This window comes from Streptomyces afghaniensis, assembly GCF_044327915.1.
GTDB lineage: Bacteria > Actinomycetota > Actinomycetes > Streptomycetales > Streptomycetaceae > Streptomyces > Streptomyces afghaniensis.
The window spans coordinates 880970-938640 of sequence record NZ_JBIRGJ010000002.1; the positions used below are offsets into that span (position 1 = coordinate 880970).

Here is a 57671-nt window from a genome sequence, read left to right on the forward strand (position 1 = left end):
GCTGCGAGACGGCGGTTCCGCTCGCGGGCACCTCCAGCCGGACCGTCATCGAGTAGGAGACGCTGGGCGCCGTTGCCATGGCCGACTTCCTCTGCTTTCACCTGACGCTGAGTTGTGCCGTCCGATCGTCGCACCTACCGCTGAGTAGCAGGTAGCCACCCTCAATTGCGAACGTTTTGTTCGCGGAACAGGCCAGCAAAAAGAGACCCACGTCACGTATGACGTGGGTCCCTTCGTAAGTCAGGCGGCACCGACCCGCCATGCTCGCCTCGCGGCAAGTGGTCGCTCGTAGCGACGATGGTTGGGCCCGGGGGCTTGGATCGGGCCGGTGCCACATCCAGGCTAACAAACAGATCCCGTAAGGCCATTCCCGTACCGGGAGTTCATTTCGCCGGCAAGTGGGTATCGGGGGCGCGGTCGCCGGATGGACGGTAATCAGTCCCTGAGCAGGTCCGGTACTCCCGCCGCGTCCGGCTCGTCCCGGTCCGCCGAGACGACCGTGAGCTGCTGGGTGGCCCGGGTCAGTGCGACATAGAGCACACGCAGACCGGCCGGGGACTCGTCGGCGATCTCCGCCGGGGAGACCACGACCGTCGCGTCGTACTCCAGGCCCTTCGCCTCCAGGCTGCCCAGTGCCACCACCCGGTCGCCGAGCCCGGCGAGCCAGCGCCGGGCCTCCTCGCGGCGCTGCATGGCGACGACCACGCCGACCGTGCCGTCGACGCGCTCCAGCAGCCGGGCCGCCTCGGCGCGGACGGTTTCGGCCAAGGTGTCGCCCACGACCGTGAAACGCGGCTCGACGCCGGTGGAGCGGACCGCCTTCGGGGACGGGGAGCCGGGCATGGCCAGGGCGAGCACCTTCGAGGCGAGATCGGCGATCTCGGCCGGGTTGCGGTAGTTCACGGTGAGCTCGAAGCGGCGGCGCGGGCGGGTGCCGAGAGCCTCGTCGCGGGCCTCGGCGGCCTCGTCCGGGTCGGACCAGGAGGACTGGGCCGGGTCACCGACGACCGTCCAGGTGGCGTGCCGGCCGCGGCGGCCGACCATGCGCCACTGCATCGGGGTGAGGTCCTGGGCCTCGTCGACGATGACGTGCGCGTACTCGGTGCGCTCCTGCGCGAGGCGCTCGGCGCGCTCGCGCTGCGACTCCTCGCGCACCGGCATCAGCTCCTCCAGGCCGGTGAGCTGGTCGAGCGGGTCGAGCTCGCGCCTCTTCCGGGGCCGGGCGGGGGCGCCGAGGATCGCCTGGAGCTCGTCGAGCATCGCGATGTCGTGCACGGAACGGCCCTCGCGCTTGAGGGAGCGGGCGACCTTGCGGATCTCGCCGGGGTTGAGGATCCGCCGGGCCCAGCGGCCGAGGCGCCGCTCGTCGGCCATGGCGTCCAGGACGGCCGCCGGGGTCAGCTCGGGCCACCAGGCGTCGAGGAACGCGATGAATGCGTCCTCGGAGGTGATGTCCTCGTCGAAGGAGGAGCGCAGCTCGGCGGCCAGCTCCGGGTCGGTGTGCCGGCCCGCCGCGCCGGACCGCTCCCACAGGGCGTCCAGGAGGAGCTTGCGGGCGCGGGGGCGCAGCAGGTTCACGGGGGCGGTGCCGCCGAGGACGGCGCGGCGGATGTCCGCCAGCTGCCCGGCCTCCAGTTCCAGGCGGCGACCGAAGGCGACGACGCGCAGCCGCTCCGGTGAATCGTTCAGCTCCAGGGCTCCGCGCGCGGCCTTGCGCAGCACCTTGAGCATGCGGGACGAGCCCTTGGCGCGGGCCACGGAAGGGGAGTCGTAGAGCGTGGCCTCGGCGCCGTCGACGAGTGAGCCGATGGCGCGGATGGCGACCTGGCCCTCCTCGCCGAGGGAGGGCAGCACGCCCTCGGTGTAGGCGACGAGCAGCGGGGTCGGCGAGACGATCAGGATGCCGCCCGCGTACCGGCGGCGGTCCTGGTAGAGGAGGTAGGCCGCGCGGTGCAGGGCAACGGCGGTCTTGCCGGTGCCGGGGCCGCCCTCGACGTACGTCACGGAGGCGGCGGGGGCGCGGATGACCAGGTCCTGCTCGGCCTGGATGGAGGCGACGATGTCGCGCATGGTGTGGCTGCGGGCCTGGCCGAGCGCGGCCATCAGGGCGCCGTCGCCGATGACGGGCAGCTCGTGGCCGTCGAGGAAGGCCGTCAGCTCGGGGCGCATCAGGTCGTCCTCGACGCCGAGGACCTTGCGGCCCTTGGAGCGGATGACCCGGCGGCGGACGACCCGGCCGGGGTCGACCGGGGTGGAGCGGTAGAAGGGAGCTGCGGCCGGGGCCCGCCAGTCGATGACCAGCGGGGCGTAGTCCTGGTCGAGGACACCGATGCGGCCGATGTGCAGCGTCTCGGCGATGTCGGCGGTGTTGTCCTCCCGGACCGCGCCCTCGGCGGGCTCCACAGCGGTGTACGCGCCGTCCGGGCCCTTCTTGCCGTCCTTGCCGCGCAGCAGGTCGATACGGCCGAAGAGGAAGTCCTCGAACTCGTTGTTCAGCCGGCTGAGGTGTATGCCGGCCCGGAAGACCTGGGCGTCCCGCTCCGCGAGCGCGCCGGGCGTGCCGACCTGGCCACGCTGGGCCGCGTCGTTCATGAGGAACTCGGCCTCGTGGATCTTCTCCTCGAGGCGCCGGTACACCCGGTCCAGGTGTTCCTGTTCGACGCTGATCTCTCTGTCTCTCAGGGAGTCGAGCGCGGTTTCCTGCTGAGCCTGAGCGGCCACCGGGCCCCCTTCTGACGTGCTGGGCAGCCGTCCACCGTACGCGAAGGGGACCCGGTAAGGCTACGCGTCGACCTCGACCAGCCGCTTGCCGTCGAAGGTCACTACCTCGAAGTGGTCGATCTCGTTCGGGTCGAAGGCGGCGCCGCCCTGGACGTACAGGGGCTCCTTGGCCTTCTCGGACTTGGCGTCCGGGAGGCCGTAGCCCCATTCCGGGACGGACCAGGAGGACAGGGTCTCCCGCTCGCCGTTCTTGCCGACCGCGACGAGGGCGCACTTGAGCGGGCCCTTGACGTTCTTCAGCTCCGTGACCACGCCCGTCCCCCAGTCCTTCTTCTGGAGGGCGACCGTCGCGGTGACCTTGGTGCTCGGGTCGGTGGCCGAGATCTTGTCGGAGATGCCGTCGAAGGCCTCCTTGGCGGGGCTGGAGGCGAGCGGACGGTTCTCCGCGCCGCCGCCGTCACCGCCGCTGTTCGTCGCGACCGCGACGAAGGGGCCGCCGATGATCAGCGCGCCGGCCGCGGCCACCATGTAGAAACTGCGGCGGCGCTTCTGGGCGCGGCGGTCGGCGACCTCGTCGACCAGCTTCTCCACCAGGCGCGGCCGGGGCTTCGCGGACAGCGACTCGCCGATCGCGGGTGTGCCGGAGCCGGGCAGGTCGGCGAGGGCGGCGAGCATCGGCTCCATGCCGGCCAGCTCGTCGAGCTGCTGGGCGCACCATTCGCAGGTCGCGAGGTGGGCTTCGAAGGCGGTTGCTTCGGCGTCGTCGAGGATGCCGAGAGCGTAGGCGCCGACGGTCTCGTGCTCGTTCGGCACCGGAGATTCCTGCATGGGTCCAGACATACCCATGCCTCCCGTACCGAACCCCTGGTTACCCCCGTAAACACTCATCACGCCGTCACCCCCCGCTCCTCCAGTGCCAGCTTCATCGAACGCAGGGCGTAGAACACCCTGGAGCGGACGGTGCCGCTGGGTATGCCCAGGGTTTCGGCCGCCTCATTGACCGTACGCCCCTTGAAATACGTCTCGACGAGCACCTCCCGGTGGGCGGGGGTCAGGTCGTCGAGTGCGTCCGAGAGAGTCATCAGCCACAGCGCCTTGTCGATCTCGTCCTCCGCGGGGATGACCTCCAGCGGCGACGGGTCGACCTCCTGCGGCCGGGCCTGCCGGCTGCGGTGGCCGTCGATGACGATGCGCCGGGCGACCGTCACCAGCCAGGGGCGTACCGATCCGGTCGCTCTGTTGAGCTGACCGGCGTTCTTCCAGGCACGGATGAGCGTCTCCTGCACGACGTCCTCGGCGCGCTGCCGGTCTCCGGCGACCAGGCGCAGGACATACGCAAGCAGGGGTCCGGCGTGTTCGCGGTAGAGCGCACGCATCAGCTCCTCGTCGGGTTCCGAGGGCTGGGACATGCGATGTCGGGCCCTCGGTGCACGTTCATTGGCCACGACGGAATCCTTGCGCACGCCCACCTCCGGTGTCCGGGGGTTCCCCCAGTCGGTCGCTCCACATGCCGTACGGACGCGAGGCTTTGGGTGTTCAAAGTGGCGTGACAGATTTCTTCGAAGTGACGTGACGAGGGGGACATGGGAGCACATTCCCACCGCGCGATCTTTACATTTCCGCCACATCGACCAGATCAAGCCAGGCTTTCCCTACGGGTGCGTAGGTAAACGGCATGTAATCGAAATCACTTCGACAGTGCGTCCACAGAAGTCGCATTTAGGACAGGGAAATTGGATGCAGCGACCACCCAACACCCTTGGCCCGATGGGCAAAAGGGACTTAAGCCCGGGTGAGTGCCGCGCGGCGGCGGTGCCGGGCGACCCGTTCGCGGTTCCCGCAGACCTCGCTGGAGCACCAGCGCCTCCTGCGTCCCCGGGAGGTGTCGAGGTACACGATCCGGCAGTTGTCGCCCTCGCACTGGCGCAGGGCCGCGCGGGCGACGGGGTCGGTCAGCAGGTCCACGGCGTCCCGGGCGACGGCCGCGAGCAGGGCGGGGCAGCCGGGCGGGCCGTCCAACTGCCGTACGAGCTCGCCGTCTCCCCCGCGGACGGCGCGCGGGGCGGGGGGCGCGGTACGGGCGAGGTCGTTGACCCGCGCCAGCGCGAAGTCGTAGGCCCGGGCTCCGGATCCCGTCCAGCCGCGCACCAACCGGTCGATCTGGCCGCGCAGTTCGCGGAAGGCGGCCAGCCAGGCGGCGTCGGCGTGGGCCAGGGCGGTGTCCGCCGGGACCAGCCCGGAGCCGGTGATCCAGGCGCGCAGCACGTCCACGGAGCCGAGCCGTTCCTCCGGATGCGTGGTGGAGAGCAGGTCGAGGCAGATCCGCCCGGCATCGAATCGCAGCTCGTACGGGGCCGTGGCCGTACCCAGTGCCATGTGCCTGTCACCGCCTAGGGGTGCACCCCGGTCGCGAGAGGGTCAGTGAGGTGCCAGTGAGAGGGCTGGGAAACCGTTCCCTCTTACAGTGCCTGCCCACTCCGGCGCCGGAAACCCCTCGCGCGGGCCGGTCGCGTGCGGGGCGGCTTCGCCAAGGCCCGGGTTCCGGCCGTGGCGGGCCCGCCGCCCCCGTCGGCATGCGGCGGGCATCGGCGTAACCCGCGTGGCGGTATCTCGCTCAACCCGCGGACGCGCTCACGCGTCCGCGTACTTCGTGTCCGCTGCCGGGTCCAGGGCGAGGCGGTATCCCCGTTTGACCACTGTCTGGATCAGTTTCGGGGTGCCGAGGGCCGTGCGGAGCCGGGCCATGGCCGTCTCGACCGCGTGTTCGTCGCGGCCGGAGCCGGGCAGGGCGCGCAGGAGTTCCGCGCGGGCGACCACCCAGCCGGGGCGGCGGGAGAGCGCGCGGAGCAGGGACATGCCGGCGGGCGGCACGGGCTTGAGGTCGTCGTCGACGAGGACGGCGTGGCCGCGGATCTCCACCCGGTGCCCGGCGATCGGCAGCGCGCGGGCCCGGCCGGGCAGTTCCTTGCAGAGCAGCTGGACCAGGGGGCCGAGCCGGAAGCGCTCGGGCTGGATCGTGTCGAGGCCGCGGGACTGCAGCGGCAGGGCGGTGACCGGGCCCACGCAGGCCGGCAGCACGTCGTGGCTCAGGGCCTCCAGCACCTCGGGGAGCATCCCGCGCTCCTCCGCCCGGGAGAGCAGGGAGGCCGCGGCCGGGGCACTGGTGAAGGTCAGCGCGTCCACGCCCCGGGAGACCGTCGCGTCCAGGAGGCGGTCCACCGGGGCGATGTCCTCCGGCGGCATCCACCGGTAGACGGGCACGCCCACGACCTCGGCCCCGCCCTCGCGCAGCGCCTCCACGAACCCGGGCAGCGGCTCACCGTGCAGCTGGATCGCGATCCGCAGTCCGTCGACGCCCTCCTCCAGCAGCCGGTCGAGCACCTCGGCCATGGACTCCGACGACGGCGACCACTCCTCCGTGAGCCCGGCGGCCCGGACCGCGCCCTTCACCTTGGGCCCGCGGGCCAGGATCCGTGCGGCGCCGAGCCGGGACAGCAGATCGTCGCCGAGTCCCCAGCCGTCGGCGGCCTCGACCCAGCCCCGGAAACCGATCGCGGTCGTGGCGACCACGATGTCCGGCACCTGACGGATGAGCTCCTTCGTCGCGCCCAGCAGTTCGCTGTCGTCGGCGAGCTGCACGATCCGCAGGGCAGGGGCGTGCATGACGGCGGCACCGCGCCGCTGGAGCAGCGTTCCCAGCTCGTCGGCCCGGCGCGCGGCCGTCACACCCACGGTGAAACCCGCCAGGGGGCCGTGGTCCGGTCGCTGTTCTTCCTCGTACATGGCTCTCGTCCCGCACTCGAGTCGTCGTACTGATGGGTACGGCGTACCTACATGCCGATCGAGCCTGTCAACGGCTCGTGACAGGCTCGGATCGGCTTGATGTCGACGGTGTTACGTCACACCTTGGCGTAGCTGAGCTGCGGCTCCGCCTCCGAGGTCGCCGTGGTGGCGGGTACCCGGGAGGTCGTGCGGCGAAGGTATACGGCCCAGGTGACCGCGAAGCAGACCGCGTAGAAGGCGAGGAAGGCGACGAACGCCCCGGTGCCGGAGCCGTAGGAGAGGAAGGACTGGCGGAAGGCGAGGTTGATGCCGACGCCGCCGAGCGCGCCCACCGCGCCGATGAGTCCCATGGAGGCGCCGGAGAGGCGACGCCCGTAGGCAGCGGCCGCTTCACCCTGCAGCCCCTTGGCGAGGGCCTTGTTCTGGAAGATGCCCGGGATCATCTTGAACGTCGAGCCGTTGCCGAGCCCGCTGAGCACGAACAGCACCACGAACGCCACGGTGAACAGCGCCAGCGACTTCTCCATCGAGGCACCGATCAGGACCGCCGTGGCGACGCCCATGCCGACGTAGTTCCACAGGCTGATCTTCGCGCCGCCGTACTTGTCGGCCAGCCAGCCGCCCAGGGGCCGGATCAGCGAGCCGAGGAGCGGACCGATGAAGGTGACGTACGCCGCCTCCAGCGGGGTGCGTCCGAACTGGTTCTGCAGGACCTGTCCGAAGGCGAAGCTGTATCCGATGAACGACCCGAACGTGCCGATGTAGAGGAAGGACATGATCCACGTGTGGGCGTCCCGTGAGGCGTCCTTGGCGGCACCGGTGTCGTTCTTCACGTTCTCGATGTTGTCCATGAAGAGCGCGGCCATGACGGCGGCGACGAGGATCAGCGGGATGTAGATCCCGAGCAGCACGCGCGGTCCGCCGCCGGCGCCGATGATCGCGAGGGCGGCCAGCTGGATCACCGGGACGCCGATGTTGCCGCCGCCCGCGTTCAGGCCGAGCGCCCAGCCCTTCTTCCGCAGCGGGAAGAAGGCGTTGATGTTGGTCATGGAGGAGGCGAAGTTGCCGCCGCCGATGCCCGCGAGCAGACCGACGAGGAGGAAGGTGGAGAAGGAGGTGCCCGGCTCCATCACGGTGAACGCGGCGACGGTCGGGACGAGGAGGAGGCCGGCGGAGATGATCGTCCAGTTCCGGCCGCCGAAGATCGCGACAGCGAAGGTGTAGGGGACGCGGACGACGGCGCCGACGAGCGTGACCATCGAGGTCAGCATGAACTTGTCGGCCGGGGTCAGCCCGTACTCCGGGCCCATGAAGAGGACCAGAACGGACCACAGGGTCCAGATCGAGAACCCGATGTGCTCGGAGAGCACGGAGAAGAAGAGGTTCCGGCGGGCGACCTTCTCGCCCGTCTCCTTCCAGAAGGTCTCGTTCTCCGGATCCCAGTGCTGGATCCAGCGTCCGCCCCTGCTCGGGGGTGCGGGTGCCGTGCCAGGACCTGTCATGACGCCTCCACTTGCTCCGGGATTCGGTCGTTCTATGAGTGCTGATCCCGAAGGTAGGGAGGACGCGTTTCGTGACTGTGCCAGCGGGTGACCGCGAGGGAACTTTGCTCTCACCCCGGCCTGGGACGGGATGAGAGGTCCGGTGGCGTCGGGTCAGCGCTGCGGGGGCCGGCCGTGGGGATTCTGGTGGCTGTGGGGCTGCTGTTGCTGGGGGTACTGCTGGGCGTACGGGCCGGGGGGCTGCTGAGGGGGATACGGCGCGGGGGCGGGCTGGGCCGCGTACGGGCCCGGGGCGGGCTGGGCGGGGGTCGGCCCGCCTCCGAAAGGTCCGGGGGCCGGCTGTCCAGGGTACGGGCCGGGGGCGGGCTGTGCGGGATACGGTCCCGGGGCCGACGGGCCTCCGTACGGGCCGGGGGCCTGCTGCTGCCCGGGATACGGGCCGGGGGCCGGCTGTCCGGGGTACGGCCCCGGGGCCGGCTGGGCGTACGGCCCCGGCGCCTGCTGGCCGTACCCCGCGGGGGCGCCTGCGGCCGGGGCGGGCATCCCGCCGGGCTGACCCGGCACTCCCGGATGCCCGGGCACTCCGGGCTGACCCGGCGCACCCGCGTACCCCGGCGTCCCGGCCGCCTGCCCGCCGCCGTACGGCCCTGCCCCGAACGGATTGCCGTGCCCCGGCAGCTGCGCCCCTGGCGGCAGGTACCGCACCCGCCCGTTCTCATCCGTCACCGGCATGAAGCCGGCCGCCTGCAACCGCGCGGCGAACTTCGTGTTGCGCTTGCGCGTGACCAGCAGCCCGATGCCGAGGATCGCCATGATCACGAGCCACACCGCACCCGCCGCGATGAAGTCGAAGGACTCACCGCCGGACCGGAAGGCGAGGACCACGCAGCCGATCGTGACGCCGAGCGCCCCGTAGCCCATGCGCTTCTCGGCGTGTCTGCCGGTGAGGTCGAAGTTGATGCGGGCCTTGAGGAGCTCGAACGCGTCCGGCACGAGCGGCGGGAGGGAGACGCCGTCGCCGGCGCCCGGGTACTGCGCCCAGTTCTGTGCGGCCCGGGCCCGGGCCTGCGGGCTGGGGTCGGGCAGGATCAGCATGGTGAGCGCGCCGTTGCGGCCGCTGCTCTGCCGGACGTCCGCGTACTCGTAGCCGAACTGCTGGGCGACGAAGGCCAGCCGGGCGAGCTTCTTCACGGATGCCATCGGGCTGGTGAGCTCGACTGGTTCTCCGCTCGCCATCAGCCGCAGCATCTTCTGTGTCTGCCGCTTACTCATCCACCGCTCCCCCGGACGCCCACTGGGCACAGTTGTTCACATGCGCAACCCGGGCAGTTTTCCACACCGGGAAAGACCGGGGGAACGGGGTCCCGTTATCCTCTAGCGGACCCCATACGGGAAGGGGAGAGTCCATGTCCGCTGAGTCGGGGGCCGAAGGGCCCGGGACGCGGCGCCCGCAGCGCTCCTTTGCCGCAAACGTGGCCTTCGGAGCGGGCATGCTCCTCGTGCTGGCGACGGCGACGCTCGGCGCGTTCGCGGCCGTGGCCCTGCTGGGCGGGGCGGTGGACACGGCTCCGCTGTCGAGCATGGTGCCGGAGGACGGCACCAACGCCCTGGTCGTGGGAGGCATCGCGGTCGGCGGGCTGACCGGGCTGATGCTGCCGGTGATCCTCTTCGGCATGGTGCGAGGGAACGAGACCACGCCCCGGGTCGGCCCGGGGGCCGCGGCCCGCAAGGTGCTGGCCGTGCTGGTGTTCGACATCTGGCTGCTGATCGTGGCGCTGCTCGTCGCCCAACTGGGGTGGTTCCTCCCGGCTCAGGTCACTACTGTCGTCGCCGTCTTCGCCGTCGGGTTCAGCTGGATGCCGCTCGCGATGGTCCCCTGGGAGCGGTTCGGTCTCGGCGATGTGTTCGCCAAGCGCCGGGGTCCCGCCGCGTCACGCCAGGCGGAGTGAGTCCGCCAGCTCGTCGGCGACCTCGACGAGCTCCGCGCCCAGCCCCAGGGACGTCCACAGCAGCCGGCATTCCAGCGCGGTGGGGTGTTGCCGCGGCAGGACGTAGTGGGCCACTCCCTCCACGACGGTTCCGCTGTCCGCGTCCGGGTCCGTCGGCTCCTGGCGGTGCACGCGCAGGGCAGGTCCCAGCGGCAGTTCGACCTCGGTGAGGATCTGCTCCCCGCCGAAGTACGGGCCTTCCGCGCGTTCCGCCTCGGCACGGAAGGCGGCCAGGGTCCGGGATTCCGCCGGGACGGTCAGCTCCCGCACCGTGCAACCGGCGACGACGGGCCCGTCCTGGGGTGCCAGGACCGCCGCGCACAGGGCGCCCTGCCGCACCGCCGCGCCCCAGTACCAGAGCAGGTCCGCCGCGAAGGCCTCACGCCACGGCTCGGGGACGTCACCGCCGAGGTGCTGTCCGGCGAGGGTGCGCGCCCAGTCCTCGGGGTCCTCGCTCTCCAGGTCCAGGACCAGCCAGTTGTGGTGGGCGGGAAGTGCGACCCGGCACTCCCGCCAGTCGGCCGGGTTGGTCATGACCGCGCTCACCGTCCGGCCAGGGACGCGTCGGGGCCCGTGACGTCGATCTCCGGCTCGCCGCCGAACAGGCCGACGAAGCTGTTGGTGTCGGAGGCCGCGCCCGTCCCGGTACCGCCGAGGCCGACGGCGTTGTACGCCATGGCCTGCTTGAACGCGTCGGGCGTGCCGATGAACCGCAGGTCCGCCGGGTCGATGTTCTTGATGCGCGCGAGTTCGTCGACCATGCCCGGGCCCGCGTACATGCTGGCAAGACCGCGCGGCCCGGCGGCGGTGTAGGCGTCGCGGGCCGCCGAGAGGTTGTCGCCGACCTTGAACAGGTCCCGCCAGTTGCCCCGGATGCTCGCCAGGTCGTCCGCGAAGGAGCTCGGCAGTCCGCGGAAGGCCGCCCGCAGGCCGACGTCGGGCAGCGCCGCCCCGGGACGCGCTCCGGCCCGCGCCCCGACCATGGACTCGACGAGCGCGCGGCGCGCGGCCGAGTTCATGCCCGGGTTCCAGCCGCGCACGTACTGCGTGGCCGCCGTCCAGACGCGGCTGCGGCCGACGGTGGCGGCGGCCTTGGCGCCCGCGGAGAAGACGCGTCCGATGCCGAACGTGGCGAGGCCCAGCACGTCGATCGCCACGTCGCCCCAGGAGCCGTCGCCGTTGATGGCGAGCAGCACATGGCAGACCAGTGAGATCGCGGTCATGACCAGGGCGATGGTGCCGAGCACTCCGGCCAGGGCCTGTCCGATGACGGGGATCCAGCCGACGAGCAGGGACAGCACCCCGCAGACGGCGGCGATGGCTCCCGTGATGTCGCTGACGAGTTTCAGGGTGTCCCGCAGGTCGTCCAGCCAGCCGTCGTTGAGGCCGTCGCCCTCGGTGGTGTCGTGGATGCGCTGGGCGGCCTTGTCGCCGGCCTCCTTGTGACGGGTCTTCAGCGAGGCGAGCTGGCCGCGCAGCCCGTCGAGCCCCTCCTGGAGGTCGGTGACCGCCTTGTCGAGCTTGTCCTGCCCGGCGTCGTCGGTGCCCTTCGGCGGGTTGTCCGCCTTGGACTTGGCGGTGGACAGGCTGTTGTGCTTGGTCTCCGCCTGGGTGAGGAGTTTGTCCGCCTCCCCCTGGATGGTCTCCAGTTCGGTGGAGTAGTCCTTGAGGGCGACTCCGGCGTCCGCGTAGCGGTCGTGGGCCTTGCTCACGGTCTTGGCGGTGTCGGTCGCCTTCTCGGCGAAGGCGCGGCCGGCCTCGGAGTCCCAGCTCTCCAGGTTGCCGATCCGGCGCAGCGCGTCGGCGGTCTTGGTGATGGTCTCGGCGGTGGCCGTGAACCGGCGGGCGAGGGCCTTCATGTCGGTGACGTCGCCGGGCACGGGGTCGCCGCTCTCCCCCAGCACCTCCCACCGGTGGTCGGCGGGGCGGGTCACTTCTTCTTCCCCTTGCCCGTGAGCGCGTCGTACAGCGCGGTGTCGAGCGCGGTGTAGGCCTTCCCGGCCTCCTGGGCCATCTTCCCGAGCCCCTGGATCTCCTCGATCATCTTCTTGCGGTTGTCGTCCCAGCCGTCGGAGAACTCCTGCAGCCGGTCGTGCAGCGTCTGGTGTCCGACCGTGCGGCGGTCGTAGGCGTCCATGAGCTTGTCGAGCCCTTCCAGCTCGGTCGCCACCGTCCGCAGGCCGGTTCCGGCCGTGTCGAGATCCTGCGTCGAGACCCTGAGCTTGCCGCTCACTCCCGCTCCTCCCCCGTCCGCTCCTCCTGACGGTGCTGCCAGCGCAAGGTTCCGGCCACCGCGTCGAACAACTCCACCATGGCGTCCGCGATCGGCTCCAGCGGTGTGCTGAACGTCAGCATCAGCACCTCGTCGCGGTCCGGGACCGGTACGAAGTACTCGACGACGGTGTCCTCGAACTCGGAGCCCAGCTTGCGCGACTGCTTCGTCCGCTCCTGCCGCCGGAGCCGGGCCACTCGGCCCACGGCGGGCAGTGTCTCCAGCGTGACCTCGCCGGAGCCGGCCAGGGCGGCGACGGCGTCGAGTCCGTCGAACCTCTCGTACAGGCGGGAGACCAGCAGGGAGGCCGACAGCGGGATGCCGCCGGCCTCCAGGAACGACAGGTACAGCACCACGCCGCCCTGCTGGACGGCGGCCTCGGCCGTGCCGAGCAGCTGCTCCTCGGCCTTGCGGCGCAGTACCGGCTGGTCGTCGACGCCCGCGAACTGCCGCTTGACCAGGGCGCTCACGGACGCCTCGCGGCGGTCGGCGGGCAGGAGCGGAATGCGGTACCAGTCCTCGGGTGTGATCAGCCCGAAGACCGGCGCGCGCGGTCCGGCCGGCTCAGCTGTCGGTGCTCGTCTCACTGTCGTTCTCTCACCTGCGACCGAAAAGGGGCCCTGGACAAGGGCCGCTCATCGTCCGCCCCCGCCGATGACGGCCCAGCTTAGCTGCCGGTTACCGCCCGCCTCCGGGTCCCTCGAACCCTCACCCGAGGCGCACTATTCGGCCACAACCGGGGTTTCCGCTTCGCCGCGACGTCCTCGACCCAGCCGAACGCCAGGGTCGCTGCGCCGATCAGGGGCCAGACCAGGACGAACATCCAGATCGTGTACGTGGAGTCCAGGGCGGAGACCGCGCTGTCGCTCTGCAGGAACGGCAGTTCGTAGAGGAGGTCGAGGATCGGGACCGTGGCCATGATGAGGAGGTTGTGCCAGAGGTAGATCGTAACGGCGCGGTTGTTGGAGAGGGTCACGAGCTTGTCCCACCTGGCGAGGCGGCCCGGGAGTTCGCGCCAGGACGGGGAGTACTGGAGAAGGATCACCACGAAGCCGAAGGACCAGGCCGCCTGGGCCAGGGGGATGTCGTTCAGGTCCCAGCCGTCGGGGCCCAGGTGGCCGGAGGCCCACCACAGGCCGAACGCCATCAGCAGGGACGCGCAGGAGATCGACAGGTAGCGGGGGATCTGCTTGAGCAGGCCCTCGTGGTGGGCGAAGCCCAGGACCCAGCAGCCGCCGTAGACCGCGAAGTCCGTCACCGCGTTGCCCGTCTCGCCGGGGATCTTCACCAAGCCCGTGCCGACGACCGCCGTGAGGCCCAGGGGCGCCAGCAGCGTCGGCCACGGTGCCCGGCGGAACGCCCACAGCAGCAGCGGGGAGGCGATGACGAACCACAGGTAGGCCCGCAGGTACCACAGCGGACCGGCCGCCTGCACCGCCCAGGTGTCCTCCAGCAGGCCGGACTTGGCGCCGAGGTGCCAGGGGAAGGGCGGGGCGCCGACGGGGAAGACGTAGTTGACCAGGTCGATCAGGCCCCAGGTGCCTCCGTGGTCCGGGTCCTTCAGCGGGTTCCAGCCGCCCGCGAACATCATCGCCAGCACCACCACGCTGAACGCCCAGAGCGGGGGCAGGAGCCGGCGGATCCGGCCCCGGATCACCCCGAGCGCCGGGCGCTTCAGCGAGCGCGCCATCAGGGAGCCCGCCAGCGCGAACATCACGCCCATCGACGGGAACAGCACCGTCAGCCACGCCCAGCCGAACAGGTGGTAGACGACGACACGGACCAGGGCGATCGAGCGCAGCAGGTCCAGGTAGCGGTCACGGCCGCCGCCCTGGCGCGGCGCCGTGTCCGGGGCGGTTTCGCCCGTGGCCGCGGGGTCCGTCGTGCGCTGCTGCGGGATGCCGTACGACGGCGGCCCCGGCATGCCGGACGCCGCCGATGACGTGGGGATCGGGTTTCCGTGGGTCATGCCACCGGCCTCCGCTCGTCACTGCTCTGGGACCGCTGGCGCGGCACGGGGCCGCCGCCGGGTGCGTCGACGACACCGGTGCGCCGCAGCTTCTGCCAGCGCAGCCGGCCACCGGTGAGGGCGGTGATCCAGGACTGGAGCAGGACGACGTACATGAGCTGTCGGTAGAGGATCTGCTGCAAGGGCAGGGAGACGAGGTGGGTCATGCGCTCACGATCGAGTCGGAAGGCGTAGGCCGCGCAGACCGCCTGGATCGCCAGGACGCCGAGCCACGCCATGATCGTCTTCTGGGTGGGGCCGAACACGAGGCCGTAGACGAGGAACACGTCGATCAGCGGGGCCAGCAGGGGCGCCACGACCATGAAGAGGGACACCAGCGGCAGGCCGACACGGCCGAAGCGGCCCGAGGGGCCCTTGTCGACCAGGGCCCGGCGGTGCTTCCAGATGGCCTGCATGGTGCCGTACGACCAGCGGTAGCGCTGGGACCACAGCTGCTGGACCGTCTCCGGCGCCTCGGTCCAGGCACGGGCGTTCTCCGCGTAGACCACGCGCCAGCCGTCGCGGTGCAGGGCCATCGTGATGTCGGTGTCCTCGGCGAGCGTGTCGTCGCTCATGCCGCCGACCCGTTCCAGCGCGCTGCGGCGGAACGCCCCGACCGCGCCGGGGATCGTCGGCATGCAGCGCAGGACGTCGTACATGCGGCGGTCGAGGTTGAAGCCCATCACGTACTCGATGTGCTGCCAGGCGCCGATGAGGGTGTCCTTGTTGCCGACCTTGGCGTTGCCCGCGACCGCGCCCACCCGCGGGTCGCCGAAGGGCTGCACCAGTTCACGCACGGTGGACGGTTCGAAGACCGTGTCGCCGTCCATCATCACGATCAGGTCGTAGCGGGCGTTGGCCACACCGCGGTTGAGCGCGGCCGGCTTGCCCGCGTTGAGCTGGCGGACCACCCGGACGTTGGGCAGGCCCATGGCCTCCACGATCCGTGCCGTGCCGTCGGAGGAGCCGTCGTCGATGACGAGGACCTCGATGGGGTGGTCACTGGCGGCGAGGGAACGGACCGTGTTCTCGATGCACTTGGCCTCGTTGTACGCCGGGACCAGGACCGACACCGGTTCGGTGACCGGCGCTCCCCAGCGGAAGCCGCGGCGGCGCACCCGGCGTGCGTGCATCCCGGAGAGCAGCAGCATCAGCACGAAGCGGCCGATGACGAGGGTGCCGACGATCGCGAGGCCGACGACCAGGCCGTCGGTGAGGTGCTCCGAGGCCTGGACCAGGAAGATCCACGCCGTGCCCTTCCACTGGTCGAGGCCGGTGACCTGGGAGTGCGCGCTCGGTGCGTCGAGGGCCTCGGTGAGGTTGTCGAACGCGTAGCCCTTCTCGCGCAGGTCGGGCAGCATGCGGTCCAGTGCCGCGACGGTCTGGTGCCGCTCGCCGCCGGAGTCGTGCATCAGGACGATCGCGCCCTTGCCGCCCTTGGGCGTGGCACGGCGGACGATCTCGGCGACGCCGGGCTTGCGCCAGTCCTCGCTGTCGGTGTTGTTGACGACGGTGATGTAGCCGCGGCGGCCGATGTACTCGGTCACCGGCCAGGACCTGTTGTCCATGGCGTCGGCGAAGGAGGAGTACGGCGGCCGGAAGAGGGAGGTGCGGATGCCCGCCGCGCCCGAGAGGGCGAGCTGGTTCTGGGACAGCTCCCAGTCGATGCGCTTCTTGGACTGGTAGGACAGGTCGGGGTGGTTGAAGGTGTGCAGACCGACCTCGTGGCCTTCCTCGACCATGCGCCGGACCAGGTCCGGGTAGCGCGAGGCCATGGTGCCGGTGACGAAGAAGACGGCGTGCGCGTCGTGCTTCTTCAGTACGTCCAGGACCTTCGGGGTCCAGACCGGGTCCGGGCCGTCGTCGAAGGTGAGGACCAGGTGGCGGTCGGGCACGCGCAGGCTCTCCGTGCGGCCGCTGCGGGTGTCGATCACCGGGCCGCCGTTCATGATCTTCTCCGGCACCTGGTCGGTGGCGGCGGGCGGCCGGACCCGGTGGTCGGCGAGGATCTCGCTGTGCACGTAGCCGCGCAGCATGAGCATGGCCATCAGCGCGACGAGGACGAGCAGGGGCAGCAGCAGGCGCAGGGGCAGGCGGCGCCTGGAGCCGCCACGGGCTCGCGGCGCGGGCCCCGAACGGCGGGTATGGGATGCCATGGGTGGTGGTACTCCGGGGTGGTGCGGGGACGAAGTGCTGCGGGGACGGGGTGGTGCGGGCACGGGGCCGGCATGCTCAGCGGCGTCATCAGGTCCCTCCGCTCCAGCGGGACCGGGAGCTCTGGGCCTGAGGATCTGGGGCGCCGGAGCGCCCTTCCCCCCGGATCTGCCCTGAGGGCGGACGCGGTGGACGCCGCCCTCGCGACCGGGGCCCATGGGGTGTCCGCGAAGTCCCGTCGTCCGCCCTCAGGGCGGTCCCTGCGGCGTTCGGTGCGTGCTCTGGGGGTCCCCCTGTTGCGCGAAAAGCGGGGGGAGTGCCGGGCGTCGCAGGGCAGGCGGGGCTGTGCGGACACCCGCTAGGCGGCGGGTGGCTCCGCGGCGGGTGGCTCCGCGATGGGTGACTCGGCGACGGGCGGCGTCTCGGGCGGGCCTTCGGCGACCGTGTCGGTGCCGTCGCCGGCGCCCGTGGGTTCGGTCGGTTCCGGCGTGGGCTCGACCGTCGGCGTCGGGTCGGTCGCCGGTGTGGTCGGCGGGTCCGCCGGCTTGGTCGGGGTCGGGTCGGTCACGCCCTTGACCGGGGCCGATGCGGTCGGGGTCGCCGTCGGCGATGGCCTGGCGGTCGTGCCGGAACGGCCCGGGCCCGCGGAGGCCGCGGGTTCGAGGGCGCTGGGGCCGGACGCAGGCGCCGTGCCCTGGTCGGTCGCCGGCGCGCTGCCCGGAGCGGTGACGCCCGTGTCACCGGCCGGTGCCGACTCCGTGGGCCGCGGCGGGGTGTCGACCTGCCCGGCCGGCCGGCCTTCCTGCTGGCCCGGCACGGGCAGCCAGGGGGCGTTGGAGTTGCCCGACAGCACCGTGGCGACGATGACGACGGCGTAGACCCCGCAGGCCAGGGCGACGGCTATGCCGATCCGGCGGAGGCGACGGCTGCGGCGACCGGACTCGTCCACGAAGACGGGCCGGTCGGCGGTGCCCGCACCGGTGCCTTCCTTGGCCTGCCGTACGAACCCGTCTCCGAGCTGGACGGCGTCGAGCTGGACGGTGACCTCGTGCGGGTCGTGACCTTGCTCGGCCCGGGCATGCCCGACCGGGTCGGCGTCCTCCTGCCAGGGGTCGCGGACGGCCGGCCGGGTACCGGGATCCGTCGCGTACGAGTCGGCCTCGCCCTCGCTCTGCCGGGGAATGCCGCGCAGTATCTCCGTCAGCTCCGTCCCTGCGGACGGGCGGGTACCCGACACCTGGACGTCTCCACCGGAGAAGACCTGGGTGGCTCTCCCGTCCCGGGCTCTGCCGTTCGCGAGGAGTTCACCGGTCGCCGTTGCGACCTCGGGCCATTCGGGTTGGGCGTCTTCTCGCCACGGTTCCACACGCACGCACTTCCCCCCACGGGATGGTTCAGGTGCGCTTGCGACCTGAGCACCCGTCGTTCGGACCGGGTCCCCAACCCGTCCCAAGCGCCCCCATTACCACACCGTGCTCAGACGTCGAATGTAGCGCACGCGGAGGATATGTGCGGACCACGTGCGGAATCGTGTCACTAGCGAGACACCATGAGGACATCGCCGGTGACCGGAACGCACCCTCCGTCGGGCCTCCGCAGCGCAAGGCCGGTCCACTCCGGCGTGCGGGGATTGCCGGCCCGCGAGCAACTCCCCAGCGGCTCCGGTCAGGCCGCTCTCGTAGCGGGCCATCAGCTCGTGCCCGGGGGCGAGTTCACGCGCCCGGTGCAGCACGCGCCGCGGTCCAGCAGGGCCGGGCCCGGTCGAAGGCGGCGAGCAGTTCCTCCTGCGCCTGCAGCACGCAGCGGACCACCCGGCAGCAGCCGCTCTCCGTCGCCCGTGAGCGTCACCTGCCGGGTGGTCCGCACGTCAGCCCCCGGCGGCCTTCTCAGGCCCCTCGCTCTCACCCGCACACTCACCCGCGGCCGCAGCCGCCCCCGGACCGGCGCCGGCACCCGGCATCCGACCACCTGGTCCGTCCCCACCAGGACATTCCCTCGACGGGACCTGCCCCAGCCGATGCCGGGGCACCGTACGCACTGGCGGACGCGTCAGCGTGATCTGCCGGACGACCTGCTGGAAGCACGCCAGCGCCGCCACCCCGGGCAGGGCCGCAGCCGCGGCACCGAGGATGGTCCTCGGCGCCTGGACGACGCACAGCAGCACGGCGACGCACGAGAAGACCAGCACCACGCACCAGGAGTGCACGGCACGGCGCTGGTGCAACGCGGCCCGCAGGACGGACAGGGAGGCCACCAGCCAGGGCCCGTACACCAGCAGGGGCCACCAGGTGCGCAGGTTGCGCTCCGCGGGGGAAGCGGCGACCAGGCGCAGCGGGTCGTAGGCGACCATGCCGCTCAGGAGGCCCACCGCGGAGGCGATGACGGCCGTCAGGGCGGCCATGAGGAAGCTGGTGGTGCGGAGCACGCCGGGTGCTCTGCGGGTCCGGACCTTGCGGTGCCGCCGGGGGATCTCCCGCACGGGCGGCAGTTCCTCGGTGATGTCCTGGAGCCGCTGCATGCGCTCGCCCGGGGCCGGGTCCGCGGGGGCGGCCGGTGCCGCGTCACGCGGGGCGGGAACCGTCGTCTCCTGCTGTCCGAGGGCCTCCTCGAGGATGAACGCGAGTTCCTCGGCGGGGTCCCAGGTCGGATCCGGTGGCGTCAGCGGGGTCACGAAGTCCCGGGTGGGCGCCCGGTGTCGACCGGTGCCCTCGATACCTTTGTCGTACATCACGTGACCCGACTATTCGGCGAGCGCGAAAGCGGGCCATTCCGTCGCATTGATCCACCGCCGGGCGAGATCCTTTTCCAGCACGCTCATGGTGTCGATGAAATCGCGCAGAACCGGCTCGGTCACCTGGAGCGCGACCGGGCAACCGCCTTTGGTGAGCGTGCCGTTGACGGTGGCCGACGAGTGTGCTGGTGCGGGAATGTAGGTGTAGGGGCCGAGCGTTACCGCCCAACCGTCTTTCCTGGTCGCCTCGGTCATGTACCGACTAACCGTCGGCCCACTTCGGCGGATGCGCGGCAAAAGGGTGAAGGATTTCCCGGTTGAACATCTTTTCCATGCGCCATTAAGGACTCTCCATATCGCTGTATGAAGAACAAGCAGCGAATATTTCCCGCCAGTCCTACAACCCAGGTGCGCGATTCCGCAAGGAACAGGTGTTGGACCGCCGGTCCGGGCGCGCATACCCGCGAAGGCGCCGCTGCGGGCTCCCGGCAGGGCATCCCGGTGACGGCGGCGGCCGTGGCTCTGGCGTTGTCCCTGCCCGGTGCGTCGAATCGCTTCACCGATCAGCGCACGCCCCATTGACGGCCTCACCTACCCCACATACGTTCATCCGTCGAAGCGCTTCGACATCACCTGCCGCCCCCGCGGGCACGGGAAGAAGGACCCCCCACATGAAGTTCACCGACGGCTACTGGCTGCTCCGGGAGGGCGTCACCGCGGCGTACCCGGCCGAGGTGCTCGACGTCACCGAGTCGGACGGCACGCTGGAGATCCACGCGCCGACCCGGCCCGTGCGCTCCCGCGGCGACCTGCTGAAGGGCCCCGTCCTGACGCTCCGCGCGCACACGCCCATGCCCGACGTCATCGGCCTGACGCTGACGCACTTCACGGGAGGGCAGCCGCGAGGCCCCGAGTTCGAGCTCACCGGGTCGGGAGCCGCCCCGCAGGTCTCCTGCGACGACGAGCACGCGACCCTGACCTCGGGCGAACTGTCGGTCCGGGTGGCCCGCGGCGGCCCCTGGCACGTCGAGTTCCTGGCGCACGGCCGCACCCTCACCAGCAGCGGCCACAAGAGCATGGGCATCATGCGGGACGCGACCGGCGCGCACCACCTGCGCGAACAACTGGTCCTCCAGGTCGGCACGTCCGTCTACGGCCTGGGCGAGCGCTTCGGCCCGCTGGTCAAGAACGGCCAGGTCGTCGACATCTGGCAGGCCGACGGCGGCACCTGCAGCGAACAGGCCTACAAGAACGTCCCCTTCTTCCTCACGGACGCGGGCTACGGCGTCTTCGTCGACCACCCGGGCAAGGTGTCCTTCGAGGTCGCCTCGGAGGTCGTGTCCCGGGTGCAGTTCAGCGCCGAGACGCAGGAGCTGACGTACTACGTCGTCTACGGCCCGACCCCGAAGGACATCCTGCGCAAGTACACGGCCCTGACCGGCCGCCCGGCGCTGCCGCCCGCCTGGTCGTTCGGCCTGTGGCTGTCGACGTCCTTCACGACGTCGTACGACGAGAAGACGGTGACGTCCTTCATCGAGGGCATGCGGGAACGCGAACTGCCCCTGTCGGTCTTCCACTTCGACTGCTTCTGGATGCGCGAGTTCCACTGGTGCGACTTCCGGTGGGACGCACGGGTCTTCCCCGACCCGGAGGGCATGCTGGCCCGGCTCAGAGACCGTGGCCTGCGCGTCTCCGTCTGGATCAATCCGTACATCGCCCAGCGCTCCCCGCTGTTCGCCGAGGGCAAGGAACTCGGGCACCTGCTGAAGCGCCCGGACGGCAGCGTCTGGCAGTGGGACCTGTGGCAGCCCGGCATGGCCCTGGTCGACTTCACCAGCCCGGCCGCCCGCGACTGGTACGCCGCCAAGCTGGAGGCGCTGCTCGCGCAGGGCGTCGACTGCTTCAAGACCGACTTCGGCGAACGGGTGCCGCTCGATGTGACCTGGTCGGACGGCTCCGACCCGGAGCGGATGCACAACTACTACACCTACCTGTACAACCGCACGGTCTTCGAGGTGCTGCGCAAGCACCGCGGTGAGGCGGAGGCCGTCCTCTTCGCCCGCTCGGCGACGGCGGGCAGCCAGCAGTTCCCCGTGCACTGGGGCGGCGACTGCGAGGCGACGTACGAGTCGATGGCGGAGTCGCTGCGCGGCGGCCTGTCCCTCGGGCTGTCCGGCTTCGGCTTCTGGAGCCATGACATCGGCGGCTTCGAGGGCACGCCCGCACCGGCCCTGTTCAAGCGCTGGCTGGCCTTCGGCCTGCTCTCCTCGCACAGCCGCCTGCACGGCAGCGGTTCCTACCGGGTCCCGTGGCTGTTCGACGAGGAGTCGGTGGAGGTCGCGCGCCACTTCATCCGGCTGAAGCTGCGCCTCATGCCCTACCTGTACGAGACGGCCCGGGCCGCCCACACCGAGGGCGTGCCGATGATGCGGGCGATGGTGCTGGAGTTCCCGGACGACCCGGGCTGCGCGCACCTGGAACGGCAGTACATGCTCGGCCCGGACCTCCTCGTGGCACCGGTGTTCAGCGACGAGGGCGACGTCACGTACTACGTCCCCGAGGGCACCTGGACGCACTTCCTCACCGGCGAGCAGGTGACGGGCCCGCGCTGGGTGCGCGAGCGGCACCCTTTCCTGAGCGTGCCGCTGCTGGTCAGGCCGGGTGCGGTGATCCCGGTGGGCGCGGTGGACGACCGTCCGGACTACGACCACGCCGACGGGGTGACGCTGCGGGCGTACGGCATGCGGCCCGGCGAGGAGACGACGGTACGGGTCGGGGACGTGACCTTCACGGTCGTACGCGAGGGTGACACCCTGCGGGCCACGTGCAGCGACCCGGCGGCCCCCTGGGCGCTGGCCGCCGGCGGCCACGAGACCCGGGCACCGGCCGGTACCGGGTCCCTGACGCTGGGGCCGGAGCCGTCCTGATGGTCAGGATCACGGACGTGGCGCGCCGGGCCGGGGTCTCCCCGAGCACCGTGTCGTACGCGCTGAGCGGCAAGCGCCCGATCTCCGCAGAGACCCGGCGCAGGGTCGAGGCGGCGGTCCGGGAGCTGGGCTACCGCCCGCACTCGGGCGCACCGGCGCGCGGCAGGTCCAAGGTCCTGGCCCTGGCGGCCCCGCTGCGCGCCGGCGTCCACCTGCCGGCGATGATGCGTGTCACGGAGTCGGTGGTGACAGCGGCACGCGGGCATGACCACGACGTCCTGCTCCTCACCCATGAGGAGGGCCTGAACCGCGTCGGGGGCCCGGCCCCGGCGGACGCGTTACTGGTCATGGACATCGGCCTCCAGGACCCGCGGCTCCCCCTGCTCCGCTCCCTGAACCTCCCCTGCGTCCTGCTCGGCCTGCCCGCCGACCCGCACGGTCTGACCTGCCTGGACCTGGACCACCGGGCAGCGGGCGAGGTGTGCGTGGACCACCTGGCCCGCCTCGGCCACCGGACAGTGGCCCTGGTCGGCTCGCCGCCGGAGTCCCACCTCCCCGGGACCGCCTCGGCCCACCGCCTGGTCGAGGGCTTCACGGCCGCGGCCGACCACCACGGCCTGGCTCCCTCGGTGCACCCCGCCGGGTCGGCCCCGGACGCGGCCCACCGCATCGCGGACCGGCTGCTGCGCGAACGCCCCGCCCTGACGGCCGTGGTCGTCCACAACGCCCCGCTCCTGGAACCCCTGATCACGGCCTTCCGGCAGCTCGGCCTGCGCATCCCCGAGGACCTGTCGATCATGGCCGTCTGCCCTGACGACCCCGAGACGGTCACGTCGGTCCCCCTGCCGGCCGGCGAGCTGGGCACCCGAGCGGTGGAACTGCTGATGGCGCAACTGCACGGCATGCCCGTACCGGAGACGACGCTGCTGCCGCCGCGGCTGACCGAGCGGGCCAGCACGGGCCACGCATGACACAGGCCCCGCCGCTCGGAAGCGACGGGGCCTGTGCCCACATGGGATGAGTGGAGATGGCGGGAATCGAACCCGCGTCCAACGGTGTGGAATCAGGGCTTCTCCGTGTGCAGTCGGCTGTGCTTTTCTCGGCCCCGGAGATCACGCCGACAAGTCTCCGACGGGCCCAGTCACTGTGTGGTTTCCCTCTTCACCCCGTGACCGGGATCAAGGTTTAGTTCCCTAGATGATGCCAGGATCCGGGTCGGGAACACCCCCGGGCTGACACTCCCTTAAGTAGGGGAGCCGCTGCTCGCTACCTGAAGATCAGGCAGCGAGGGCGAGCTCGCCCTGGGAGATGGATCGCTTGGAATTGGCGATTATTTTTTTCGGCCTGTGGTTTACGAGATCATGGCCGCTTCCTCGACACGCTTCCCCTGCTTCGACAGCCGCTGTCGAAACCGATCATCCCCATGTTGATTTTTCAATCGTCGCCCCCCGCGAGGGGCCTCGCACCCGCTGTGGGGCGCAGGTGCCATCGTACGTGACCAACGCAGGTCGATGCCAGCGTATTCCCACGCACCCCGGAGGGCCTACGCCCGCTGCTTCCGCCGCACCGCCGAGATCACCCGCTCGGCCTCGCGCCGGTCCTGCTTCTCGCGGAGCGTCTGACGCTTGTCGTACTCCTTCTTGCCCTTCGCCAGCGCGATCTCGACCTTGGCGCGGCCGTCCTTGAAGTACAGGGCGAGGGGCACGATGGTGTGACCCGTCTCCTGCGACTTCGACTCCAGCTTGTCGATCTCCTCGCGGTGCAGCAGCAGCTTCCGCTTGCGCCGCGCGCTGTGGTTGGTCCACGTGCCCTGGCTGTACTCCGGCACGTGCACGTTGTACAGCCACGCCTCGTGCCCGTCCATCTGCACAAAGCCGTCGACCAGCGAGGCCCGTCCCTGGCGCAGCGACTTCACCTCGGTACCGGTGAGGACCAGACCGGCCTCGTAGGTGTCGATGATGAGGTAGTCGTGCCGCGCCTTCTTGTTCTGCGCGATCATCTTGCGCCCTTTTTCCTTAGCCATAGTGCCGCCCATTTTCGCACTACGGAGGGGGCCCGCGGGAAGTCGATTACGAGGGACCGGCCAGACCCCGCAGTACGCCCTCGGCCCGCTGGAGTGCGCCTTCGTCGGCCTCCAGGTCGGGCGTGATGCCCCGGCCGTCGACCGCGCGGCCGGAAGGGGTGCGGTAATGCCCGACGGTCAGCTCCGCGACGGAGCCGTCGGGCAGCCGGCTCGGCATCTGGACCGAGCCCTTGCCGAAGGTCCGGGAGCCCACGACGAGCGCCCGTCCGCGGTCCTGGACGGCGCCGGTGAGGAGTTCGGCCGCGCTCATCGTCCCGCCGTCGACCAGCGCGACCAGGGGTCTCGTCGTGTCGCCACCGGGCTCGGCGTGCAGGGCGCGCTGCTCGCCGTCGACGTCGTACGTGGCGACCAGACCGCCGTCGAGGAAGGCGGAGGCGGCGGTGACGGCCTCGGTGACCAGGCCGCCGGAGTTGCCGCGCAGGTCGAGGACGATCCCGGCGCCGGGCGGGGCCTGCCGTACGGCCTCGCGGACCTGGTCGCCCGAGCCCTTGGTGAAGGTGTCGACCCGGACGACGGTGACGGGGCCGGCGACTTTTCGAACAGCGACCGAGTCCGTGGACAGGTGCGCCCGGCGCAGGGTCTCGGTCCACGCGCGCGTGCCGCGCTCCAGGCCGAGACGGACCGTCGTGCCGGCGGAGGCGTCGGTGGCGTCCCCGCGCAGTAGGGAGACGACCTCGGTGACGGGCCGCCCGTCGGTCTTCTCGCCGTCGACGCTGCGCAGCAGGTCTCCGGGGCGGATCCCGGCGGCGGCCGCGGGCGACCCGGCGCGCACCTTCGTCACCTCGATACGGCCGTCGCGTTCGCTGCGCGCCCACAGGCCGACGCCGGTGTACTGGCCGTCGAGGGTTTCCTCGAACTCCTCGTATTCGCCCCGGGAGTAGACGGCGCCCCAGCGGTCCCCGCTGCGGCTGACGGCGCGCTTCGCGGCCTCCATCGGGGACTTGCCGTCGGCCAGGGCCTCCTCGGCCGCCCTGGTGACGTCCGCGTGGTGCCCGGCCGGGGTGGCCGAACGGGCCTCGTCCTGCGCGGACTTCCGCTCGGCCTGCGGGAGGGATCCCGTGGCCGCGCCGGCGACGAGCACGCTTGCGAACATCAATGCCAGGGCGGCCCCGCGACGGTTGGGACGGGGCTGACAGAACGGGTCACGACCTGACATGGCGGTGAGTCTAGGACAAGGGGAAGGGCCGTACGGCTCGTTGTCCGTACGGCCCCTCTTGGTATGCGTCACACCTTCAAGTACTTGCGCAGCGCGAAGAACGCGGCCAACGCGGGCATCAGCAGGCTCGTGGCGAGGATGAGCGGCAGCTTCGTGAGGACGGCGTCCCAGCCGATGAAGTTGATCAGCGTCAGCTGGTCGGCCAGGGCCAGTCCGTGGTCGATGAGGAAGTACCGGGCGATCAGCAGGAAGCCGCACGCGAGCGTGCCGCCGATGAGGCCGGCGACCGCGGCCTCCATGATGAACGGCGCCTGGATGTAGAAGCCCGAGGCGCCGACCAGGCGCATGATGCCGGTCTCGCGCCGGCGGCTGAACGCCGAGACGCGCACCGTGTTGACGATCAGCATCAGCGCCACGACCAGCATCAGCGCCATCACCGCGCGCGCGGCCCAGTTCATGCCGTTCAGCAGCTTGAAGAGGTTGTCCAGGATGCCCTTCTGGTCCTGGACGGACTGCACGCCGTCCCGGCCGTTGAACGCGGTGGCGATCACCTGGTACTTCTGCGGGTCCTTCAGCTTGATGCGGTACGACTCCTGCATCTGGTCCGGCGTGAGGGAGCTGGCCAGCGGGGAGTCGCCGAACTGCTCCTTGTAGTGCTTGTACGCCTGGTCCTGCGACTCGTAGGTGACCGTCTGGACGACGTCCATCTTGTCGAGGTCGGCCTTGATCTGCTTCTTCTGGTCGTCCGTCACCGCGCCCTTGGCGCAGTTGGGGTCGGACTCGGCGTCGCTCTTGTTGCAGAGGAAGATCGAGACGTTGACCTTGTCGTACCAGTAGCCCTTCATGGTGTTGACCTGGTCGCTCATCAGGAGCGACCCGCCGAACAGGGCGAGCGACAGGGCGACGGAGACGACGACGGCGAAGGTCATCGTCAGATTGCGGCGGAGACCGACGCCGATCTCCGACAGGACGAACTGGGCGCGCATGGCGACTGGTTATGCCTTTCCGTGACTCTGGGTGCGGTCTCAGTGCTGGTAGCCGTAGACACCGCGGGCCTGGTCGCGGACGAGGCGGCCCTTCTCCAGTTCGATGACGCGCTTGCGCATCTGATCCACGATGTTCTGGTCGTGCGTGGCCATCACCACGGTCGTGCCCGTCCGGTTGATGCGGTCGAGCAGCTTCATGATGCCGACGGAGGTCTGCGGGTCGAGGTTGCCGGTGGGCTCGTCGGCGATGAGCAGCTTGGGCCGGTTGACGAAGGCCCTGGCGATGGCCACACGCTGCTGCTCACCACCGGACAGCTCGCCGGGCATCCGGTCCTCCTTGCCGCCGAGCCCGACGAGGTCGAGCACCTGCGGCACGGACTTGCGGATCTCGCCGCGCGACTTGCCGATGACCTCCTGCGCGAAGGCGACGTTCTCGCCGACCGTCTTGTTCGGCAGCAGGCGGAAGTCCTGGAAGACGGTCCCCAGCTGGCGCCGCATCTGCGGCACCTTCCAGTTGGACAGGCGCGCGAGGTCCTTGCCCAGAACGTGCACCTGACCGTGACTGCACCGCTCCTCGCGGAGGATCAGCCGCAGGAAGGTGGACTTTCCGGAGCCGGAGGACCCCACGAGGAAGACGAACTCGCCCTTCTCGACCTCCAGGGAGACATCCCTGAGGGCGGGGCGGGTCTGCTTGGGGTAGACCTTGGAGACGTTGTCGAATCGGATCACGGATGCACCACGGGTCGCCGGGGGTAGATGAGCGTGACCATACGCGAACCGGGCAGCAGACCGCAGTCACCGACTGTGGTTGCTCAGTAGATGTGCCGTTTTGTGCCAACCCGAGGGGCGCGGGGAACTGCGCGACGAGCCACACACGGCCCGCAGCCGCGAGACAATGGCGACCACCCCTCTGGGAGCGACCCGCGCGACCTCCGGAGGAACCTGGCACAGTGGAGAGGGAACGTTCGCACCACCGCGAGCGTTACACACAAGGAACCGGCGCAAGGAGGGCGAGCGCATGACGTACGACCGGCTGGTGTGCGCGAACTGCGCGGCGCCCGTGAGCGAGGGCCGGTGCCCCGTGTGCCGTGCGAACCGCGAGCGGATGCAGCAGGAGAACTTCCTCGCGGGTCTGAACCCGATGGCGCTGATCGCACTGCTCACCGTGCTGATCGCCGCTGTCGCACTACTGGCGCACCAGACCGCCTAGCGGCGTACTCGGCAGTCCGAAGGATCCGGAAGACACAAAGACACGGCCGAGGGCCCGGAGCGTTTCGCTCCGGGCCCTCGACGCTGCGCTGTGCCTACCGTCCGTACGGACGCGGCTACCGTCAGGCGGCAGCCCCGCCGCGACCGCCCATGAGGCGCGGCAGGACGCGGAAGCCGACACCGCCGGCGATCATCGTGGCGGCGCCGATCACCAGGAAGGTGGTCTGCGCGGCACCCGTCTCGGCGAGCTCCTGGCCGTTGCCCTGGGCCTGCGGCGCCGCCGGGGTGGCGTCCGAGCCGGTGTCGGTGAGGGACGAGGAGCCCTCCTCCTGCGGCGAGGTGCCGCCGTCGGGGTCGGCCGCGTTGCCGCCACCGTTGCCGCCACCGTTGGCGTTGCCGTTGCCGCCGCCATTGCCGTTGCCGCCACCGTTCCCGTTGCCCGGGTTGGTCGGCTGGCTCGTCGGGTCCTCGGTCGGCTCGGTGGGCTCGTCCGTCGGCTCGGTCGGCTCGTCCGTGGGCTCCGCGGTCGGCGGCGGGTCCGTCGGGAGGCCGGTCGGCGGGTCGCTCGGGAGCTCGGTGGGAACCGGCGGGGTCGGGGTCGGGGCCGGCGACTCGTCGGCACACAGGATGCCCAGCAGGCAGTCCTCGGTCTCCGCGGCGGATGCGGCACCGGCGGCGGTCAGCGAGGCGCCGGCGGCGATCACGGCACCGGCCGCTATCCGCGCGACACGGATCCGCGTCTTCTTCGTCATGTGGTTGCTACCCCCAGTAGCTCATCGTCATTAGGCAGCGTTCGGAGCTGTGCTCGACGGGGGTAGCTGCGGTGAAAGAGCCCCCCGGTTCACATGCGCCCCAGAGACACGCATGCCGCGCTTTACCCTTCCCATTTTTCAAAGACACGTCAAGGGCGTTTGCGGCCGCCATGTCCAACTACGGGGGCAATGCCGGGAGTCTGACTCTGTGAGTGTGATGTAAAACCCAGACATGGCCGCACAGAAGCGGGCACAGAAAAGGCAACTGCCGCCCTGGCGACGGCAGTTGCCTTGTCGACAAACTTACTTCTCCTGCTGCTTGCGCCAGCGAATTCCGGCTTCGAGGAAACCGTCGATCTCACCGTTGAAAACGGCCTCGGGGTTGCCGACCTCGAACTCGGTGCGCAGGTCCTTGACCATCTGGTACGGGTGCAGCACGTACGAACGCATCTGGTTGCCCCAGGAGTTGCCGCCGTCGCCCTTGAGGGCGTCCATCTTGGCCTGCTCCTCCTGGCGGCGCCGCTCCAGCAGCTTGGCCTGGAGCACGTTCATGGCCGTCGCCTTGTTCTGGATCTGCGAGCGCTCGTTCTGGCAGGAGACGACGATGCCGGTGGGGATGTGGGTGAGGCGCACCGCGGAGTCGGTGGTGTTGACGCCCTGACCGCCGGGGCCGGACGAGCGGTACACGTCCACGCGCAATTCGGACTCGTCGATCTCGATGTGGTCGGTCTGCTCGACCACGGGCAGGATCTCCACGCCCGCGAAGGAGGTCTGCCGCCGGCCCTGGTTGTCGAAGGGCGAGATGCGCACCAGCCGGTGCGTGCCCTGCTCGACGGAGAGCGTGCCGTACGCGTAGGGCGCCTGGACGGCGAAGGTGGTCGACTTGATGCCGGCCTCCTCCGCGTACGACGTCTCGTAGATCTCGGTCTTGTAGCCGCGCTGCTCGGCCCACCGCAGGTACATGCGCTGGAGCTTCTCGGCGAAGTCGGCGGCGTCGACGCCGCCGGCCTCGGCGCGGATGTTCACCAGAGCCTCACGGGAGTCGTACTCGCCGGACAGGAGAGTGCGGACCTCCATCTCGTCCAGCGCCTTCTTGACGGCGACCAGCTCGGACTCGGCCTCGGCACGGGTGTCCGGGTCGTCCTCCTCCTCGGCCATCTCGAAGAGAACGGCGAGGTCGTCGATACGACCGCGCAGCGCCTCCGCCTTGCGCACCTCGGCCTGGAGGTGGGACAGCTTGCTGGTGATCTTCTGCGCCTCATCGGGGTTGTCCCACAGGGACGGCGCGGCCGCCTGCTCCTCGAGCACGGCGATGTCTGCCCTCAGCCTGTCGAGGTCCAGAACGGCCTCGATCGACTCCATGGTCGAGGAGAGGGACTTGAGCTCTTCGGATACATCGACGACTGCCACGCCCTCCAGCGTAACGGCTCCGCCCGGCGGCCATCGCCGGACGTCCGGGCCGGCCGGCCGGATCGGAAGGGCCCCAGGAGGTCAGGGGGACTGCGGGGCCGAGTTCTTCGTGTCCTGGGGAGGTGCGCTCGCGTCGTCGCCCGAGGTGGACAGCCACGCCCCGACGCCGACCGCCGCCGCCAGGACGACCGCCCCCGCGCCGAGGGCCACGCGGCGGCGCCGGGCGATGGCGCGGTTGCGGGCCGAGCCCGGCCGGGGCGTGCCCGACGCGCGCGGGGCCCGGGCCGTGCCGTGGGCACCCCCGGCCAGCTCGTCGGGGGCCGGTACGCGCATCGAGGTGTGGGTGTCCCGGTTGGAGTCCGCCGGTTTCGCTCCCGGCACCAGGGGGACCGCGCCCCGCCGCCGGACCCGCTCGGCCGGTGCCGGTCCGGCGGGCTGCTCCTCCCGGTCCGCCTCCTCGGCGGACTCCGTGTCCGGCTCGTCCACCTCCAGCGGCGGCATGCCCGCCAGCATCGGCAGCAGCTCCCGCAGCCGGGCCCCCAGCTCCGAGGCCCGCAGTCGCGAGGCCGGCGCCTTGGCCAGGCACTGCACGAGCAGCTGCCACAGCTCGTCCGGGATGCCGGGCAGCGGGACGACCGTCTCCGTGACGTGCCGGCGCAGGACCGCGCCCGGGTGGCCGCCGCCGAACGGGGTGAAGCCGGCCAGCAGCTCGTAGAGCACCGTGGCGAGCGCGTAGATGTCGACGGAGGCGCGCGGCGGCAGGCCCTCGACGATCTCCGGGGCGAGGTAGTCGGGCGTGCCGATGATCTTCGTGGCCTTGGTGCGGCGCGGGGTGTCGATGAGTTTCGCCACGCCGAAGTCGGTCAGCAGGGCGCGGTGGGAGCCGCCCGGGCCCAGGGGGCCCTGCATGTCCAGGAGGACGTTCTCCGGCTTCACGTCCCGGTGCACGACGCCCGCGGCGTGCGCGGCCGCCAGCCCGTCGGCGATGTCGGCCGAGATCGCGACGGCGGCCTCGGGCGCGAGGCGCTTGTCCCGCTCGAGCCGGGTCCGCAGGTCGGTGCCCCGGACGAGATCCATGACCAGTGCCAGGTCGTTGCCGTCGACGACCAGGTCGCGCACCGACACCACGTGCGGGTGCTCCAGGCCGAGCAGCGCCGTCCGCTCCTGCACGAAGCGCCCGACGAGTTCCTGGTCGGAGGCCAGGTCCTCGCGCAGCAGCTTGATGGCGACGGGACCTTCGGGCCCCTCGCCCAGCCACACCGTGCCGGCGCTGCCCCGCCCAAGGATCTGGTGGGCGGTGTACCGGCTGCCGATCTTCCGTGCCAAGGCTGCTCCTACCGACGCGTGTTGTCGCTAAAACTACGCGTCCGGAGAGCCAACCTTCACTGCGGAGGCAGAAATCACTCGCCAGGTGTCGACAAATCACCAATGCCACTGGGTGGTTCGGGTCAGTTCGTGCCCGAGCCGCTCCCGCCGACCTTCTCGATCCAGCCGGTCACCGTGCTGAACCAGTCGGTGAGCTGCTCCCAGTAGCCCTTGCCGGTGCCGATCCACTCCTGGAGCGGGCTCAGCTCCCAGATCAGCCAGCCCGCGACGAACAGGATGACGATCGTGAAGAGACAGCCCTTCAGGCAGCCGAGCCCGGGGATCCGCATCCGGTTCGCGCTGCGCTGCCGGGGCTGCCGGGGCTCGCGCTGCGGCTGCTGGGGCTGGGGCGGCGGCGCGGGCGGGGCGTAGCGCTGCGGCGGCTGGGGCCGCTGGGGCTGCGGGGCGTACTGCTGGGGCTGCTGCTGCGGGTGGCCGTAGCCGGGCCCCGGCGGGGGTGCCTGGCGGCGCGGGGGCTGCTGGGGCCGGGCGACCTGCCGCTGGGGGCGGCGGCGCAGCGGGTCCTCGTTCGGGTCGAGGTACTGGACCTGCGTCTGTTCGTTGCGGTCGCGGGCCGCCCGCAGCTGGTTCTGCCAGGGGTGCGGGTCCTCGGGCCCGCCCTGCTGGCCCTGCTGACCGGGGTGGCCGGGCGAGCCCGGCGGGACCGGCGGCATGACGGCGGTCGGGTCGGCCGCGCCCCGGTTCGGGAGTACGGCGGTGGGGTCGGCGGCGCCGGCCGGGCCGCCGGTGTGCGGCATGACGCTGGTCGCGGCGTTCGGGTCGTACGAGCCCGCGCCCTGCGGGAGGACCTGGGTGGGGTCGGCGTCGCCCGCGCCGGGCGTGCCCGGCACGGGCGCGGGCGCCGGGTCGGGCACCAGGAGCGCGCCGACGCCCTCGGCGGCGGCGATCTGCGCGGAGTTCGCGTGCACCCCGATGCCCTCGGCGACGACGCGCAGGCCACGGGCGAGGTTCTCGGCGCTGGGCCGCTCGTCCGGGTTCTTGCGCAGGCAGCGCTCGATGATCGTCCACAGCGGGTCGGGGACCGTGGAGGGGCGGCGCGGCTCGGCGCTCAGGTGCTGGTGCAGCACCTCCAGGGCGGAGCCGCCGGCGAACGGCGGGCGGCCGGTGACCAGCTCGTACAGCAGGATGCCGGCGCCGTAGATGTCGACGGCGGAGGTCTGCGGGCGGCCCTCGGCGGACTCGGGCGCGACGTAGGCGGGCGTGCCGACGAACTCCTGGGTGCGGGTCAGGCCCGGGGAGTCGGCCAGGCGGGCGATGCCGAAGTCGGTCAGCAGCGGGTGCATCTGCCCGTCGTACTGCTGGAGCAGCACGTTCGCCGGCTTCAGGTCGCGGTGGACGACGCCGTCGGCGTGGCTGGCGGCGAGCGCGTCGGCGATCTGGGCGGTGAGCAGGGCCGCGGCGACGGGGCTGAAAGGCCCGTTCTCGCGCAGGTAGCGGTGCAGGTCGGGGCCCTCGACGAGGTCCATGACCAGCGCCAGCAGCTCGCCCTCGACGACCAGGTCGCGGACCCGGACGATGTTGGGGTGGGTCAGCCGGAGCAGGACGGAGCGCTCCCGGAGAAACCGCATGACGATGTCCGGGTCGCTGGCCAGCTCCTCCTTGAGGACCTTGATCGCGACGGTCTCGCCGGGCTGTCCCGGCACGGCCGCCTCGGCGCCCGCGGTCTCGCGCTGGCGGGCTCGCCAGACGGTGCCCGTGGCGCCGCGCCCGAGCGGCTCCTCGAGCAGGTACTTGCTGCCTACCGGCCGCACGTCATGCGCTCCCTGGTGCTTGCCTTGCCTGCTGGCCTGTCCGACCCACTGTAGTGCCGTGCCGCCGGGGACCGGGGTCTCGTCGTCTGTGGGTCTTACGTATGCGTTGTCGCACGCGTTCGAAGGAAAGACGCTCACCTCGGTCTCGTGGTTGCCGAGAGTGAGCGTGACCGATCTCAAGTGATCGCGAGTGGGGCATCTCCCAGGCACTTTTGCGGGCAGAGCCGACCAATCAAGATCACTTGTTCCCGAGCGAGGGGCACGGTGTCAGTGGCAGGTGCGAGGATGCGTGCAGTACTGGCCGACGTGCTGGGGCGGGGTGGGGGGACTCCGCGCCCGGGCAGAAGGGACCGCTGACGGCGATGCAGATCCGGCTGACCGTCGTAGACCCGCTGGGCCTGGCGGCTCCGGCCCGGGACCGCGCCGCGCGCTGCGACGTGCTGGTCACCGCGCCCGCCGGGACGGCACTCGCGGCGGTGGCTTCGGGGCTCGCCCAGGTGGTCCTCGGCGGTGACGGCTCCGGCACCCCGGTGCTGTACGCCGGGGAGCAGCGGCTCGACGCCCAGCGCTGCACGCTCGGCGAGCCCCCGCTGACCGACGGTGCCGTGCTGTCCGTGGGCGCGCCGGGCGAGCCGGAGCCGCATCCCGAGCTGGACGACGCCCCGGCCCAGCTCCAGGTCGTCGCCGGGCCCGACGCCGGCGGCGTCCACCTCCTGCACGGCGGCGAGATCCGCATCGGCCGCTCCGCCGACGCCGACGTGCCGCTCGACGACCCGGACGTCTCCCGGCTGCACTGCGCGGTGACGGTGAGCGCCGACGGCAGCGTCTCGGTGGCCGACCTCGATTCCACGAACGGCACGACGCTGGACGGCACGCGCGTGGGCGACCGGGCGGTCCGTTTCGCTCCGGGCGCGCTGCTGCGGATCGGCGAATCGGCCCTGCGGCTGGCTCCCGCCGGGGGGCCGGGGGGCCGGGTGGACACGACGCCGGACGGGGAGGGGCACGTACGCGTGCCGGGGGCTGCCGACGGGGCGGGTCCGCGCGGGTCGGATCCGGCTCCTGCCGGGCCCTCCGGCCCTGCCGCGCCGACCCATCACGCTTACGGCTCGGCGGCCTGGGGCACGCCGCGTGGCGCGGGGCACGGCTCCGGGGACTCGGCGGTGGTGCCGGGGCAGGGTGGAGCGCCCCGGGTCGAGAGCAGGGGTGCGGGAGGGGCCGCGGAGGCTTCCCGGCCGGCTGCCGGAGGCGGGGCGGGGGCCGCGCAGGGCGGGTTCCGGGCTGCTGCGGATGACCACGGGCCGGGCATCGCCCGGGGCCAGGGGGACTCGGGGCCCGCCGGTCCCGAGTCCGGTGACTCGGCGCGCCCGGCATCCCGGGACGGGGCACGTACGGCGTCGCCGGAAGACGTGGTCCGGGCTCCCCGGCAGCGCGGCAGCGCCGGGGGCTCGTCGGCGGCGGGCTCCTCCGACGGCGTCACCAGCACTCCCCGGCAGCACGGTGCGACGCAGCACGGGTTCGGTGCCGGGGACACACACGCGGGGCGCTCCGGGGCCGGGGCGCTGGGCGGGGCGTTCGGTGACGGGGCCGCGGGCGGTTCCGGCCAGGGGGCCGGAGCGGCGGACGGCACCGGCCCTCATGCCCGGGCCGGGGGCCAGGCGATCCCCCGTCCGACAGCACCTGCCGGCGCCGGACCGGTCGCGGGCCGTCGCCCCGGCGACGACGACGGCGGCACGGGCACAAGCCCTCATGCCCCGGCCGGGGGTCGAACAGCTCCCCGTACGACGCCTCCCCCCAGTACCGGACCGGTCGGAGGCGGGCACCTCGGCAGCGCCGGCGGCAGGGACGTAGGTCCTCATACGCCGGCCGAGGCTCAGGCGGCCCCCGGTTCGACGGCTCCCACGGGCACCGGTCCGGTCAGGGCCGATCGCCCCAGCGCCGGCACGGGCCTGAGCCCCCATGCCCCGGCCGGAGGCCAAGCAGCTCCCCGCCCGGCAGCTCCCACGGGCACCGGACCGGTCAGGGGCGGGCACCTCGGCGACAGCAGCCCCGGCGACGGTGGCCCGGGCGCGTCGGCGAGTGCCCCGGGCGAGGGGGCCGGTCGTGGGCGGAAGGGCACTCCTCTCCGGGGCACCGACGTTCCGCCGGGGACGCGCAGGCGGGGCGGGATCGGGGCGTGGGCGCGGCGGCTGGCCGGAGGGCGTGGCGAGCAGGAGGCTCCCGCGCGCGGGGCATACGAGGACGAGCCGGCCGAAGTGGCGGCGGAGCGCACGGCAGCCGTCGGGCCGGCGGTGCCGGAGACCTGGCCGGATGCGGCCACCCTGCTGCTGACGGCGCTGGGGCCGGGGCCCCGGCTGTGGGAGCGCGGCCCGGGCCACCCGGAGGCGCTCGCGGTGCGCCTCGGCACGGCCGACCGGGCCGCGCCGGACGGCTCCGGCCTGCTGCCCGCGGTGCCGGTGACCGCCGGGCTGCGCGAGCTCGGCGCACTGGGCCTTGCCGGGCCCCGGGCGCGGCTCGCCGCCCTGGCCCGGGCCGTGCTGGCGCAGCTCACCGCGCTGCACTCCCCCGACACACTGGAGATCGTCCTGATCGCCGCGGACCGCTCCCGCCCCCTGCCGGAGCGCACCGCCGAGTGGTCCTGGCTGGGCTGGCTGCCGCACGTCCGTCCCGGGCACGGGCAGGACTGCCGCCTGCTCCTCGCCTACGACCGGGAACAGGCCGCCGCCCGCACGGACGAGCTCCTGCGCCGCCTGGAGGACCAGCTGGCGGACGCGGGGGTCGGCGGGCTGCTGGGCGACGTGCGGTTCTCCAGAGCACAGGGGACCGACGGCGAGGGCGGTGACACCCAGGCGAGCAGCACCGCAGGTCCCGTGCCCCGCCGCCCCTCGTGGGCCCGGGACGACACCCCCGCCCCCGACCGGGCGACCGGCTTCCCCGGCCCCTACACCGTCCTCGTCGTGGACGGCGACCCCGGCGGCGCCGACCTGCGTGCGGCCGTGGCACGGCTGGCGCTGGAAGGCCCCCGGGCCGGGATCCATGTCGTCTGCCTGGCCGAGACGGCCGCCGCCTCGCCCGCCTCGCCCGTGACGGAGACCTACGAGGCGGCCTGCTCGGTGGCGCCCACGTTCCGGCAGTGCGGTGCGGTCGCCCTGCTCAGCGGGGACGTGGCGACGGCCCTGCGGCTGATGCGGGTGGCCCGGGTCGGGGGCGACGGCTCACCGGCCGGGCCCGTGGGGCACGGCACGATCGCCACCGTCGACGCCGTCTCCCCCGCGTGGGCCGAGCGGTTCGCGCGGGCGCTGGCGCCGCTGCGTACGGACGGCTCGGCGAGTGCGGGGCAGCCGCGTGTCTCCGCGCCACTGCCGCAGGCGGCACGGCTGCTGGACGAGCTGGGCCTGGCCAGGGCCACCCCGGCGTCGCTGATGGCGCGCTGGGCGGACGCGGCCGACGACACCGAGGCGCTGGGCGGGCGGGTGCGCGCGGTACTGGGCGCCGGGCCGCGCGGCCCGGTCTGCGCGGACCTCGCGGCCCAGGGGCCGCATCTGCTGATAGAGGGTCCGCCGGGCAGCGGCCGTACGGAGCTGCTGCGGGCGGTCGTCGCGTCCCTGGCCGCCGCCGAGCGGCCGGATCGGCTGGGCATCGTGCTGGTCGACGGCCGGGGCGGCCCCGGCGCGGGCGGCGGGGCCGGCGAGGGACTGCGCGTGTGTACGGACGTCCCGCATGTCACCACCTACCTCACGGCCCACGACCCGGTCCGGATGCGCGAGTTCGCGCAGTCCCTGAGCGCCGAGCTGAAGCGGCGCGCCGAGCTGCTGGGGCGGTCCGACTTCGCCGAGTGGCACACCGGGCGCGAGCTGTCGGGCCGTATGGTCGCCCAGCGCACGACGACGGCCCGGGGCGGCGCACAGGCCGAGACGGGTGGCGGGACGGCCGCCGGGGCCGCGGATCTCGACTCCCCGCCCAGTTCGACGATGCGGCTGCGGCCCGGAGCGGCCCGGCGGCAGACGCAGGCGGCGCCGCCGCCGCTGCCCCGGCTCGTCGTGGTCGTGGACGACCTGGACGCACTGGTCTCCCCCGCCCTCGGCTCGACCGGACGGCCCGCGGCCGGGTCGGTGATGCGGGCGCTGGAGGCCGTGGCCCGGGAGGGCGAGCGGCTGGGCGTCCACCTGGTGGCGGCCACCGGCCCGTGCGCCCGTACGGCGGAGACGGAACCGGCGCGCCGGGCCACCCTCCGCGTGACCCTCGACGCACCGGCCCCGGGCCCTGACGAGCCTGCTCCGGGCCGTGGCCGCCTCGCCTGCGAGGACGGGCGGGTCACGCCGTTCCAGGGCGGGCGGGTCACCGGCCGTATTCCCCGGACGGCGACGCTGCGCCCCACGGTCGTACCGCTGGAATGGCACCGCATGGGTGACCCTCCGGCCCGGCGCCCGGTGCGGGAACTCGGAAACGGCCCGACCGACCTGGCACTGTTGGCCAGCGCGCTGGAAAGGGCGGCGCGGGAGGTCGCGGCGGCGCAGGTGCCGTCACTTCTGTAGACAGAACCTGGCACTTCTGTAGACAGGACCCGGCACTCGTCCGTGGCATTGGCTGGATGCCGACCCCGTCCGTTGATCAGGGACGAGTCCCTGGTCACGAGGGGGTCACGATCCCCCGCTTGACAGCCGACGCCATCTTGCCGCCCCCGCACACCCGGGCGTAGACCAGATCGCACGGGAGCGCGCTCGACGTTCGACGAGGAACGAAGAACGGGGCAGTCATGCGCATGACGAGCAGCACCATCCGGAAACGCTGGTCGCCCGAGCGGGACAAGGCGACCCCCCAGCACCGCAGAGCCGCCAAGGCCGCGGCAGCCGTCGCCGCGGGAGCGCTCGCGCTCTCGCTCACCGCCTGCGGAGGCGACGACAAGGACAGCACTGGAAACCCGGGCAACACCGAGGAGGCCGCCGCCAGCAACGTCACTCTTCCGAAGCTGGACGGGACGAGCCTGGAGATCGCCGCCGTGTGGACCGGCGCCGAACAGGCCAACTTCAAGAAGGTCCTGGCTGAGTTCGAGAAGCGCACGGGCGCCAAGGTCACGTTCGTGCCCGCCCAGGACCCGATCATCAACTTCATCGGCTCGAAGGTGGCCGGCGGGCAGCCGCCGGACGTCGTGATGCTGCCGCAGCCGGGCGCCATCAAACAGGCCGTCGACCGGGGCTGGGCCAAGCCCATCGGCGCGGAGGCGCAGAAGGAGCTCGGCGAGAACTACTCGCAGGGCTGGCAGGACATCGGCAAGGTGGGCGGCAAGCAGTACGGCGTCTACTACAAAGCCGCCAACAAGTCCCTGATCTGGTACAACAACCAGGTCTTCGAGAACGCCGGGGCGAGTGAGCCCGAGACCTGGCCGGATCTGCTGAAGACCGCGCAGACGGTCTACGACTCCGGTGTCACCCCGTTCTCCGTCGGCGGCGCCGAGGGCTGGACGCTGACCGACTGGTTCGAGAACGTGTACCTCTCGCAGGCCGGCCCGGAGAAGTACGACCAGCTGGCCAAGCACGAGATCAAGTGGACGGACCCGTCCGTCAAGGACGCGCTGACCACCCTCGGGCAGGTCTGGGGCAAGCCCGACTACGTCGCGAAGGGGGCGCTGCAGACCGACTTCCCGGCCTCCGTCACGCAGGTCTTCACCGGCGGGGACCAGCCCAAGGCCGCCATGGTCGCGGCGGGCGACTTCGCGCAGGTCAACATCCCGACGAACATGAAGATCGGCACGGACGCGAAGGTGTTCCCGTTCCCGGCGGTCGGTGACAACGGGCCGGTGGTCTCGGGCGGCGACGCGGCCGTGATCCTCGAGGACTCGAAGGGGTCGCAGGCCCTGGCCACCTGGCTCGCCTCGCCGGACGCGGCGCAGATCCAGGCCAAGCTGGGCGGCTACCTCTCGCCGAACAAGAACGTGCCGAACTCCGCGTACCCGAACGCGGTGCAGCAGAGGATCGCCAAGGCGCTCATCGACGCCGGTGACGACTTCCGCTTCGACATGTCCGACCAGGCCCCGCAGGCCTTCGGCGGCACGCCCGGCAAGGGCGAGTGGAAGATCCTCCAGGACTTCCTGAAGAACCCGAAGGACGTCGCGGGGGCGCAAGCGAAGCTGGAGGCCGAAGCGGCCGCGGCCTACGGAGGCTGACGGCATGACGTCGGCCACGGCGGCAGGGGGCGTCAAGCCCCCTGCCGCTCCCAAGTCGCGCAAGAGTGTGACCGGCACCCGCAGGATGGTCGCGGCGCTGTTCCTGCTTCCCGCGCTCGTCCTGCTCGGCGCGCTCGTGGTGTACCCGATCGGGTACTCGGTGGTCCGCAGCTTCTACGACCAGTCCGGCGACGGCTTCGCCGGGATCGACAACTACAAGTCCCTCTTCACCGACGAGGGCATCCGCACCGCGCTGAAGAACAACGTCATCTGGGTGGTGTTCGCGCCGACGGTCGCGACGGCCCTCGGCCTGATCTTCGCGGTGCTGACCGAACGGGTGCGCTGGGGCACGGCCTTCAAGCTGGTCGTCTTCATGCCGATGGCGATCTCGATGCTGGCGGCGGGCATCATCTTCCGCCTGGTGTACGACCAGGACCCGGACAAGGGCGTCGCGAACGCGGTCTGGGTGGGCGTGCACGACACGTTCACCCAGGCGTCGGCCTTCCCCAAGGCCCACCCGGGCCGTCAGTCGCCGCTGGAGCCGGCGGGCGGCGGCGCGTTCATCACCAAGTCGCCCGTCCGCGCGGGCGAGGCCGTCTCGCTGCCCCTGGTGGGTGTCGCGCCGGACCTGATGCCGGACGGCGCGAAGCCCGCCGTGGCGGCGAAGCCCGAGCCGGACAAGATCACCGGCACGACCTGGCAGGACTTCACGCGGGGCAAGGGCGTCGGCAAGCTCAACAGCGTCGACTCGGCCGAACTGGGCTACGCCGGCATGAAGATCGAGGCCGTGAAGGACGGCAAGGTCGTGGCCTCGGCGACGGCCGCCGACGACGGCACCTTCACGCTGCCGGCCTCGGCCGACGGGGCCCTGCTCCGGCTTCCGGACAGCAACTTCAAGGAGCCGTACAACGGCCTGGACTGGCTCGGCCCGTCCCTGGTCACCCCGTCCATCATCGGCGCGTACATCTGGATGTGGGCGGGCTTCGCGATGGTGCTGATCGCGGCCGGGCTCGCGGGCGTGCCCCGGGAGCTGCTGGAGGCGGCCAGGGTCGACGGCGCGAGTGAGTGGCAGGTGTTCAGACGGGTCACGGTGCCGCTGCTGGCGCCGGTCCTCGCGGTCGTCACCGTCACCCTGATGATCAACGTGCTGAAGATCTTCGACCTGGTCTTCATCATCGCGCCCGGCTCCGCCCAGGACGACGCGAACGTCCTCGCCCTGGAGCTGTACCGCAAGGGCTTCTCCGAGGACCAGCCGGGCATCGCCAGCGCCATCTCGGTGTTCCTGCTGCTGCTCGTGATCCCGGTGATGTGGTTCAACGTGAGGCGGCTGCGGCGGGAGGTGCGGCGATGAAGGCGAAGCAGTCGCTGGGGTCCCGGCTGGTCGAGGGGGTCAGCGGTGGGCTGGTGCGGGTGTTCCTCATCGTCGTCGGCCTGTTCTGGCTGGTGCCGACGATCGGTCTGCTGCTGGCGAGTCTCCGTTCCCCGGAGGACATCGCGGCGAGCGGCTGGTGGAAGGTGTTCACCGAGCCGTCGCAGATGACCTTCGACAGCTACTCGAAACTGCTGGAGAACGAGGACATCACCAGCAGCCTGGTCAACACGGTGTGGATCACCGTCCCGGCGACGCTGCTGGTCGTCATCATCGGCTCGCTGGCGGGCTACGCCTTCGCCTGGATGGAGTTCCCGGGCCGGGACTGGTGGTTCCTGGGCGTGGTCGGCCTGTTGGTCGTGCCGGTGCAGGTCGCGCTGATCCCGATCGCCGAACTCTTCGGCAACATCGGCATCTTCGGCTCGGTGATCGGCGTGGTGCTCTTCCACGTCGGCTTCGGTCTCCCCTTCGCGGTCTTCCTGCTGCGCAACTTCTTCGCGGAGATCCCGAGGGAGCTGCTGGAGGCGGCGCGCCTCGACGGTGCGGGCGAACTGCGCCTGTTCTTCCGCGTCGTGATGCCGCTCGGCGCCCCGGCGATCGCCTCGCTCGGCATCTTCCAGTTCCTGTGGGTGTGGAACGACATGCTGGTCGCGCTGATCTTCTCGGACTCGGGCAGCCAGCCGATCACGGTCGCACTCCAGACGCAGGTACGGCAGTTCGGCAACAACATCGACGTGCTGGCACCCGGCGCGTTCATCTCGATGGTGGTCCCACTGGCCGTCTTCTTCGCGTTCCAGCGGCAGTTCGTCTCCGGCGTGATGGCGGGAGCGGTCAAGTAGCGTACAGCGCAAGGCAGTTGGAGGGGCGGACCGGTCGCGGTCCGCCTCTTTCGCGTTCCCCCGGATGCCGTAGCCGCCGTAACCAACTCGGCCCACCGGCCGTTCCCGGGCCGAACGCCCGCGCCGACCGATGGATGGCCTCTTGCCCAGGTTCAGTGTCATTGTCCCCGCGTACCAGGTTCAGGCGTACCTGCACGAGTGCCTCGAATCGGTGCTCTCCCAGTCCTGTCCCGATCTCGAACTGATCGTCGTCGACGACTGCTCGCCGGACGCGTGCGGCGCGATCATCGACGAGTTCGCCGCCCGCGACGCGCGCGTCCACCCCGTCCACCTGCCGGAGAACGTCGGCCTGGGCCCCGCGAGAAACGCCGGCGTGACCCACGCGAGCGGCGACTACCTGCTCTTCCTCGACAGCGACGACACCCTCACGCCCGACGCGCTGCGGTCCATCGCCGACCGGCTGAAGGAGACCGGCGATCCGGACGTCCTGGTCTTCGACTACGCGCGCACCTACTGGACGGGGGAGACGGTCCGCAACCAGGCGGCCCTCCAGCTCACCGAGCAGGGCCCGGCCCCGTTCCGCCTGGAGGACCGGCCGGGCCTGCTGAGGCTGCTGATGGTCGCCTGGAACAAGGCCTACCGGCGGGAGTTCGTCGAGGAGAAGGGGTTCGCCTTCCCGCCCGGGTACTACGAGGACACGCCGTGGACGTACCCGGTGCTGATGACCGCGGAGTCGATCGCGACCCTCGACCGCGTCTGTGTGCACTACCGGCAGCGCCGGCAGGGCAGCATCCTGCGCACCACCAGCGAGCGGCACTTCGACGTCTTCGAGCAGTACGACCGGGTGTTCGCGTATCTGGACGAGCGGCCCGAACTGGCCCGGTGGCGGCCGGTGTTGTTCCGCCGCATGGTCCATCACCTGGCGATCGTGTACTCCCGCCCGGACCGGCTGCCCCGCGGCACGCACGCGGACTTCATGCGCCGGGCCCGCGCCCACTACCGCCGTTACCGCACCCCCGGTGTCCCCGTCCCCGTGCGCTGCCGGGTCCACCACACCCTGATCCGCTTCGGTCTGCACCGCACCTACCGCACGCTCCAGCTGGCGTCGGCCCTTCACCGCCGCGTCGCGCGGACCACCGGGAAGCTGCTGCGCGGAGCGCGGTCCGCCGCGCTCGGGCTCCACTACCGCGTCCAGCGCTGTCTCCCGCTGCGCGCCGACCGGGCCGTCTTCGCCGCCTACGACGGCCGCGGCCACAGCTGCAACCCGGGCGCGCTGGAGTCCGCGTTCCGCGATCTCGCGCCGCACATCCGCACCGCGTGGATCGCCCGTCCCGAGCACCACCACACGATCCCGCCGGGCCCGCGCCGCCTCGTCCCGGGAACGGCCGCCTACTGGACGGCACTCGCCCGCTCCGCCTACCTGGTCAGCAACACCGACTTCGACCACCGCCTGGTCAAGCGCCGGGGCCAGACCCTGATCCAGACCGGGCAGGGCACCCCGCTCGGTCACATCGGCCTCGACCTCCAGGAGCGCCCGGCGGCGGCCCGGGGCAGGGACTTCGCCCGGCTGCTCAAGGGCGTCGACCAGTGGGACTACGTGCTGTCCGCCAACCGCCACACCACCCTCACTCACGAGCGCGTCCACCCCGGCCGCTACACCACGCTGGAGTACGGCTGCCCCCGCAACGACGTGTTCCGCACGGCGACCGAAGCGGACGTGGCCCGGCTGCGCGCCTCGCTCGGCATCCCGGAGGGCACGGTGGCGATCCTCTACGCGCCGACCCGCCGCGACTACCGCCGCTCCCAGCGCCAGGTCCTCGACCTCCAGCGGATCGTGCGCCGCCTGGGCCCGCGCTTCATGGTGCTGGCCCGCGCCCACCACGCCTACGACACCCCACTGGCCGGCACCTGCGGCCGGGTCGTCGACGTCAGCGACCACCCGAGCGTCCAGTCGCTGTGCCTGGCCTCGGACGCCCTGGTCACGGACTACTCGTCGCTGATGTTCGACTACGCCAACCTGGACCGGCCGATCGTGATCCACGCCGACGACTGGGAGGCGTACGACGCCGCCCGCGGCACCTACTTCGACCTGCGCTCCTTCCCTCCGGGCGCGGTCGCGCGCGGCGAGGACGAGCTGATCGACATCTTCGCCACCGGCCACTGGCGCGGCTCCCGGTCGGCCCAGCTGCGCTCGGCGTTCCGGGAGCGGTTCTGCACCTACGACGACGGCAGGGCCGCCGAGCGGGTCGTGCGCCGGGTCGTCCTCGGGGAGTCGGACCTGCCGCCGGTCGTGCCGCTCGACGAGCGCCGGCCGGTGCCGTCCGCGGCGGCCTCGCTGGCGCGCGAGCCGCTCGCCACGGTGCCGCACCCGGCCGGTACGCCCGTCGTCACCGACCTCCTCTGACCCGGTTCTACGCGTGGGAGTCCGCATGCCCTCCAGCCCGTCGCGGCCGACCCCGAGCCGGCCCACCTCCTGGCGCCCGTCCGGGAGGCCGGGACGCCGCCGCGCCGCCTGACTGACGCGGCCGTTCACTCCGGTAGACCCTCGACAGAAAGAGCAGAATGCCCCGTTTCAGCATCGTCGTCCCGTCCCATGGGGTCGCGGGCCGGCTGTCCCAGGCGCTGGACTCGATCCTCACCCAGTCGTTCGGCGACTTCGAGCTGATCCCGGTGTGCGACGCGCCCGACTCACCCGCGGCGGACGTCGTCGCCGGGTACGCCGAGCGGGACTCCCGGGTGACGCCGGTGCACTCGCCGCCGTCGGCCGGTCTGGCCGGGGCGCGCAACACCGGGCTGCGGTCGGCGGTCGGCGGCCATGTGCTGTTCCTCGACGGGGACGACGTCCTGGTCCCGGGGGCGCTGGCGGCGCTGGACGCCCGGCTGGGCGCGGTGGGCGACGTAGACGTCCTGTACTTCGAGCACGAGCGCACCCCCTGGTGGGAGGGCGAGCCGGTCAACCCGGCCGCGCCCCTGCTGGCCGGGACACCGGACGGGGCCTTCTCCCTGGGCCGGGTCCCGCGGCTGACGGGCGTGGCGCTGCCGGCGTGGAGCGCGGCCTACCGCCGGGCCTTCCTCACCGAGCAGGGCCTCGCCTTCCCCGGGGACCACTTCACCGACACCGGGTTCGGCGGTCTGGTCGCCCTGCGGGCGGAGCGGGTGGCGGCCCTGCGCGCGGTCGTCGTCCGGCATCTGCTGCGCCGGCAGGGCAACCGTCTCAACCTGCCCGGAGAGCACCACGCCGAGCTTCTCGACCAGACCGAGCTGGTGCTGACGCGGGCCGTGGAGCAGGGGCTGCCCGCGGACCGGCTGAGGCCGCTGTTCGAGCAGCTCTTCGCCGCCGTACTGAAGACGGCCGCCCACCCCCGGCGGCTGCCGGCCGGGCGGCGCGCGTTCTTCCGCCGGGCGAGCGCGCTCTACCGGCAGCACCGCCCCGCGGGTTACCGGCCGCCCGGCGGCAGTCTCGGCGTCCAGCACCGGCTGCTGGCAGCCGGGGCGTACGCGGCGTTCCGCACCCTGCGCGCCGCCAACCGGCGCGTCGCGCGGGCCGCCGCGCTGCTCCCGCGCCCGAGGGGACTGCGCACCCGCCTGCGGTACGCGGCGGGCCTGCGTCTCCCCCTCGACGAGAACCTCGTCGTGTACTGCGCGTACTGGGGCCGCGGCTACGCCTGCAACCCGGCCGCGATCCACGCCAAGGCCCGCGAACTCGCCCCGCACCTGCGCTCGGTGTTCCTGGTGGAGCCGGAGGCGGTGGGCGCCGTGCCGCCGGACGTGGAGTACGCGGTGATCGGCAGCCGGAAGTACTGGCAGGTGCTGGCCCGCGCCAAGTACCTCGTCAACAACGCCAACTTCGCGGACGCCGTCGTCAAACGCCCCGGCAGCGTGCACCTGCAGACCCAGCACGGCACACCGCTGAAGAAGATGGGCGCCGACCAGGCGACGTACCCCGTGGTGGCCGCGGCGACCGGCAGCTTCACCAGGCTGCTGGCCCGGGTCGACCGCTGGGACTACAACCTCACCTCCAACCGCCACTCCACCGAGATGTGGGAGAAGGCGTTCCCCGGCGCGCACGAGACCCTCGAGTACGGCTATCCGCGGAACGACGTCTACTGCACGGCCTCCGCCGAGGACGTCGCCCGCGTGCGCAAGGAGCTGGGCGTCCCGGACGGCAAGAAGGCCCTGCTCTACGCGCCCACGCACCGCGACTACGCCACCGGCTTCGCGTCGGGCCTGGACCTGGCTGAGTTCTGCGAGGCGATCGGCGACGAGTACGTGGTGCTGCTGCGGGCCCACTACTTCTACGACCAGGGGGCGAGCCGGGGCGGCGGCCGGATCATCGACGTCACCGGGCACCGCTCCTCGGAGGACGTGTGCCTGGCCGCCGACGCGCTGATCACCGACTACTCGTCGATCATGTTCGACTACGCCAACCTGGACCGGCCGATCGTCGTGTATGCCGACGACTGGGAGGTCTACCGGGAGGTCCGGGGCGTCTACTTCGACCTGATGCGGGTCCCGCCCGGCCGGGTCGCCCGCACGCCCGGGGAACTGGCGGCCGTCTTCCGCGACGGCACCTGGGCGGACGAGTCCGCCACGGCCCTGCGCGCCGCGTTCCGGGAGCGCTTCTGCCAGTTCGACGACGGGCGGGCCGCCGAGCGCGTCGTACGCCGGGTGCTGCTGGGACAGCCGCCCGAGTCGATCCCGCCCGTGATCCCGCTCGCGGAGCGCGTCCCGGCCCCGTCCGCCACCCTCGTGAGGAGCTGACCGAAGAAGTGCCCCGCTTCAGCATCATCGTCCCCGTCTACAAGGTGCAGGGCTTCCTGCGCGAGTGTCTCGACTCGGTGCTCGGCCAGTCGTACGGCGACTTCGAGGTGATCGCCGTGGACGACCGCTCGCCCGACGGCAGCGGTGCGATCCTCGACGAGTACGCGGCCCTCGACGCCCGGGTGCGGGTGCTGCACCTGCCCGAGAACGTGGGCCTCGGCCGGGCCCGCAACGCCGGTCTGGAGCAGGCGGCCGGCGACTACGTCCTGTTCCTCGACAGCGACGACCACTACACGCCGGGCCTGCTGGCCGCCGTCGCCGCGCGCCTCGATGTGACCGGCGAGCCGGACATCCTGGTCTTCGACCACGTGCGCACCTACTGGTGGGGCCGGGGCGGGCGCAGCGAGGCGGCGGACCTGCTGGCCGCCGCGGGCACGGACACGTTCGGCATCCGGGAGAGCCCGCAGTACCTGAACCTCTTCCTGGTCGCCTGGAACAAGGCCTACCGCCGGTCCTTCTTCCAGGAGCACGGCCTGCGGTACGCGCCGGGGCTGTACGAGGACGCGCCGGTCACCTACCGGTCGATGGTGCTGGCGGAGCGGATCGCCTGCCTGGACCGGATCGGGGTGGAGTACCGGCAGCGCCGGCAGGGCGCGATCACCAAGACGCCGGGGCGCCGGCACTTCGAGATCTTCCCGCAGTACGAGGGCCTGTTCACCTTCCTGGAGCAGCGCCCCGACCTCGACTGGGCCCGGCCGCTGCTGCTGGAGCGGGCCCTGGACCACATGCTGTTCGTGCTGTCCCGGGAGGACCGGGTGCGGCCCGCCGACCGGGGCGACTTCTACCGTGAGATCCGCTCCTTCCACCGCCGTCACCTCCCGGAGGGCGGCTTCCCGGAGCCGGACGGCTGGCGCGGGGTCGAGATGCGGCTGCTGGCGTCGGCGCCCTACGCGTCGTACGCGGCGGTGCGTGGCCTGCGGGACGTGCGCGCGGCCGCCCTGGGCGGGCGACGGCGGGTGACGCGGAAGGCCTCGGACGTCGCCGTGCGCACCTGGTACCGGGCCCAGTCGAAGCGGCCCCTCGATCCGCATCTCGCCGTCTACTCGGCGACCCACCACAGGGGCGTGTCCGGCGACCCGGCCGCGATCCACGCCAGGGCCCGCGAACTCGCCCCGCACATCCGGGGCGTGTGGGTGGTCCGGGAGGACGCGGTGAACGCGCTGCCGCCCGGCATCGACCACGTGACGCCGGGCTCGCGGCGCTACCACGAGGTCATGGCGCGGGCCACGTACTGGGTGAACAACGTCAACTGGCCCGGCACCCTGGCCAAGCGGCCCGGCAGCGTCCACATCCACACCCACCAGGGCACCCCGCTCAAGTACATGGGCGCGGACCTGCTGACCAAGCCGGGCGCCCGGCACGGCTTCGACGTGCCGCAGATGCTGTACCGCGCCGACCGCTGGGACTACAGCCTGGTCGCGGGCCGGCACGCGGAGCGCGCCTGGGAGCGGGCGTACCCGTGCCACTTCACCTCGCTGCGCACCGGCAGCCCGCGCAACGACGTGCTGGTCGGCGCCGGCCCGGAGCGGGGCCGTGCCGTGCGTGAGCGGCTCGGCATCCCCGCCGGCCACACGGCCGTGCTGTACGCGCCGACCCGCCGCGACTACCGGCGGGGCGGGCACGTGGACCGGTTCGACCTCGCCCGGTTCGCCGCGGACCTCGGCCCCGGCCACACGCTGGTCGTCCGCCTGCACCCGTCGCTGGCGGGGGGCGTGGCGCGCGGCCTGGGCCTTGCCGACCTGCACCGGCGGGGGGTGGTGGTGGACGCGACCGACGAGCCGCACGTCGAGGACGTGCTGCTCGCCGCCGACGCGCTGGTCACCGACTACTCCGCCCTGATGTTCGACTACGTCCTCCTCGACCGGCCGGTCGTGGTGCACGCCGACGACTGGGGCGCGTTCACGGCGAGCCGGGGCGCCTACTTCGACATCACGGCCGACGCGCCGGGGCACGTGTCGCGCTCGTACCGGGAACTGGCCTGGCTGTTCGCGTCCGGCACCTGGCAGGACGCGGAGTCGGCGCGGCTGCGGGCGGACTTCCGGGAGCGGTACTGCGAGTTCGAGGACGGGCAGGCCGCCGAGCGGGTCGTACGCCTGCTGATGCTGGGCGAGCGGAGCGGTGCGCTGCTGCCCGCGGCCCGCCGCACCCCGGGGCTGCCCGCCCCGTCCGGGGCGCTGGTCGAGCGATGAGAACTCCCGCCACCCCCGAGGCCGTTCCCTCCCTGCCCGGTCAGCGCGCCTCCTCGGCCCGGCCACCGGCCGCCGTGGAGAGGCTGCGGCCGGTGCACTGGTGGCACGCGGCCCTGGTCGCCGTACCGACCGCGGCCCTGTTCGTGCTGGGCTACCGGCGGCGCTGGATCTGCGACGACGGGCTGATCTACCTGCGTCCGGTCCGGCAGATCCTGGCGGGCAACGGGCCCGTGTTCAACGTCGGGGAACGGGCGGAGAGTTCGACCGGCACCCTGTGGCAGTGGCTGCTCGCGCTGGGCACCTGGGTCACCGGCGAGGACCCCGCGTTCCTCGCGGTCGGACTGGGCCTGCTGCTGAGCACGGCCGGGTTCGGGCTCGCCCTGTACGCCACGGGCCGGCTGCACCGGGGCGCGCGGCTGCTGCTCCCGGCGGGTGTGTTCGTGCTGCTGGCCGTGCCCCCGTTCTGGTCGTACATGACCTCGGGCCTGGAGAGCGGCCTCGGCGTCTTCTGGACCGGCCTGTCGTGGTGGCTGCTGACGGGCACCCGGCGCGGCCGGGAGGCGCGGGTCGCGTACGCCACCGCCTTCGTGTTCGGGCTGGGGCCGCTGGTCCGGCCCGATCTCGCCGTGGTCACGGTGTGCTTCCTGGCGGCGCAGTGGTGGGTGCTGCGCCCGTCCCGGCGGGGTACCGCGGCGATGGCGGCCTCGGCGGTGGCGCTGCCGCTGGCGTACGAGGTGTTCCGCGCGGGGTACTACGGGATCCTGGTGCCGCTGCCCGCCATCGCCAAGGAGGCGAGCGCCAGCGACTGGGGCCGGGGCGCCGGCTATGTGCAGGAGACGCTCGGGCCGTACTGGCTGTGGCCCGTGGTGCCCGTGCTCGCCGCGCTGGCCGTCCTCCTCGTGCGGCGCACCCGGCCGGCACGGCGGGACCGCGGCCCGGGGCGGACCTCGCTCGCGGTGCTGCTGGCGCCGCTCGCGGCGGGTGCGCTGCTCGCCGCGTACGTCGTCCGCGTGGGCGGCGACTACATGCACGCCCGGATGATCCTGCCCGCCCTTCTGCTGCTGCTCCTGCCGGTCCTGGTCGTGCCCGCGACCAGGTTCACGGGGGTCGCGAGCGCGCTGCTGGCGGTGTGGCTGTGCGCGGCGGTCAGCCCGCTGCGGGCGCCCTTCGACGTGCGCAGCACGCCCGGATCCTTCAACGTGCGCAGCTCCGACGTGGAGGCCCTCGGCGACCACAACCCGGTGCGCACCGCCACCTGGGTGGCCGACTGGCCGGCCCTGCCGGAGGGGCGCGGCATGCTGGCGCAGGCCGCGCGGGCGCCCCGGCCGACGCTGCTGTACTTCGACGCCGGGCGCCGACTGCACGCCACGCCGATGCGCGAGGACTCCCCGTACCACGCGGTGATCGTGGGACGTCATCTCGGTGTCACGGGAGCCGCGGCGCCGCTCGACGCCTATGTCAACGACGCCTGGGGGCTCGCCAGTCCCGTCGGCGCACATCTCGCTCTGGAGCGGTGGAGCTGGCCCGGGCACGAGAAGTTCCTGCGCAACTACTGGGTCTTCGCGGAGTGGGCGGTGGAGCACCCGCCGCAGCGGGACCTGCTGCGGGCCGGGGTCTCGCGGGAGGCGGTCGAGGCGGCCCGGGCGGCCCTGGGCTGCGGCGCGCTGGCCGAGCTGAGGGAGTCGGTGCGCGCGCCGCTGACCGCCGAGCGGTTCTGGCGGAACCTCACGGGATCCTACGAGCGGACGCGGTTCCGGTTCGCGCGCTGGCCGGCCGCGGCGGAGCGGGCACTGTGCGACTGACATCGGCAGGCGGGGCATCGGCAGCTGGGTGTAGCCGTCTCACCCGATGAAGTGACCCGGGGTCAGGCCTCCGGCAGGGGCGGGAACATTCGGCGCATGCCCCAGTCCCTCCCCTTTCCGACAGTCCTGTGAGCGCCGGAGTCGTCGTCCGGCGGACCGTGCGCGGCGCGACGGCACTGCGTGGCGGCCGCGTGGGGCGCCCGACCCCGTACCAGTGCTTCGGCGCCCTGTTCTGGCTGGTGATGACGCTGGCGTACTGGCGGGTCCCGCTGTGCTGCGACGCCGGTCAGCACGCGGCGGTCGTCGAGCGTCTCAAGGCCGATCTGCTGCATCCGGCCCACACCATGGCCGATCTGCCGGGCGAGGGCAGCCCGTATTACGGGCCGTACGCCGTCGCCCAGGGCGTCCTGGCGCGGCTGACGGGGCTGTCCGGCTGGGCGGTCGTGAAACTCGCCGGGCCGGTGCATCTGCTGGTGCTGCTGACGGGGATCGGCCGGTTCGTCCGGGCCCTCACCCCGCGCCCGTGGGCGCCGGTCCTGGCGCTGCTGTTCATGACGCTGCTGTGGGGCACCGCGCGGATCCTGTGGAGCGGCTACCTCGGGCTGATGTCGATGACGACGAATCTCGGCTATCCGTCCGCGGTCGCGATCGGGCTGACCTTCTGGGTGTGGGCCTGGACCTGCGTGCGCGCGCGGGAGGACGCCCCGCCCGTGCGGTTCGTCGGCCCGAGCGGGCTCGGCGGCTGGTGGGGGTACGCCGGGATCGGCGCCCTGTACGGGCTGATCCTGCTCACCCACCCCGTCACGGCGGCCTCGGCGCTCGTCGGGGCGGTGGCGATCGTGGCGTCTCGGCAGCGGGGGTGGCGCCGGCCGGTCCTGGCGCGCTGGGCCCTCGCCGGTGCGGCCTGCGCGGCGGTCGCCGTGTCGTGGCCGTACTACGACGTCCTGACGCTGGTGGGCGACACCGGCATGGACGCGATGCACCGGCAGCTGTACGAGCGGATGCTCGCCAACTCCTGGCTGGCGCTGCTCGGCCTGCCCGCGCTGTGGGTGCGGGCCCGCGGGTCGGTGCGTGACCCGCTGGTGCTGATGTTCCTGCTGGAGTGCCTGCTGGTGGCGTACGGCTGGGTGAGCGGGCACTACACGTACGCCAGGGCTCTGTGGGCCGTGCTGGTGCCGCTCCAGTTCGCGGCGGCGGTGGAGCTGGCGGCGCCCCGGCCGTGGCGGCGGGCGAGGAGGGCGCTGGGCGGGGCGGCGGCGGCCGGGGTGTGCGTCGGGTTCGTCACCGTGCACGCCGGGGCGGTCGTGCCGCGCTCGGTCGACCCGGTGGGGTTCACGCAGCCGACGCGCTGGCCGTCGTACGACTGGGCGGCGCGGCACATCGGGCGGGGCGAGGTGGTGATCACCGACGGGTATCTGGCCGGCCACTCCATCGCCGGGTACGGGCCGAACCTCGCCGCGCCCATCTGGCCCGACCCTGCCCTGGACGAACGGGAACGCAAACGCCGGGCGGCCGACGTGCGCGCCTACCTGGCCCACGACTCGACCCGCGCCGAGCGGGCCGCCGTCGTCCGCCGCTATCACGTGCGCTGGCTGCTGCTGACGCGCTGGCACCCGGTGCCCGAGGAGGCCGTGGTGGTGGCGTGGAGCAGACGGACGGGGGAGGTGCTGGCGCGGGTCCGGGGGTGACGGGCCGGTGCTTACTCGACGACGAGGTCGACCTCGATGTTGCCGCGCGTGGCGTTGGAGTACGGGCAGACCTGGTGGGCCTGCTCGACCAGCTTGCGGCCGGTCGTCTCGTCCACGCTGTCGGGGAGCTCCACGCGGAGGACGACGGCGAGCCCGAAGCCCTCGCCCTGCTTGCCTATGGAGACCTCGGCGGTCACAGCGGCGTCGCTGACGTCGACCTTGGCCTGGCGGCCGACGAGGCCGAGAGCGCTGCCGAAGCAGGCGGCGTACCCGGCGGCGAAGAGCTGCTCGGGGTTGGTGCCCTGGCCGTTGCCGCCCATCGCCTGGGGCACGCCCAGGGCGAGGTCGAGCACGCCGTCGGAGCTGACGGCCCGGCCGTCGCGGCCGTGGGTGGCGGTGGCGACAGCGGTGTAGAGCGCGTCCATGGAAAACCTTCCCTCTCACACGTCAACGTTCGGCGGCCCGCTTCCGGGCCGCCTGACATCCAGAATTAGAGCACACAATTAAGTTGTGTGCAATTGAATGGCGGGCACGAGCTACCCTGGAAGCATGAACACGCCGGACGACGACTGGCTCCGCCTGGACCAGCAGATCTGTTTCTCCCTGCACGCGGCCTCCCGCGCCTTCAACGGCGTCTACCGCGGGATCCTCAAGGACCTCGGGCTCACCTACCCGCAGTACCTGGTGATGCTGGTGCTGTGGGAGCACGACGAGCTGCCCGTCAAGAAGCTCGGTGAGCATCTGCGCCTGGACTCCGGCACGCTGTCGCCGCTGCTGAAGCGGCTGGAGACGGCGGGGCTCGTACGGCGGGAGCGCAGCGCGCGCGACGAGCGGTCGGTGGAGGTGCGGCTGACCGAGGAGGGCACCGCGCTGCGGCGGCGGGCGCTTCAGGTGCCGCGCCGGATCGCCGCCTCGACGGGCTTCGGGCCCGACGAGATCCGGGCCCTGCGCGCCCGCGTCGACGAGCTCACCACGACCCTGGACGCGGCCGCGCTCGCGGAACCGCAGGCCGGTCTGCCGGGAGACGAGCGGTCGTAGCGGAACCGGGCGGGTCGTTCGTGGTCCGTGTGCCGGCCGGGGCCTTCCGGACGTGGAGGCGCAGCACCACCCCGCCCCGGGCATGTTCCTCCCGGACGGTGAACTCCTCCGCCAGGACGGCCCGTTTCGCGCGCTCGACCGGATCGCGCGGAGACCAGCGCGGATCCAGCGCGTAGGCCTCGGCGACGACCCACACACGGTCCACCGAGGCGAGCCGGTGTCGCAGCTGCCCGGGGGTCGTCTCACGGCCCCACAGCGTCCCGGACCGGGGCGCCGACTCCCGCAGTGCGATGTCCCGCACCTGCCGGAACCCCTTCGGGTAGGCCAGCGCGGCGAGCCTCCCGACCGACGGCACGAACAGCACCGGGTCGCCGGGGCGCACCTTGCGGTGGGCGAACGCGGAGACGGCGGCGAGGTTGTCCGGGCGGTGGGCGGCGGACCGGTCCTGGCGGTGGACGGGGAGCTGGTGGACGAAGGTGACGACGAGGGCGAGGACGCCGGCGAGACCCGGCAGGGGCCTCACCCGCCGGCCGCCGACCCGCACCCGGCGCCCGCCGAACCGCACCCGCCACCCGCCGACCCGCACCCGGCGCCCGCCGAACCGCACCCGCCCCAGAGCTCCGGTCACCCGCCCGGCCCCGGCGGCCACCAGCAGGGACGCTCCCGCCAGGGAGTAGAGCACGTACCGGTCGTGGAACAGCGGTCTCACCTGCGACACGGTCATCAGGATCCCCGGCGGCACGAGCAGCAGCGGGAGCGCGACCGCCGCCAGTCGCCGCGCCCGCAGCCCGACGGCCATCAGCAGCAACGGCCCCCAGAAGGCCACCCCGGCCGGGCCGGGAGAGAAGTTCCGCACCAGCCTCCAGGCCCTGTCCCACCCGGGCGTCGTCAGCCACGCCACCTGCCCGGACTGCCCCTGCGACACCCACACCAGCGGCAGCAGGACCAGCACCGCCGCCCCGGCCGCACGCCCCCACCCCGACCACACCGCCCTCGGCACCCGCAGCAGCGCCAGCGTCAGCGCGTGCGCGCAGAGCACCAGCACCGCCAGCTCGTGCAGCAGACAGGTCAGGGCGACGACGGTCCCGTACGGCCACCAGGCCCGGGCGGTCGCCGCCTCCACCGCCCTGAGCAGCAGCAGCGTCGCCCCCGTCACGCCCGCGGCGACGAGCGCGTACGACCGTCCCTCCTGGGCGTAGTGGCCGGTCATCGGCGTGATCGCGTAGAGGAGACCGGCCCACAGGCCGACCCGCGGCCCGGCCAGCCGGACGCCGAGGGCCGCGACCAGGCCGGCGGTCGCCGCCGCCGCGCACACGGACGGCAGACGCAGGACGACCTCGCCCGGGTGGACGGTGAGGACGGCGTGCATGAACAGGTAGTACAGGCCGTGCACCGCGTCCACGTCGTGCAGCAGCCGCCAGATCTGCGGCACCGTGCGCTGCGCGACCTGGAAGGTGACGCTCTCGTCGCCCCACATGCCACCGCGGTCCAGGCCCCACAGCCCGATCCCCGCCATCACCACCGGGGGAACCGTCACGGGCACCACACCCGCGAACCGCCCGCTCCCGCTCGACTGTCCGCTCCCCCTCGACTGTCCGCTCGTCACGGCCTGATTCTGTGGCGTTGCACAGGTTTTGGTGACACTTGATGGTGTGTTACCACTTTCATGTCATTCACCCGGCTTACGATCCCTCGTAATGGATGCCGTACAGAACCTCGAGAGGCCTCTCCCCCAGGTCGCCGTCGTGGTCATCTGCTACGACGACGCCGCCCATGTGACGGACGCCGTGCGCTCGGCGCTCGCCCAGGGCCCGGCCGTGCGCGAGGTCGTGGCCGTCGACGACTGCTCGACGGACGGCAGCGCCGATTTGCTCGACCGGCTCGCCGCGTCGGAACCCCGGCTGAAGGTCATCCGCCGCCGGGCCAACAGCGGCGGCTGCGGCACCCCGCGCAACACCGGGCTCGACGCGGTGACGTCGCCGTACGTGATGTTCCTGGACAGCGACGACGTCCTGCCGCCCGGCGCGGTCGGCGCTCTGCTCGACGCGGCGACGGGCGCGCACACGGAGGTCGCGAGCGGCCTGTGTGTACGCCGGGAACTGCCGTCGGGCCCCGAAGTGCCCTGGCAGGCGCGCCTGTACGCGCTGCACTCCGTGGTACCGCACCCCGCGCAGCGACCGCTCCTGGTCCACGACACGCTTTGCGTCAACAAGCTCTACCGCACCGGCTTCCTGCGCGAGCACGGCATCCGATTCCCCGAGGGCCGCTTCCCGTACGAGGACGTCGTCTTCACCGCGCGTGTGCTGGCCGCGGCCCCGCGCATCGCCCTGGTCCCGGACCGGGTGTACGTCTGGCACGTGCGCCGGTCAGCCGAGCGGCTGTCGATCTCGCTGGACCGGGCCGGCGTCGAGAACTGGCGGGCCCGCACGGAGGCGTGCCGGCAGGCGTACGAGGTCCTGCTGGGCGCCGGGCAGAAGGAACTCGCCCGGGTCGCGCGTGCCAAGTTCCTCGACCACGACCTGCGGATGTACATGCGGGAACTGGGGTTGCGCGACACCGCCTACCGGCGCGCGTGGTGGGAGCTCACGCGGGCGCATCTGGCGGAGTACGACGCGGACGACTGGGCCCGCAACCCGGCCGCTCCCGGCCGGCTGGTGGGGCGGGTCGTCCTGGCCTCCCCGGAGCCGCGCGACCTGCCCCGGCTGCGGGAGCTGGCGGCCCGCCCGGCCCGGCTGTGCCCGCCGTACGCCCGGGCCGCGGACGGCACGCCCGTCTGGTCGGAGGACCTCCCGCAGGTCTCCCTGGAACCCCTGCTCACCCGGCCCGTGCCCGTGCTGCCCCTCGCCGTCGACGCGGAGCTGCGGCCGCGCGCGCGTGGCGCCCGGCTCCGGCTGCGCCTGCACGAGCTGTACGGCCGGCTGGCGCGGGCGGGCCCGGAGTCGGTGGAGGTGGAGTGGCGGCACCGGGACGACGGGGACGCGGCGGTCCGCCGTACGACCGCGCTGGCGCCGTCGGCCGGCACCTGGTCGGCGGAGACGACCGTAGACCTCGCCGCGCTGGCCGCGCCCGGTGTGGGCACCTGGGACCTGCGCCTTCGGATCCGCTTCCGCGACGGTGTGAGCCGCGCGGTCACGGCGCACGCCCTCACCGGCGCCGGTCTGCTGCGCCGCAGTGCCGTCCCCAGCGCCCGGCACGGCGTGGTACTCGTGCAGCCGTACGCCACCCATTCGGGTGCGCTGGCGCTGCGCGTGGCGCCCGGCGTACGTGGTGTGCTGTCCGTCGCACGCGGAAGGCTGCGCCGCCTGCTTCACTGAGGGCACGACGACGTATCGGCACAGAGCACCACCACATGGGCCAACTGACGAGGGGACGGCCGCACATGACCTGGTTGATCACCGGCGGCGCCGGCTACATCGGAGCGCACGTCGTACGGGCGATGACCGCGGCGGGGGAGCAGGCGGTGGTGTACGACGACCTGTCCACCGGTATCGCCGAGCGCGTGCCCGAGGGGGTGCCGCTGGTGGTGGGCTCCACTCTGGACGGCGAGCGGCTCGCGCGCACCCTCGCGGACCACGCGGTCACCGGCGTCGTCCACCTCGCGGCGAAGAAGCAGGTGGGCGAGTCGGTCGAGCGGCCGCTGCACTACTACCGGGAGAACGTCGAGGGCCTGCGGGTGCTGCTGGACGCGGTGACGGCGGCGAAGGTGGCGTCCTTCGTCTTCTCCTCCTCGGCGGCGGTGTACGGCATGCCGGACGTGGACCTGGTCACCGAGGAGACCCCGTGCGTGCCCATGTCGCCGTACGGCGAGACGAAGCTGGCCGGTGAGTGGCTGGTGCGCGCGGCGGGCCGGGCGACCGGGCTGTCGACCGCGTCCCTGCGCTACTTCAACGTGGCCGGCGCGGCGAGCCCGGAGCTCGCGGACGTCGGCGTGTTCAACCTCGTCCCCATGGTCTTCGAGAAGCTCACCCAGGACGCACCGCCGCGCGTCTTCGGCGACGACTATCCGACCCCGGACGGCACCTGCGTACGGGACTACATCCACGTCGTCGACCTGGCCGAGGCCCATGTCGCCGCCGCCCGGGCCCTGCGCTCCTCCCCCGGCCGCGGCCTCACGCTCAACATCGGCCGGGGCGAGGGCGTCTCCGTCCGCGAGATGATCGACCGCATCAACGCGGTGACCGGCTACGACCGGCCGCCCACGGTCATGGCCCGCCGCCCGGGCGACCCGGCCCGCGTGGTCGCCTCGGCCGACCGCGCGGCCGTCGAGCTGGGCTGGAAGGCCCGGCTCGACGTCCAGGACATGATCACGTCGGCGTGGGAGGGCTGGGTACGCCTGCATCCGGAGGCGGCGCGGGGCTGATCCGGGTCGGCCGACAGGACTACAACGCCTTCAACGCCCCCGCCGTGGCCCGGGCCAGCGACCCCAGGTACCCCTTGGGCAGCTTCGGGCTGCGGATCACCACCGAGCGCCAGTAGAGCGGGCCGGAGATCAGGTCGAGGGCCAGGTCGTGGTCGATGCCCCGGCGGAGCTCGCCGCGGGCTTCCGCCGCCGTGACGATGCCGGTGGCGACGCCGTCCTGGCCCTCGCGCAGGGCCTTCTGGAGGGCCTCGGCGATGTCCGGGTTGCGGGCCGCCTCGGCCTGGAGGTCGGGGATGACCTGCGAGGCGACGGGGTGGCGCAGGGCGCGGGACGTCACCTCGTACAGCAGCCGCAGATCGCCCTCGAGGGAGCCGGTGTCCGGCACGGGCAGGCCCTGCACGGCGAGCGCCGAGACGATGTCGAGGACGAGGTGCAGCTTGGAGCGCCAGCGGCGGTACACCGCCGTCTTCCCGACGCCCGCCCGGCGTGCGATCCCCTCGATGGACATCCGCGCGTAGCCGACGGCCGCGAGCTCCTCGAAGACGGCCGCCCGGATGGCTTCCGTCACGTCCTCCCGCAGTACGGC

The 57671-nt window shown here is 72.4% G+C and carries 44 protein-coding genes, 1 other RNA gene and 1 pseudogene (2 of these 46 running past the window's edge); 16 read left to right on the forward strand and 30 right to left on the reverse strand.

The window, feature by feature from the left end; translation table 11 throughout:
* The 8 genes from ACH4G3_RS10195 to ACH4G3_RS10230 form a co-directional block, all read right to left on the reverse strand.
* On the reverse strand, positions 1-79 hold the 5' end (the start) of the coding sequence (locus ACH4G3_RS10195) for an NAD-dependent malic enzyme (RefSeq protein ID WP_397624019.1). It extends 1352 nt beyond the left edge of the window; the window shows 79 of its 1431 coding nt (coding positions 1-79); its start codon is at positions 77-79; its stop codon lies beyond the left edge, outside the window.
* A 356-nt stretch (positions 80-435) separates the two neighbouring features.
* Positions 436-2721 (reverse strand): HelD family protein, encoded by a 2286-nt coding sequence (locus ACH4G3_RS10200; protein WP_397624020.1) that lies wholly within the window; start codon positions 2719-2721, stop codon positions 436-438.
* Positions 2722-2781: 60 nt separating this feature from the next.
* Positions 2782-3609, reverse strand: a complete 828-nt coding sequence (locus ACH4G3_RS10205; protein ID WP_397624021.1) for an anti-sigma factor family protein — start codon at positions 3607-3609, stop codon at positions 2782-2784.
* Positions 3609-4130 carry a sigma-70 family RNA polymerase sigma factor gene (locus ACH4G3_RS10210; RefSeq protein WP_010039908.1) on the reverse strand — a complete coding sequence of 174 codons (522 nt, stop codon included), beginning with the start codon at positions 4128-4130 and terminating at the stop codon, positions 3609-3611. Before ACH4G3_RS10210 ends, ACH4G3_RS10205 begins: the two co-directional genes overlap by 1 nt.
* Before the next feature lie 373 nt (positions 4131-4503).
* Positions 4504-5097, reverse strand: coding sequence for a CGNR zinc finger domain-containing protein (locus ACH4G3_RS10215; protein WP_397624022.1), 594 nt, complete (start codon positions 5095-5097; stop codon positions 4504-4506).
* 255 nt (positions 5098-5352) lie between these two features.
* Entirely contained in the window at positions 5353-6504 is a 1152-nt protein-coding gene (locus ACH4G3_RS10220) for a uroporphyrinogen-III synthase (RefSeq protein ID WP_397624023.1), read from the reverse strand.
* 116 nt (positions 6505-6620) lie between these two features.
* On the reverse strand, positions 6621-8006 hold the full coding sequence (locus ACH4G3_RS10225; RefSeq protein ID WP_397624024.1) for a nitrate/nitrite transporter: 1386 nt from the start codon (positions 8004-8006) through the stop codon (positions 6621-6623).
* Positions 8007-8159: 153 nt separating this feature from the next.
* Positions 8160-9278 (reverse strand): hypothetical protein, encoded by a 1119-nt coding sequence (locus tag ACH4G3_RS10230; protein WP_397624025.1) that lies wholly within the window; start codon positions 9276-9278, stop codon positions 8160-8162.
* Positions 9279-9412: 134 nt separating this feature from the next.
* On the opposite strand from ACH4G3_RS10230, the gene ACH4G3_RS10235 reads away from it, so the two are divergent.
* Entirely contained in the window at positions 9413-9955 is a 543-nt protein-coding gene (locus ACH4G3_RS10235; protein ID WP_397624026.1) for a hypothetical protein, read from the forward strand.
* Here ACH4G3_RS10235 and ACH4G3_RS10240 read toward each other — a convergent pair.
* The 10 genes and pseudogenes from ACH4G3_RS10240 to ACH4G3_RS10285 form a co-directional block, all read right to left on the reverse strand.
* On the reverse strand, positions 9938-10528 hold the full coding sequence (locus ACH4G3_RS10240) for a hypothetical protein (RefSeq protein WP_397624027.1): 591 nt from the start codon (positions 10526-10528) through the stop codon (positions 9938-9940). The genes ACH4G3_RS10235 and ACH4G3_RS10240 overlap by 18 nt on opposite strands.
* Positions 10529-10536: 8 nt before the next feature.
* Entirely contained in the window at positions 10537-11928 is a 1392-nt protein-coding gene (locus tag ACH4G3_RS10245; protein ID WP_397624028.1) for a hypothetical protein, read from the reverse strand.
* Entirely contained in the window at positions 11925-12227 is a 303-nt protein-coding gene (locus ACH4G3_RS10250; protein WP_274816682.1) for a hypothetical protein, read from the reverse strand. The genes ACH4G3_RS10245 and ACH4G3_RS10250 overlap by 4 nt, the downstream gene beginning before the upstream one ends.
* Positions 12224-12853, reverse strand: a complete 630-nt coding sequence (locus tag ACH4G3_RS10255) for a hypothetical protein (protein ID WP_397624029.1) — start codon at positions 12851-12853, stop codon at positions 12224-12226. Before ACH4G3_RS10255 ends, ACH4G3_RS10250 begins: the two co-directional genes overlap by 4 nt.
* A gap of 80 nt (positions 12854-12933) precedes the next feature.
* Positions 12934-14235 (reverse strand): acyltransferase family protein, encoded by a 1302-nt coding sequence (locus ACH4G3_RS10260; RefSeq protein ID WP_397624030.1) that lies wholly within the window; start codon positions 14233-14235, stop codon positions 12934-12936.
* On the reverse strand, positions 14232-16430 hold the full coding sequence (locus ACH4G3_RS10265) for a bifunctional polysaccharide deacetylase/glycosyltransferase family 2 protein (protein ID WP_397624031.1): 2199 nt from the start codon (positions 16428-16430) through the stop codon (positions 14232-14234). Before ACH4G3_RS10265 ends, ACH4G3_RS10260 begins: the two co-directional genes overlap by 4 nt.
* Before the next feature lie 356 nt (positions 16431-16786).
* Positions 16787-17665 (reverse strand): hypothetical protein, encoded by an 879-nt coding sequence (locus ACH4G3_RS10270; protein WP_397624032.1) that lies wholly within the window; start codon positions 17663-17665, stop codon positions 16787-16789.
* Between the two features lie 396 nt (positions 17666-18061).
* Positions 18062-18324, reverse strand: a pseudogene (locus ACH4G3_RS10275) (LysR family transcriptional regulator); the annotation flags it as partial.
* A complete protein-coding gene (locus tag ACH4G3_RS10280) occupies positions 18296-19156 on the reverse strand; it encodes a hypothetical protein (RefSeq protein ID WP_397624033.1) in 861 nt (286 codons plus the stop codon). The pseudogene ACH4G3_RS10275 and the gene ACH4G3_RS10280, both read right to left, overlap by 29 nt.
* Positions 19157-19168: 12 nt before the next feature.
* Entirely contained in the window at positions 19169-19414 is a 246-nt protein-coding gene (locus ACH4G3_RS10285) for a hypothetical protein (RefSeq protein WP_397624034.1), read from the reverse strand.
* 416 nt (positions 19415-19830) lie between these two features.
* Between ACH4G3_RS10285 and yicI the strand changes: the two genes are divergently transcribed.
* A complete protein-coding gene (yicI, locus tag ACH4G3_RS10290; protein WP_397624035.1) occupies positions 19831-22086 on the forward strand; it encodes an alpha-xylosidase in 2256 nt (751 codons plus the stop codon).
* Positions 22086-23057 carry a LacI family DNA-binding transcriptional regulator gene (locus ACH4G3_RS10295; RefSeq protein ID WP_397624036.1) on the forward strand — a complete coding sequence of 324 codons (972 nt, stop codon included), beginning with the start codon at positions 22086-22088 and terminating at the stop codon, positions 23055-23057. Before yicI ends, ACH4G3_RS10295 begins: the two co-directional genes overlap by 1 nt.
* 48 nt (positions 23058-23105) lie before the next feature.
* On the opposite strand, the gene ssrA is transcribed toward ACH4G3_RS10295, so the two are convergent.
* The 5 genes from ssrA to ftsE all read right to left on the reverse strand — a co-directional run bounded on the left by ssrA (position 23106) and on the right by ftsE (position 27040).
* Positions 23106-23509: a transfer-messenger RNA gene (gene ssrA, locus ACH4G3_RS10300) on the reverse strand.
* Positions 23510-23629: 120 nt separating this feature from the next.
* A complete protein-coding gene (gene smpB / locus ACH4G3_RS10305; RefSeq protein ID WP_150481188.1) occupies positions 23630-24109 on the reverse strand; it encodes an SsrA-binding protein SmpB in 480 nt (159 codons plus the stop codon).
* 46 nt (positions 24110-24155) lie between these two features.
* On the reverse strand, positions 24156-25325 hold the full coding sequence (locus ACH4G3_RS10310) for a S41 family peptidase (protein ID WP_397624037.1): 1170 nt from the start codon (positions 25323-25325) through the stop codon (positions 24156-24158).
* A 68-nt stretch (positions 25326-25393) separates the two neighbouring features.
* Positions 25394-26311, reverse strand: a complete 918-nt coding sequence (gene ftsX, locus ACH4G3_RS10315) for a permease-like cell division protein FtsX (RefSeq protein WP_020276422.1) — start codon at positions 26309-26311, stop codon at positions 25394-25396.
* Positions 26312-26350: 39 nt separating this feature from the next.
* Positions 26351-27040: a cell division ATP-binding protein FtsE gene (gene ftsE, locus ACH4G3_RS10320; RefSeq protein ID WP_003990615.1), complete on the reverse strand. Its 690-nt coding sequence runs from the start codon at positions 27038-27040 to the stop codon at positions 26351-26353.
* Between the two features lie 289 nt (positions 27041-27329).
* On the opposite strand from ftsE, the gene ACH4G3_RS10325 reads away from it, so the two are divergent.
* Positions 27330-27521, forward strand: a complete 192-nt coding sequence (locus ACH4G3_RS10325) for a hypothetical protein (RefSeq protein WP_020276421.1) — start codon at positions 27330-27332, stop codon at positions 27519-27521.
* 121 nt (positions 27522-27642) lie between these two features.
* Here ACH4G3_RS10325 and ACH4G3_RS10330 read toward each other — a convergent pair whose 3' ends face one another.
* The 4 genes from ACH4G3_RS10330 to ACH4G3_RS10345 form a co-directional block, all read right to left on the reverse strand.
* Positions 27643-28272, reverse strand: coding sequence for a hypothetical protein (locus ACH4G3_RS10330; RefSeq protein ID WP_397624038.1), 630 nt, complete (start codon positions 28270-28272; stop codon positions 27643-27645).
* A 303-nt stretch (positions 28273-28575) separates the two neighbouring features.
* The gene (gene prfB, locus ACH4G3_RS10335) at positions 28576-29682 is read right to left on the reverse strand and encodes a peptide chain release factor 2 (RefSeq protein ID WP_020276419.1); all 1107 of its coding nucleotides are present in this window, start codon (positions 29680-29682) and stop codon (positions 28576-28578) included.
* An 81-nt stretch (positions 29683-29763) separates the two neighbouring features.
* On the reverse strand, positions 29764-31008 hold the full coding sequence (locus tag ACH4G3_RS10340; RefSeq protein WP_397624039.1) for a serine/threonine-protein kinase: 1245 nt from the start codon (positions 31006-31008) through the stop codon (positions 29764-29766).
* 122 nt (positions 31009-31130) lie between these two features.
* Positions 31131-32819: a serine/threonine-protein kinase gene (locus ACH4G3_RS10345; RefSeq protein ID WP_397624040.1), complete on the reverse strand. Its 1689-nt coding sequence runs from the start codon at positions 32817-32819 to the stop codon at positions 31131-31133.
* A gap of 362 nt (positions 32820-33181) precedes the next feature.
* Here ACH4G3_RS10345 and ACH4G3_RS10350 point away from each other — a divergent pair, with 362 nt between their 5' ends.
* The 9 genes from ACH4G3_RS10350 to ACH4G3_RS10390 all read left to right on the forward strand — a co-directional run bounded on the left by ACH4G3_RS10350 (position 33182) and on the right by ACH4G3_RS10390 (position 51687).
* Positions 33182-37351, forward strand: coding sequence for an FHA domain-containing protein (locus tag ACH4G3_RS10350; protein ID WP_397624041.1), 4170 nt, complete (start codon positions 33182-33184; stop codon positions 37349-37351).
* A gap of 221 nt (positions 37352-37572) precedes the next feature.
* Positions 37573-38979 (forward strand): ABC transporter substrate-binding protein, encoded by a 1407-nt coding sequence (locus ACH4G3_RS10355; RefSeq protein WP_397624042.1) that lies wholly within the window; start codon positions 37573-37575, stop codon positions 38977-38979.
* Between the two features lie 4 nt (positions 38980-38983).
* Positions 38984-40330, forward strand: a complete 1347-nt coding sequence (locus tag ACH4G3_RS10360; RefSeq protein WP_397624043.1) for a carbohydrate ABC transporter permease — start codon at positions 38984-38986, stop codon at positions 40328-40330.
* A complete protein-coding gene (locus tag ACH4G3_RS10365; protein WP_397624044.1) occupies positions 40327-41187 on the forward strand; it encodes a carbohydrate ABC transporter permease in 861 nt (286 codons plus the stop codon). Before ACH4G3_RS10360 ends, ACH4G3_RS10365 begins: the two co-directional genes overlap by 4 nt.
* Before the next feature lie 142 nt (positions 41188-41329).
* Positions 41330-43591: a bifunctional glycosyltransferase/CDP-glycerol:glycerophosphate glycerophosphotransferase gene (locus ACH4G3_RS10370; RefSeq protein ID WP_397624045.1), complete on the forward strand. Its 2262-nt coding sequence runs from the start codon at positions 41330-41332 to the stop codon at positions 43589-43591.
* 158 nt (positions 43592-43749) lie between these two features.
* Positions 43750-45948, forward strand: a complete 2199-nt coding sequence (locus ACH4G3_RS10375; protein ID WP_397624046.1) for a bifunctional glycosyltransferase/CDP-glycerol:glycerophosphate glycerophosphotransferase — start codon at positions 43750-43752, stop codon at positions 45946-45948.
* Positions 45949-45956: 8 nt separating this feature from the next.
* A complete protein-coding gene (locus ACH4G3_RS10380; RefSeq protein ID WP_397624047.1) occupies positions 45957-48197 on the forward strand; it encodes a bifunctional glycosyltransferase/CDP-glycerol:glycerophosphate glycerophosphotransferase in 2241 nt (746 codons plus the stop codon).
* Positions 48194-49999 (forward strand): arabinofuranosyltransferase AftB family protein, encoded by a 1806-nt coding sequence (locus ACH4G3_RS10385; protein WP_397624048.1) that lies wholly within the window; start codon positions 48194-48196, stop codon positions 49997-49999. The genes ACH4G3_RS10380 and ACH4G3_RS10385 overlap by 4 nt, the downstream gene beginning before the upstream one ends.
* 128 nt (positions 50000-50127) lie before the next feature.
* Positions 50128-51687: a hypothetical protein gene (locus ACH4G3_RS10390; protein ID WP_397624049.1), complete on the forward strand. Its 1560-nt coding sequence runs from the start codon at positions 50128-50130 to the stop codon at positions 51685-51687.
* Positions 51688-51698: 11 nt separating this feature from the next.
* Here ACH4G3_RS10390 and ACH4G3_RS10395 read toward each other — a convergent pair whose 3' ends face one another.
* A complete protein-coding gene (locus tag ACH4G3_RS10395; protein WP_397624050.1) occupies positions 51699-52112 on the reverse strand; it encodes an organic hydroperoxide resistance protein in 414 nt (137 codons plus the stop codon).
* A 124-nt stretch (positions 52113-52236) separates the two neighbouring features.
* Between ACH4G3_RS10395 and ACH4G3_RS10400 the strand changes: the two genes are divergently transcribed.
* Positions 52237-52725, forward strand: coding sequence for a MarR family winged helix-turn-helix transcriptional regulator (locus ACH4G3_RS10400; protein ID WP_397624051.1), 489 nt, complete (start codon positions 52237-52239; stop codon positions 52723-52725).
* On the opposite strand, the gene ACH4G3_RS10405 is transcribed toward ACH4G3_RS10400, so the two are convergent.
* Entirely contained in the window at positions 52655-54241 is a 1587-nt protein-coding gene (locus ACH4G3_RS10405) for a glycosyltransferase family 39 protein (protein ID WP_449657599.1), read from the reverse strand. The two genes, ACH4G3_RS10400 and ACH4G3_RS10405, sit on opposite strands and share 71 nt — an antisense overlap.
* A gap of 181 nt (positions 54242-54422) precedes the next feature.
* Here ACH4G3_RS10405 and ACH4G3_RS10410 point away from each other — a divergent pair, with 181 nt between their 5' ends.
* Both ACH4G3_RS10410 and galE read left to right on the forward strand, forming a co-directional pair.
* A complete protein-coding gene (locus tag ACH4G3_RS10410; RefSeq protein WP_397624053.1) occupies positions 54423-56039 on the forward strand; it encodes a glycosyltransferase family 2 protein in 1617 nt (538 codons plus the stop codon).
* 65 nt (positions 56040-56104) lie between these two features.
* On the forward strand, positions 56105-57085 hold the full coding sequence (gene galE, locus ACH4G3_RS10415) for a UDP-glucose 4-epimerase GalE (RefSeq protein ID WP_397624054.1): 981 nt from the start codon (positions 56105-56107) through the stop codon (positions 57083-57085).
* A gap of 19 nt (positions 57086-57104) precedes the next feature.
* Here galE and ACH4G3_RS10420 read toward each other — a convergent pair whose 3' ends face one another.
* Positions 57105-57671 carry the 3' portion of a TetR/AcrR family transcriptional regulator gene (locus ACH4G3_RS10420; protein ID WP_397624055.1) on the reverse strand. The gene runs 60 nt beyond the window's last position, so 567 of the gene's 627 nt are visible here — the last part of the coding sequence; its start codon lies off the right edge, out of view — the gene reads right to left on this strand; its stop codon occupies positions 57105-57107.

Coding starts and splice junctions, on each gene's coding strand:
- ACH4G3_RS10205 (WP_397624021.1), bottom strand. CDS start 3,609: ATGAGTGTTTACGGGGGTAACCAGGGGTTCGGTACGGGAGGCATGGGT.
- ACH4G3_RS10210 (WP_010039908.1), bottom strand. CDS start 4,130: ATGTCCCAGCCCTCGGAACCCGACGAGGAGCTGATGCGTGCGCTCTAC.
- ACH4G3_RS10215 (WP_397624022.1), bottom strand. CDS start 5,097: ATGGCACTGGGTACGGCCACGGCCCCGTACGAGCTGCGATTCGATGCC.
- ACH4G3_RS10220 (WP_397624023.1), bottom strand. CDS start 6,504: ATGTACGAGGAAGAACAGCGACCGGACCACGGCCCCCTGGCGGGTTTC.
- ACH4G3_RS10225 (WP_397624024.1), bottom strand. CDS start 8,006: ATGACAGGTCCTGGCACGGCACCCGCACCCCCGAGCAGGGGCGGACGC.
- ACH4G3_RS10230 (WP_397624025.1), bottom strand. CDS start 9,278: ATGAGTAAGCGGCAGACACAGAAGATGCTGCGGCTGATGGCGAGCGGA.
- ACH4G3_RS10235 (WP_397624026.1), top strand. CDS start 9,413: ATGTCCGCTGAGTCGGGGGCCGAAGGGCCCGGGACGCGGCGCCCGCAG.
- ACH4G3_RS10240 (WP_397624027.1), bottom strand. CDS start 10,528: ATGACCAACCCGGCCGACTGGCGGGAGTGCCGGGTCGCACTTCCCGCC.
- ACH4G3_RS10260 (WP_397624030.1), bottom strand. CDS start 14,235: ATGACCCACGGAAACCCGATCCCCACGTCATCGGCGGCGTCCGGCATG.
- ACH4G3_RS10265 (WP_397624031.1), bottom strand. CDS start 16,430: ATGGCATCCCATACCCGCCGTTCGGGGCCCGCGCCGCGAGCCCGTGGC.
- ACH4G3_RS10280 (WP_397624033.1), bottom strand. CDS start 19,156: ATGTACGACAAAGGTATCGAGGGCACCGGTCGACACCGGGCGCCCACC.
- ACH4G3_RS10285 (WP_397624034.1), bottom strand. CDS start 19,414: ATGACCGAGGCGACCAGGAAAGACGGTTGGGCGGTAACGCTCGGCCCC.
- yicI (WP_397624035.1), top strand. CDS start 19,831: ATGAAGTTCACCGACGGCTACTGGCTGCTCCGGGAGGGCGTCACCGCG.
- ACH4G3_RS10295 (WP_397624036.1), top strand. CDS start 22,086: ATGGTCAGGATCACGGACGTGGCGCGCCGGGCCGGGGTCTCCCCGAGC.
- smpB (WP_150481188.1), bottom strand. CDS start 24,109: ATGGCTAAGGAAAAAGGGCGCAAGATGATCGCGCAGAACAAGAAGGCG.
- ACH4G3_RS10310 (WP_397624037.1), bottom strand. CDS start 25,325: ATGTCAGGTCGTGACCCGTTCTGTCAGCCCCGTCCCAACCGTCGCGGG.
- ftsX (WP_020276422.1), bottom strand. CDS start 26,311: ATGCGCGCCCAGTTCGTCCTGTCGGAGATCGGCGTCGGTCTCCGCCGC.
- ACH4G3_RS10325 (WP_020276421.1), top strand. CDS start 27,330: ATGACGTACGACCGGCTGGTGTGCGCGAACTGCGCGGCGCCCGTGAGC.
- ACH4G3_RS10330 (WP_397624038.1), bottom strand. CDS start 28,272: ATGACGAAGAAGACGCGGATCCGTGTCGCGCGGATAGCGGCCGGTGCC.
- ACH4G3_RS10350 (WP_397624041.1), top strand. CDS start 33,182: ATGCAGATCCGGCTGACCGTCGTAGACCCGCTGGGCCTGGCGGCTCCG.
- ACH4G3_RS10355 (WP_397624042.1), top strand. CDS start 37,573: ATGCGCATGACGAGCAGCACCATCCGGAAACGCTGGTCGCCCGAGCGG.
- ACH4G3_RS10360 (WP_397624043.1), top strand. CDS start 38,984: ATGACGTCGGCCACGGCGGCAGGGGGCGTCAAGCCCCCTGCCGCTCCC.
- ACH4G3_RS10365 (WP_397624044.1), top strand. CDS start 40,327: ATGAAGGCGAAGCAGTCGCTGGGGTCCCGGCTGGTCGAGGGGGTCAGC.
- ACH4G3_RS10375 (WP_397624046.1), top strand. CDS start 43,750: ATGCCCCGTTTCAGCATCGTCGTCCCGTCCCATGGGGTCGCGGGCCGG.
- ACH4G3_RS10385 (WP_397624048.1), top strand. CDS start 48,194: ATGAGAACTCCCGCCACCCCCGAGGCCGTTCCCTCCCTGCCCGGTCAG.
- ACH4G3_RS10395 (WP_397624050.1), bottom strand. CDS start 52,112: ATGGACGCGCTCTACACCGCTGTCGCCACCGCCACCCACGGCCGCGAC.
- ACH4G3_RS10400 (WP_397624051.1), top strand. CDS start 52,237: ATGAACACGCCGGACGACGACTGGCTCCGCCTGGACCAGCAGATCTGT.
- ACH4G3_RS10405 (WP_449657599.1), bottom strand. CDS start 54,241: ATGGCGGGGATCGGGCTGTGGGGCCTGGACCGCGGTGGCATGTGGGGC.
- ACH4G3_RS10410 (WP_397624053.1), top strand. CDS start 54,423: ATGGATGCCGTACAGAACCTCGAGAGGCCTCTCCCCCAGGTCGCCGTC.
- galE (WP_397624054.1), top strand. CDS start 56,105: ATGACCTGGTTGATCACCGGCGGCGCCGGCTACATCGGAGCGCACGTC.